This is a genomic window from Enterococcus sp. AZ119 (assembly GCF_050546175.1).
Classification (GTDB): Bacteria; Bacillota; Bacilli; order Lactobacillales; family Enterococcaceae; genus Enterococcus; species Enterococcus faecalis.
Genome location: NZ_CP172951.1, coordinates 2,325,001 through 2,382,671, shown reverse-complemented (window position 1 = coordinate 2,382,671; position 57,671 = coordinate 2,325,001). Strand labels below are relative to the sequence as shown.

Below are 57,671 nucleotides of genomic sequence, written 5' to 3'. Positions count from 1 at the left end.
AAGCTTTTTATGGCTTGTTAGCTGCAACAATTGTGAGTCTAATTCTAGCTATTTGGCGTTTTACGCAACAGAAAGCAACACTGAAACAACAAGCCTATTTACAACAAGAAAAACAGGCAGCCTTGAAAAATAGACAAGGAGCACGCTATGATGACAATGAAAAGTAAAGGGTCACTTCTGGTGACGTTGGGAATACTTTTAACCGTTGGCATTGCGAGTCTAATTGTTTCTTCTGAAAGTTTTGCAGAAGAAGTAGGGCAAACGAATATCGGTGTAACGTTCTATGGAGGGAAAGAGCCACTAAAAACGGAAGGTGTCATTAAGCCAATAGAGCAACCAGTCACTGATAAAGATAAAAAAACGTCACAACAACAAGACAAAGTGAGCAGAAAAACCACTGCTAAAACGAATCCGACTAATGCACAGACGTCATTACCAAGGACAGGTGAACGAAATAGCACGTGGCTTTACAGCCTTGGTATTGCCTGTTTACTCGTAGTACTAACAAGTTTCTATTATTTGAATAAAAAAAGGAAAAAGGAAAAATAATGTGCTGTTTTTATAAATAGAGTTAATGTAGAAGGAGGAATATAGATGGAGATTACGATGTGGATTTGGATTTGTGCTGGCTTGGCCGTCCTTTGTTTTGCTTTATTTTTACTGTTCTTAGTAAATAGCATGAATTTTGTACATCTGGCAAAGCCTAAGCAGTCTTTAGTAAAACAATCAATGTTTAGTTGGCTGCTTCTGGTGATGTGTGGTGGCTGGGTGGCGGTGGCTATTTTGCTGAATATCGCATTACAAACACAATTAACATAAAGAAAACCCGTTGTAAGTTTTTAAGAAACTTGCAACGGGTTTTTGTTAACTTTAAAATAAAGAACGGTACAATTTATCAAAAAAGTACAGTAGACATTTGTACCCAACTTAGATAGAAAATAAAGCGCTATCATTATATGATGATTACAGGAGGAGGACACAGCTGTGAATTATAAAATAAGTTATCTCCTTGACGAGTATGCAGGGCAAAAAATTGCGCTCTCTTTGGCTCAACAAATAACCGATCTTTCGCAACGAGAATTAGTGACACAACTTTCGACAATAGGCGGAGAAGTTCAACAGAATACCGTCAGCATTCCAAACCTTTCCGCAAATGAATGGGGAAAACAACTTTTTCAACAACGTCAAGTGATCTATAGCGAAACAGAAAGACAAGCACTTATTTTTTTGCTCACTTATTCAGAAATCGAAGAACTATCGGTGTATCATTATCAAAATTTTTTAGACGTTTCGAAAGGCACTATTTTAGCGGACATCAAAAAAGTACGACACCAACTAGCAACTGAAAACATTGCTTTATCCTACGAACGAAAACGAGGGTTTTACCTAGAAGGAGATGAATTTCGGATTCGTCGTTTCGGGAAAAATTGGCTTGCCCGCCTCTTACAACAAAAGTCGGGCACCTTTGCTTTATTTTGCTGGCTCAGTCAGCATCAAATGAGCCAATACGCAAAAATGCGTGACGGCATTCAATTAGCCGTCCAGGAAGCACAGCTTCAACTGGTACCCAGCAGATTAGATGAAATTAGTTACTTTCTTGCTTTTTCTCAAAAAAGATTAGGCAAATATAAAACAGTCGTCTGGCCTGAGAACCAGTTAATTCAGTCCTTACGCGCTTATCCCGTCAGTCGTCGTATTTTAAGTGATTTAGTTGGGCCAGTGGCGAATGTAGAAACTGAGAGTCTTTTTTTCACGATTTGTTTAATGACAGCCTTGCAAGGAGAATTGCGAGATACGAAGTTAGAGTTTTTATTAGATATTTCTGGTGAAATTATTCGGAAAATGGAATTATTGGCCGTCGTTCAATTTGAGCAGCCTCGTGAATTGCTCATGAATGTGTATTATCATCTGGTTCCTGCCTATTTTCGGATTAACTATGGCTTTTACTTGCCGAATGTTTTAATCAAGGATATTCGACAATCGTATCGGTCGCTTTATCATCTTTGTGAACAAGCGTTAGCTCCTTTAGAAAAATTAACGAAACGGTCAATCCCGTCAGAGGAAATCGGTTTTTTTACCATATTATTTGGTGGAGAAATTTTCGGGCAAAAAAATGAACAGCGGCAAGAAAAGCTAAAAGCGCTAATTGTTTGTCCCAGTGGCATCAGTTCTTCGTTGATTTTGCAATCGGAATTGCGTCGGCTATTTCCAATGATTGAATTTAAAGAAACGAATGCGGTGAGGGAAATAGAGAATGTATCTGAAAAAAGCTATGACATCATTTTCTCAACGGTCCCTATTGAAACAGCCAAAAAGGTTTATCTTACCAAGCCCATTATGAGCTCTTTGGAGAAAAATCAATTGATGCACCAAGTTCAATCAGATTGGCTATTGCCAGGTATTTCCATGCCAGATGTTAAAGATATTTTAGATGCCTTAAAACCTTACATTTCCTTAAAAAAAGGAGTCACAGAAGCGCAGTTATATCGTGTCTTGCATCGTAAAATGAACAAAATTTTAGAAAAAGAGGAGGATCTGCGTCCAATGTTATCGGAATTATTAACAACAGAAACAGTCCAAGTCCTGCCTGAAGTTGCAGACTGGCGAGCGGGAATTACAGAAGCTGCCAAGCCGTTATTAAAAAATGGCAGTATTACGGAAAAGTACATTGATGCAATGATTCAAAAAGTCGAATCGTTTGGGCCATTTATCCATATCTGTCCAGACGTAGCATTGCCTCATGCGCGACCAGAAGATGGCGTTAATCAGTTAGGCATGTCATTACTAAAAATCCAAAAAAGTGTCGATTTATTAGAAGATCCTAAGCATGAAATTCACCTTTTTATTTGTTTAGCTGCTTCAGATAACGAAACACATTTACGGGCCTTATCTAGTCTGACAAAAATTCTATCAAAAAAAGAATCATTACATCGCTTAGTGGCGGCTGAAACCGTCCCAGAAATACTATCAATTATCCAAGAAGGAGAGAAATAAGATGAAGATTTTTACAGTTTGTCAAAGTGGTTTAGGAACAAGTTTTATGGTGCAAATGAATATCCAACAAATTTTAGAGGAAGTCGGTGTTGATACAGATAATTTTCAAATTGATCACACAGATGTCGGGAGTGCCAGTGGCGATATGGCTGATTACTTCTTTGTCGAAAAAACATTGCAAGATGCTTTAGGGTCAATTCCTGCTGAAAAAATCATTCCTTTAAATGCGATTATTGATTACGATGAAACGAAGGAGAAAGTCTTGAAAGTTTTAGATGACAATGGCATTGCACATCAATAAGAAGGAGGAAAAACATGGAAACTTTATTGAATTTATTTGTTTCAATTGTTAGCCAGCCAGCGATTCTGGTTTCATTAATTGCTTTGTTGGGATTAGTTTTACAGAAAAAGAAATTTTCTGATGTTGTTCAAGGAACGTTGAAAACATTCGTCGGCTTTTTAGTTTTAATTGGTGGCGCAGGGCTATTAGCGAACTCGTTAACGCCCTTTGCGGAGATGTTCCAAACCGCGTTAAATACACAAGGCGTGGTTCCTAGTAATGAAGCGGTTGTAGCGATTGCCTTGCAACAATATGGGACACCAACTGCTCTGATTATGTTGGTGGGCATGGTTGTTAATATTCTGTTGGCGCGTTTTACACGTTTTAAATATATCTTTTTGACAGGTCAAGCGATGATGTACGTTTCGTGTTTGACAGCTGTTATTTTAGTGGGGGCCGGTTTTAGCGTTAGTTTGCCAATGATTCTTTTAGGTGGTTTATTTGAAGGAACTTTATTAACAGTGACACCTGCTCTTTGTCAGCCCTTTATGAAACAAATTACTGGAAATGATAAAGTAGCAATGGGGCATACAGGGAATATTGGTTATGCGGCAAGTGGCTTTATTGGAAAAGTCTTTGGGAATAAAGAAAAGTCAACGGAAGATATTAAAATTCCTAAAAGTTTTGGTTTTTTAAGAGACTCAACCATCTCAATTATGATTTTGATGTCGATTGTCTATGTGATTTTGGCTTTGCTGGCTGGGACAGGTTATGTCGAGCATGAGTTAAGCAATGGCGAAAATGCGATTATTTTTTCATTAATTCAAGCAGGAACCTTTACGGCTGGTTTCGTTGTGGTTTTACAGGGTGTGCGGATGGTTTTAGGAGAAATTGTGCCAGCTTTCCAAGGAATTGCTAAAAAATTAGTGCCTAATTCTAAACCAGCACTTGATGTTCCCATTATCTTTCCTTATGCGCCAAACGCTGTCTTGATTGGGTTCTTTGCGAGCTTTATTGTGGGAACTATTTCAATGTTAGCGATGGTTGGTCTGAATACCACCGTGATTATACCAGGCGTTGTCGGGCACTTTTTCTGTGGTGCCGCGGCAGGCGTTTTTGGAAATTCCACAGGGGGACGTCGGGGAGCGATTTTAGGTGCTGCGTTTAATGGCTTATTAATTAGTTGGTTACCGTTATTCATTTTACCAGTCTTGGGTGATCTACAGTTAGCATCCTCAACGTTTGCGGATACAGATTATTTAATCCCAGGCCTATTTTTAGGCAAATTAGGTGAGGCAGGTCCGAGTCTTTTAGTAGGAGGAATCATTGCTTTTGTAGTGGTTGTTCTTTTGGCTAGCGCTGTTTTGACTATGCGGGAGAAAAAAGTCGCCGAAGAAAACTAAGTGTTTTCTTCTACAAAAAGGCAAGTGGGACAGAAGTCGTTTTGACTTCTGTCTCATTTGCCTTTTACCATTGTTCTTGGATAAACTGTGCAATTTGTTTCCGCGCTTGTCGTCCTTCTGGCAAGTATTGTTTCATTGCGAAAACGTGTTGCATGCCAGGCACCAATCGGCAAGTATCTTGTGGTCGTGGCCCTAATTGTTTTAAAAATTGGTGATAGGAAGGGCAAAAAACTTCATGTGTGCCGCCCACGAAAAAAAGTGGCGGAAATTTTTGATAATCAAAGGACAAGCAATTTAAAGAAAGCGTGGAGTGATTGGCTGTGTCGTCAATCTCTTGGGCAATTAATTGTAAATAGTTCATGCCAATCATTTTGTCCTTTTTTTGATAACTTTTGGCAACGGGAATGTCTAAATGTCCATCTAACCAAGGAGAAATTAAAACAGCAGCTTTTGGTAAGCGTTCAGGGAAATCGATGGCTAAATTCTGCAATACGTTTAAAACCAATGTGCCACCAGCAGAATCACCTAATAAAATAACATCTTCGGGATCATAATGCTGTAAAATTTCTTGGTAAGCAGCATAGCAATGATTATAAATATCAGCAAAAGACTTATTTGGTGCTAATGGATATACAGGGATAAAATAATCTGTTGCAAAAGGGAGATCTTCAATTAGTTTATAACTAAAGTCTAATTGGCTATAGGCAAGATTCAATGTAAAGCCCCCACCGTGCAGGTATAGTACAGCTTTCTTGGTAGGCGCAATAACGGAGTTTGACATGCGATACATCGTAGGAAATTGAGTCATTTCTTGAAGAGGAAAAAGATGACGTAAATGTTTTGGCAAAGTTACTTGTTCATTTAGTGATCGTTGCCAATGATAAAAAGCCTTGGTGACTTTCGGATTTCGTTCAAGGCGAGCAATTTGGGAAAGACGTAAAGAATCTTCAAAAAGACAGGCTTTTAAGGATTTTTGACGAGAACGTGCGTGAAACAAATATGCGCTAGCTAACAACAAACCAATCGATTTCTTTTTCAATTAAGGCCCTCCATTCAGCAAAAAGTAAATCATTTTTTCTACAGTATAACATTTTAAAAGTAGAACAACGAAATTTGTTGAAGGGGTGAAAGGACGGTTTAAACGAATGTACGTATTTATTTGTGGTTGCGTAAAGTAAATGATTGTAGTAAATTAAATGAGATTAAGAGGTCCGGTGAATGGGCGCGTTCACGGCAAGGAGAGAAGTAGGATGACAAATAAAAAGGTTACAATTAAAGATGTTGCCAATGACTCAGGTGTCTCCATTACTACCGTTTCACAAATTTTAAACGGGAATGGGGCACGGTTTAGTGGGAAAACGGTCGAAAAAGTATTGGCTGCAAAAGAGCGATTAAACTATCAGCCCGACTATTTTGCGCAACGTATGGTGATGAAAAAAAGTAAGACGATTGGCGTAATCGTACCTGACATTACCAATCCATTTTTCGCGCAATTGATTCGAGGAATTGAAAGTGTTTTATACAAAGAAAATTTTATACTGATGTTATGCAATGCGGACCAAGATGTTACAAGAGAACATGAATATTTAACAGAGTTGATTCGTCGTAGTGTCGATGGCTTTGTGATTGCAAGTTCTGAAATTTCCAATCAAACGATTAATGAAACGCTACGTGCGAAAAAGATTCCGTTTATTGTACTTGACCAAAAAAAAGCAGAAGGCTTTAGCGATGCTGTTTTGACAGACGATTATAGAGGTGGGCAACTAGCAGCAAAACATTTACAAGAGCAACGACATAAACAGGTCGTCGTGGTAATGCCACCACATGCGCCAGTCAATATTCAGCAACGGTTAAAAGGTTTTTGTTCTGTTTATACGGAAAAGGTCCAGTTGATCGAAACAGAATTATCAAAAACCGGCGGCTACCAAGCTGTCCCCGAAATTTTAAAAACAGAGAGCACCGGAATTTTTGCTATCAATGATGAAATTGCTTTTGGTTTATATCGAGGATTAGCAGAAGCGGGCAAAAAAATTCCTGAGGATTATAGTATTATTGGTTATGACAATGTTGATATGTGCGAGTATGTTTCGCCGCCGCTAACAACAATTGCTCAACCTGTTTTTCAATTGGGGCAAACTACGGCGACTTTATTATTGGAAAGAATCCATCAGCCTGCAAAAGATTGGGAGGAGCAAACCTTGCCTGTCCAACTGATTGAACGATTTTCGACAGCACCCTTGAAATAGCTTTCAAGGTGTGCTATATTTTTGTTGTGGAATTAAAACGTTTTACTAAAACGTTTTAATTAGAATGAAAAAATAAATTTTATTGAGGTGGATGAAAATGAACGCGGTTACAATTATCGGAAGTATCAATTTAGACACAACATTAAGAGTCAAAGAAATGCCAAAACCAGGCGAAACAATTCACGCCATTGAACATTTTACAGCAGGTGGTGGTAAAGGAGCAAACCAAGCAGTTGCAGCGAAACGTTCAGGCGCAGAAACATATTTTATTGGTGCTGTGGGAAATGATGGCGCTGGAGCTATGATGACTGATTTAATGAGTCAAGATGAAATTAATTTAACTGGGGTCACCACTTTAGAGAAAACAGCTACTGGCCAAGCCTTTATTATGGTAGATAACGCTGGTGAAAATAGCATTATGATTTACGCAGGAGCCAATAACGCCTTTACGCCAAAACAAGTCCAGGAACATCAAGAAATTATTGAAAAAAGTGATTTTGTGATTGCCCAATTTGAAAGTGCGATTGATAGTACGATTGCAGCGTTTAAAATTGCTAAAAAAGCAGGCGTCAAAACGATTTTAAATCCCGCACCTGCGTTAGAACAAGTTCCTGAAGAATTACTAAACGTGACAGATATGATTGTACCAAATGAAACAGAAACTGAAATTTTAACAGGCATTAAAATCACAGATGAAGCGAGTATGCGTAAAGCCGCAGAAGCACTTCATCAATTAGGGATTGAAGCAGTAATTATTACAGTAGGTAGTAAAGGCGCCTTTTATGACGTCAATGGACGAAGTGGTATTGTGCCTGCTTTTAAAGTGAAAGCGGTTGATACAACGGCTGCTGGCGATACTTTTATTGGCGCATTAAGTAGTATATTAGAGAAAGATTTTAGCAATTTGGAAGAAGCTATTCGCTATGGAAACAAGGCGTCCTCGTTGACTGTTCAACGTTTTGGAGCCCAACCTTCGATTCCTTATCAACACGAATTGGCAGACAAATAAAAAGGAGCGAGCGACATGAAAAAAACAAAAGTTATTAATTCAGATATTTCCCGCGTTATCGCACAAATGGGTCATTTTGATAAATTAAGTATTGGTGATGCAGGCATGCCAGTGCCTCGGACTACAGAAAAAATTGATTTAGCAGTTACCAATGGCGTACCTAGTTTTATGGAAGTTTTAAACAATGTCCTTGAGGAATTGGCAGTTCAACGAATTTATTTAGCAGAAGAAATTAAAACAGAAAATCCTGACATGTTGACAGCAATTAAAACTCGTTTACCAGAAACTCCCATCAGTTTTATTCCTCATACAGAAATGAAACAAGAATTAAACAACTGCCATGCCTTTATTCGGACAGGGGAAATGACTCCTTACGCAAATATTTTATTAGAAAGTAACGTTGTCTTTTAAACGAGAGAGGGGAAATAAAGATGAATGCGACTGCATTATTAATCGGTTTAGGACCGCTTTTAGGTTGGGGGCTTTTCCCAACAATCGCTTCCAAAATTGGTGGTCGTCCAGTGAATCAAATTCTCGGTACCAGTTTAGGAACATTGATTTTTGCCGCTATTTTTTCAATGATTAATGGTTTGGCTTTTCCCGCGGGCATGGATTTATTCTTTTCAATTTTATCTGGTGTCGGTTGGGCCTGTGCGCAAATCATTACGTTTAAATGCTTCACGATGATTGGTTCATCACGTGCCATGCCAGTAACGACCGCGTTCCAACTTTTAGGTGCTTCTCTCTGGGGTGTCTTTTTCTTAGGAAACTGGCCAGGTGCGACAGCCAAATTGTTAGGCGCATTTGCCTTAGTGTTAATCATGATTGGTGCCAAAATGACGGTCTGGTCGGAAACGGAGTCCGCTGAGAGTGCTGGGATTATGAAAAAAGCAGTTCTTCTATTAGCCGTTGGTGAAATCGGCTATTGGGCGTACTCTGCAGCACCACAAGCGACGGCAATTGATGGCATGCATGCCTTTTTACCACAAGCAATAGGCATGGTAATTGTGGCAGTTATTTACTCAGCAGTTGTCACTATTAAGGGTGGGGAAACATCCCCATTTATAGAAGCTGTTTCTTACAAACAAATTTTTTCAGGCTTTTTCTTCGCCTTTGCAGCGTTAACTTATTTAATTTCAGCGCAGCCAGATATGAACGGCTTGGCAACTGGCTTTATTCTATCCCAAACATCAGTTGTGCTTGCAACGTTGACAGGTATTTGGTTCTTAGGTCAAAAGAAAACAGCCAAGGAAATGACCGTAACGATTATCGGCTTAGTTTTGATTTTGGCAGCAGCTACGATCACAGTGATGATTTAAAAAAGTATTCAACGACCTATTATTCAGGGCGTTGAATACTTTTTTTTATTTGTTCTAAAAATAATGCAGCAGCTGTGGAAAGAACCGTATTTTTGCGCCAAATTAAACTAATTTTGGCTGTTAAAGCAGGATATAGCGGGATAAAACGTAAATTTGTTTGCTTTGTTTCTAGAATACCATCAATGCTTAGGGCGCTACCTAGCCCAGCTTCTACCATCAGTGAAGCGTTGTAAAGTAAGTTGTAGGTCCCAACGATTCGGAACTGATCTAGACTTGCTTCGAGCCAATCAGAGAGTTGGCTCGGAACTTGTGCTTGTCGAGAAATAAATAAAGGTTCTTCTTTTAAATCGGCTGCAGTAATAACATTTTTAGTGGCTAAGGGATGGTCCTTTACAGTAATTAAGCCCCATGTATCTACAATTGGTAATGTTAAATAGCTATATTTTTGTTTAGGTGCAGGCTCAATAATTAAACCAAAATCTAATAATCCTTTGTCTAGCCGTTCTATTACATCATCTGCATTCCCACTGTATAAATGAAGGTGAATATCAGCTGAGTGCTGGCTTGTTATTTGTTGTAGTGCATTCGCTAAAAAAGACATAGCTTTTGTTTCGCCACCACCAATCGTGATTTCGCCATTAATGAATTCATTTTGCGACAAGTTGGTGACTGTTTTATTTGCTAAGCTTAAAATATCTTGCCCTTGTTTAGCTAAATATTCTCCTTCAGGTGTTAATTGTATTTGTCGATTTCCTCGTATAAATAATGTCACGCCTAATTCTTCCTCTAATTCTTTTAATTGCTTAGATAATGTTGGTTGTGATACATGCAATTGTTTGGCTGCGCCACTAATCGTTTTTTCTTGGACCACTGCTAAGAAATAGTGAATCACTCGTAATTCCATTACTTTCCCTCCTATAACTAAAACGCATACTTATCTATTTATTATAAGTATTAGACAGAGGAGTTGTCACGTATTACGATAAATTTAGCAAAAGGAGGCGATTAGGAATGCTTACAAAAAATCTCCAAGAACTAATTGCAACAGGTAGCATTGATAAAGATGAACCACTATTTCAACTTATTCATCAGATTCAAGAGGAAAATAGTCGCTATTTAATAGAATTAAATCAACAAGCCTATACACATAATGAAGTAAGGAATCTTCTTGCCACGATTATCCAAGACAAAATTGACGAAACCGTTACGATTTTATTGCCTTTTTATACAGATTTTGGACGCAATATACATTTTGGTAAAAATATTTTTATTAATCGGGCAGCTATGTTTGTTGATTTAGGGGGCATTATAATTGAAGACAATGTTTTAATTGGTCCGCGCGTTAATCTCTTAAGTGTCAATCATCCGGAACTGCCAATGAAACGGCGAGGCGTATTGCTAGCACCAATTACCATTAAAAAATTTGCGTGGTTAGGCGCGGGTGTCACTGTTTTACCAGGTATTACGATTGGTGAAAATGCTATCGTAGCAGCTAATGCGACTGTAACTAAAGATGTGCCAGCTAACGCTATTGTTGCAGGAACACCAGCTAAAATTATTCGTTGGATTCAGGAAGATAAGGAGGAAATATAATGAAATCATTATCAGAAAAAGTTATTGTTATCATGGGCGCTTCCAGTGGCATCGGTGAGGCAACAGCCCGTTTACTTGCCAGAAAAGGAGCGAAGTTAGTCATTGCAGCACGTCGACAAGAACGTTTAATTGCTATAAAAAAAGAACTTCCTGAAGCAAAGATTCTCGTGCAACAAGCAGATGTAACGAAAGAAGAGGAAGTTCAGCGTGTAATCAAGCTTACAATGGAAAAATATGGACGAATTGATGTTCTTTTTAACAATGCAGGAGTTATGCCAACGGCGCCTCTTATTGAAGCACCAAAAGGAGAATGGCGTCAAATGCTAGATATTAATATTATGGGTGTTTTAAATGGCATTGCGGCAGTTCTTCCAATTATGGTTGAACAAAAATCAGGGCAGATTATTACTACTGATTCTGTGGCAGGACATGTCGTTTATCCAGATTCGGCTGTCTACTGTGGAACAAAGTTTGCTGTTCGAGCAATTATGGAAGGATTGCGACAAGAACAAAGAGAGAATAACATTAAATCAACGATTATTTCACCAGGTGCTGTACAAACAGAACTTTATCAAACAATTTCTAATCGAGTAGTAGCTGAAACGTTACATCTAGAACAGTTAAGTTGGGGCTTAAAGGCGGAAGACATTGCGCAAGCGGTGGTCTTTGCCATAGACACGCCAGATCGTATGTCAATCAGTGAAATGGTTGTTCGCCCGACCACACAAACGATTTAATTTAAAAAGTATTCCTAGAAAGGAATACTTTTTTTGAATCGTGATTGTTCGTTTTTTACAGAATTTAGAATTTGATATTTACTTATTTGTTGGTTTATTATATGATTAAACACGTTGTTTCATTAATAAATTGAATATTTTACGAACATTGTAGGATGTTTAGATTTTAGGAGGACGGAACATGAAAGAAAAGATAAGTTCATATTTTGAACTTGAACAATTGAATACGAATATGAAACGAGAAATGTTAGCTGGTTTCACCACATTTATCTCAATGGCGTATATTTTGTTCGTTAATCCAACCGTACTTGGTGCTTCTGGCATGGACGAAGGCGCTGTTTTTACTGCCACCGCTTTAGCGAGTGCCTTAGGTTGTATTTTAATGGGTGTGTTGGCGAAATATCCGATTGCGACAGCACCAGCTTTAGGAATTAATGCATTCTTTGCTTATTCAGTCTCTGTTGGTATGGGGATTCCTTGGCAAACGACATTAGCAGGCGTTTTTGTGGCTTCATTGATATTTATTTTAATTACAATTTTTAAATTACGCGAGCTAATTATTGATGCAATTCCTGCAGACTTGAAATTTGCCATTTCAGGTGGGATCGGGTTGTTTATTGCTTTTCTTGGTTTAAGCCAAGGTGGCTTAATTGTGGCTAATGATGCGACACTTGTTGGCTTAGGACCTTTGAATGTTGGTTCAACGTGGGTTACCATTGTCGGCTTAGTCGTAACTGCAATTTTGTTAGTTCGTCGAGTACCGGGTGGTATTTTTATTGGGATGGCGATTTCAACGATTGTTGGTTTAGCGACAGGCGTTATTCCAATGCCTGATAAGATTATTTCAAGCGCGCCAAGTTTAGAACCAACATTTTTAGTGGCGTTAGGACATGTGAAAGATATCAATACGATTCAAATGTGGGTCGTGGTTTTAACGTTCCTATTAGTAACATTCTTTGATACGGCTGGTACGTTGGTGGGCTTAGCCAATCAAGCAGGTTTTATGAAGGACAATAAAATGCCGCGTGTGGGGAAAGCTTTAGCCGCTGATTCAACAGCGATGTTAGCTGGTTCTCTATTAGGGACATCGCCAGTTGGCGCATATGTCGAATCATCTGCGGGGATTGCTGTGGGTGGTCGTTCAGGAATCACAGCTATTACAACCGGGATTTTATTTATTTTCAGTTTGCTATTTTCTCCTTTGTTAGCAGTTGTCACTTCGCAAGTTACAGCACCAGCGTTGATTATTGTTGGTGTTTTGATGGCACAATCCTTAAGCAAAATTAAATGGAACGAGATGGAAATTGCGATTCCTTCCTTCTTAATCTTGTTAGGAATGCCATTGACATACAGCATTTCAGATGGGATTGCCTTAGGCTTTATCTTCTATCCAATTACAATGATTGCGGCAAAACGCGGGAAAGAAGTTTCGCCAATTATGTATGGCTTGTTCTTTGTTTTTGTCGGATTCATGTGGATCCTGAATGCGCAATAAGCAAGAGAGAAAGTTATCAAATAGTTGATTCATAAGACAATGAACTTATGAATCAACTATTTTTTTTCGACTAAGCACTAGAAAAACGCCCCTTATTTGATGTATAATTTGCAAAGACATTGACCTGTGAAGATACAGGAACAGAGAGGAATTAATTGAGTGAAGTATACAGAAATTATGGTTCGCTATGGCGAATTATCAACTAAAGGAAAAAATCGTAAAACGTTTATCATGCAGTTAGCACAAAATGTGAAACGTGCGTTAGCTGATTTTCCAGCATTGAAAATCCATGCAGATCGAGATAGAATGCATATTTTATTAAATGGGGAAGATAGTGAAGAAGTGATTCCAAAACTAAGTAAAGTGTTTGGAATTCAAAATTTTTCGCCAAGTATTCGTATTGAAAAAGAAATGCCAGCGATTCGTGCAATGGTTCAAGAGGTTGTTCGGGAAGTTTATACGCCAGGTAAGACGTTTAAAATTACTGCTAAACGCTCGGATCATTCATTTGAACTTGATTCAAATGGCTTGAATCAAGAATTAGGTGGGGCCGTTATTGAAGCCATTCCGGAAATTCAAGTACAAATGAAAAAGCCTGATATTAACTTAAGAATTGAAATTCGTAAAGATGCGGCGTATTTATCTTATGAAACGATTCGCGGTGCGGGTGGATTGCCAGTGGGCACCAGTGGTCGTGGTATGTTGATGTTGTCAGGAGGCATTGATTCACCAGTTGCTGGTTATTTAGCTATGAAACGTGGCGTGGAAGTAGAAGCTGTCCATTTTGCTAGTCCGCCTTATACAAGTGAACAAGCGTTACAAAAGGCTAAAGATTTAGCTGAAAAATTAGTCCCTTATGTAGGAACTATTCAATTTATTGAAGTGCCCTTTACAGAAATTCAAGAAGAAATAAAACGAGTTGTTCCCCAAGGCTACTTAATGACTATTACACGACGTTTAATGTTACGCTTAACAGATGCAATTCGTGAAATGCGGAAAGGTTTAGTCATTATTAACGGTGAATCGTTAGGACAAGTGGCTTCGCAAACACTTCAAAGTATGGTAGCAATTAATGAGGTTACCTCAACACCGATAATTCGACCTGTGGTTTCAATGGATAAGACAGAAATTATCGAAATTGCCGAAAAAATTGACACGTTTGAATTAGCCATCCAACCCTTCGAAGATTGTTGTACAATTTTTGCGCCACCGCAACCGAAAACACGACCTCGCTTGGATAAAGCGCAAGATTATGAAGCGCGCTTAGACTTAGAAGGTTTAATGGCTCGGGCCTTAGAAGGACTCAAAATTACAGAGATTTCAGCAGAAACAGCGAAAGATAAACAAGAAGACGAATTTGCAGATTTCCTATAAGAAATAAATACAGTGACGGTCACTTAGACGTCACTGTATTTATTTTGTACTTATTTCACAAACAAGTTGCTCGGAGAGGGGAACCGTGATAAACTGAATATGTGAAGTAGGTAACAAGGAGGACAGAGGATGGAGAAAAAAATGCCTAAAGCAACGGCAAAACGTTTGCCGGTTTATTTACGTTATTTAAAAATGTTAGGGGATTCTGGTGTTAAACGCATTAAATCACGAGAGTTTAGTGAAATGATCCAGATTCCTTCTGCAACGATTCGGCGTGATTTTTCCCACGTTGGTGAACTGGGTCGAAGCGGTTATGGTTACGATGTGCCGTATTTAATTGAGGTATTTAGTAATATTTTAAATACGCAAGAAGAAAAAAGAATTGCTCTGATTGGTTGTGGCAATTTAGGCAAGGCATTATTAAAAAATAATTTTAGACGCAACGAGAATTTGAATATTGTCTGTGCTTTTGATAATGATTCAGCTTTAGTTGGCACCACGATTAATGGATTATTAGTTCATGATATGTCTGAGTTAGAAGCATTCGTTCGACAAGAAGGGGTCACGGTAGCCATTTCTACAGTACCAAGTCACCATGCTCAAAAAGCCATCGACAAAATTGTACAAGCGGGTGTGACTGCGATTTTAAATTTTGCGCCAGACCGTGTCAGTGTGCCAGCCAACGTTAGTGTGCAGTATATTGATTTAACAACGGAACTGCAAACACTGATTTATTTTAATGAAACTTTTTCACTAGCAAATAGCCCAAAGCAATAAAATTGTCTTCATAAAAATCCTCTACTATACTTATTATTGAAAGTGGAAAAGGAGGATTTCAGAATGAATGTTACAAGAAAAGGGCACGTATTAGAATTGACAGGTGAACAGCCCGAAGTTGGCACAAAAGCCCCCGTCTTTTCTTTGAAAAATTTAAACAACCAAGAAATCAACTTGGCAGATTATAAAGGTAAAACGGTTTTAATTAGTGTGGTTCCTGATATCGACACACGTGTTTGTTCACTGCAAACGAAACGTTTCAATCAAGAAGCGGCGAAATTAGACGGTGTTCAGATTATCACGATTTCCAATAACACAGTTGAAGAACAAGCAAATTGGTGTGCCGCTGAGGGTGTCGAAATGGAAATGCTTCATGATACTGAAGACTCATTTGGTGCAGCTTATGGTTTGTATATTCCAGAAATGGGCCGTTTAGCACGTGCTATTTTTGTGATTGACCCAGAAGGAACGTTAGTTTATGAAGAAATCGTCTCAGAAGTTTCGTCGGAACCCGATTATCAACAAGCGTTAGAAGCTGCAAAAAAAGTGTAATCCCTCTAGATTACAAATTGACTTTGCTTGCGCTTCATTGTAGAATGAAGCAAAGACAGCGAACAAGAGGAGTATCATTGGCGTCGTTTTAGAGAAAAAGTCGTTCAGGTGCAAGACTTTTACACAACCAGTGAGAAGGTAGCTTGTGAGTCAATGGTTTGAACACAGTACGTTAGTAGAACGATTCGTTTCGTGAACGTTATCTCACGAATGAGTGGCATTTGAATGAATTCAATTCAAATGCAATTTAGGTGGTACCGCGTAAATAAGATGAATCTACGCCCTAAAATACGAAAGTATTTTAGGGCGTATTTTAGTGTTTAGCCAAAAAAACTCATTTGTAAAATAATTACCGCTCCAAATCGCGTATTTTAAGAAAGAAGGGGAAAAAATGTCAGAAGAAAAAAACTTACCAACGAAATATCAACCGACAGAAATCGAAGCTGGTCGTTATCAAAAATGGCTAGATCAAGATTTATTTAAACCAAGTGGCGACAAAAAAGCGAAGCCCTATTCAATTGTTATTCCACCACCCAATGTAACAGGGAAACTACACTTAGGGCATGCTTGGGATACAACATTACAAGATATGATTATCCGCCAAAAAAGAATGCAAGGCTTTGATACGTTATGGCTGCCAGGAATGGACCATGCTGGAATTGCTACGCAAGCAAAAGTAGAAGAGAAACTAGCACAACAAGGAATTTCACGTTACGACTTAGGTCGTGAAAAATTTGTTGATCAAGTGTGGGAATGGAAAGAAGAATATGCTTCTCACATTCGTGAACAGTGGGCAAAAATGGGCCTTTCTTTAGATTACAGCCGTGAACGTTTTACTTTAGATGAAGGGCTATCTGAGGCCGTTCGTAAAGTGTTTGTCTCTCTTTACGAGAAAGATTTGATTTACCGTGGTGAATATATCATTAACTGGGATCCAAAAGCGAAAACAGCATTGTCTGATATTGAAGTAATCCATAAAGATATTGAAGGAGCTTTTTACCACATGAGCTACCCATTATCAGATGGTTCTGGCGTTGTTGAAATTGCGACAACGCGTCCTGAAACAATGTTGGGAGATACGGCGATTGCGGTCCATCCAGAAGATGAACGGTATCAGGAACTTATTGGTAAGACAGTTGTCTTGCCATTAGTAGATAAAGAAATTCCAATTATTGCAGATGACTATGTAGATATGGAATTTGGAACAGGGGTTGTAAAAATCACACCTGCCCATGATCCAAATGACTTTGAAGTCGGTAATCGTCATGACTTACCTCGAGTAAATGTTATGAACGAAGACGGCACGATGAATGAACTGGCTGGAAAATACGAAGGAATGGATCGTTTTGCTGCACGTAAAGCGATTGTCTCTGACTTGAAAGAATTAGGTCGCTTAATTAAGATCGAAACAATGAATCACAGCGTGGGCCATTCAGAACGAACAGGCGTTGTCGTGGAACCACGTTTATCGACCCAATGGTTTGTAAAAATGGGACCATTAGCTGAAAAAGCAATGAAAAATCAAGAAACAGAAGACGCTGTTGAATTTTATCCACCACGCTTCAATCAAACATTTTTACGTTGGATGGAAAATGTACATGACTGGGTTATTTCGCGACAATTATGGTGGGGCCACCAAATTCCTGCTTGGTATCACAAAGAAACGGGCGAGATGTATGTTGGGATGGAAGCGCCAGCCGACAGTGAAAATTGGGTTCAAGATAGTGACGTCTTAGATACATGGTTTAGTTCTGCTTTATGGCCATTTTCAACGATGGGTTGGCCAGATGAAGCAAGCGAAGATTATCAACGTTACTTCCCAACAAGCACATTAGTTACTGGCTATGACATCATCTTCTTCTGGGTAAGTCGTATGATTTTCCAAAGCTTAGAGTTTACAGGCGAACGTCCCTTCCAAAATGTCTTAATTCACGGCTTAATTCGTGATGAGCAAGGACGCAAAATGAGTAAATCATTGGGGAATGGGATTGATCCAATGGATGTCATCGAAAAATATGGCGCAGATGCGTTACGTTGGTTCTTATCAAATGGTTCAGCACCTGGTCAAGATGTTCGTTTTAGTTATGAAAAAATGGATGCTTCTTGGAACTTTATCAATAAGATCTGGAATGCAAGTCGCTTCGTTATCATGAATGTAGAAGGTATGACTGCTGCAGATATTGACTTTAGTGGTGAAAAGACTGTCGCTGATCGTTGGATTTTAACGCGCTTAAACGAAACAGTCGCCCGTGTGACAGAATTATTTGATCGCTTTGAATTCGGTGAAGCAGGTCGCCAATTATACAACTTCATCTGGGATGATTTCTGTGATTGGTATATTGAAATGAGTAAAGAAATTCTTTACGGAGACAATGAAGCAGCTAAACAAACAACACGGAGCATCTTGGTGTACACATTGGATCAAATCTTACGCTTATTGCATCCAATTATGCCGTTTGTAACAGAAGAAATTTGGGAAAAAATTCCGCATCAAGGTGAGTCATTGGTTGTGGCAGAGTACCCAGTTGTTCATGAAGAATTTAACGATGAAGCAGCAGCTCGAGGAATGGAAGTTCTGAAAGAAGTTATTCGTTCGGTTCGGAATATTCGAGCAGAAGTGAATACACCACTTTCTAAACCAATTACTTTGTTAATTAAAACAAACGATACAGAAGTAGAAGAATTTTTAACAGCTAATACTAGCTACTTGGAACGCTTCTGTAACCCAGAGGAATTAGTCATCAGTCGTGAAATAGAAGCGCCAGAATTAGCCATGTCCGCTGTATTAACAGGCGCAGAACTATTCCTACCATTAGCTGGGTTGATTAATATCGAGGAAGAAATTGCTCGCTTAGAAAAAGAATTAGACAAATGGACAAAAGAAGTCAAACGTGTGCAAGGCAAACTTTCAAATGAACGTTTTGTGTCAAATGCACCAGATGAGGTCGTGGAAGCAGAACGTGCAAAAGAAAAAGACTACCTTGAAAAACAAGAGGCTGTCAAAGAACGGATTGCCCAATTACGTTCAATCTAAAAAAGAAAAGACAACAAAACCAACGTTCGGTTTTGTTGTCTTTTTGTTATAATTTGCCAAATAATTGAAACAAATACAACATTAAGTAGCTGTAAGTAGCCACAGACCAGAATTTCAATAAAAGAACAATTTTCATGAATTCTTTTAAAGAAATATCTGTAATTCCCGCCACTAAACAAACAATATCATCTGGAGCGAAGGGGACTAACATAGTAAAGATTAAAAGCTTTTTGACATTGTGTTCATTTTTGTCTAAAATCTCTTCAAATTTTTTGTATTTATTGGGTGAAAGGATTATTTTTACAAAGCTACGTCCATAGTAACGAACCAGTAAAAAGCCAATAAACTCACCAATAATCAATCCAAGATAGCTATACAAAAGGCCTTGCAAATTGCCAAACATCAACATTCCTGCAACAGAAGAGATTCCTCCAGGTAGAATAGGGATAATCACTTGGACGATTTGTAAAAGAATGAAACACAGAACCGCATAGTTACCAAACTGTTTAATAAAAGCTTGCAAGGAAGCAACAGAATGAAAAATTCCTCTGGAATATCCCCATAAAATTAAGCCGAAGAAAAGCACCAGTCCAACTAGGGGTAACCACCGAATGAGTCCATTTAAAAATTTTTTCTGATTAGTCATGAGTGGCCTCCTGACGTTTTCGACGGTATTTTTTAAAGCCAAGATAACCAGCCGTTCCCAGTAAAATCGTTCCGCTGACGGCAGTGCCAAGATAAATCATTCTTGGATGATAGGCAAAGGTTAACTGCTGTTTGCCAGCAGGGACTTCAACAGCTAAAAAGCCACCTAGAATGCGTTGTGTTTTTAAGGGTTCTTTTTGTAGCGACGATTTGACTTGCCAATCTTGGTCATAAGGAATGGACGTATACAGTAACTGAGTGTCATTTCCAGGTACATTCAGTGCGCCATTTAAATGGCCTTTTTTAGTTGCATTCACGTGAAGAGCTTGTTGGCGTAATTTGTCAACCGCACGATTAAAGGCTGTTTGGTCTAAAGTTTGAAGTTGCCAATTGGTTAAATCAACCACTTGTTCAGCAGTTAGTGACAGGGTCACGGTAGTTCCTTTTTCAAAATGCCCTAAATTGAACAGTTGATTGGTTGCAATATAAATCGGCGTCGAGATAACTTGTTGGTTTACCTTCAATTGTGTAACTTTTTTCCATTTTAAATTCGGAATATAAAGATGCAAGTCACCAGTGCTATTCACTTTAAAGGTTGCTTCAATTGTTTCGTTGGTATGATGAGGTTCATTTATCAACGAAGCTGTTTTAAAGTAAGGTTTATCCGTCGGCACGAGCGTTTGCAGGAGTTCTTCTTGGGCATCTAAAGGATTATTTTTTGCTAATTTTAACTTGGTTAATGCGGTTGGCGCCAAAAAGCCCATACCGATCGCTTCATCATTTTCCATGATTTTCGTGGAACCAACTGTTTTTAGCAATTTTTCACTCGTAGGTTTTTCAATTGGTAAAAAGTCATATTTCACATTTAAAAGTAAATTGGTTAGTTGTGAATTATCCACATAGGCAATCCGGCGATCATTTTTTCGATATAAACCTAGCGCACTTAATGTGTCTTGGGTAGTGGCAGTTAAAGTCGAAGTATAGCTAGAAACGCCAGCATAGCCATAAAGTAAAGGATTATTGTAGCCGTTATTGATTTCACGGAACCCTGTTTCTTTGGAAGGAATGACTTGTTTCATGCGATAAAGTTCTGGTGCTGAGGCCATTTTTTCATCGATTAATTGGCTGTGTTTTCGGTAATCTTGGGCAAATGTTGCTTGGCTACCAAAGGGCATATGTTTAAAAGAAATCCAGAAATTCGTTGTTAATTCTGTGCTGACCAGTAAGAATAAAGCCACGACTACATAGTTTCTTAAGGCCTTTTTGTGTGCTAAACGCAAGCAAAAGAAAATCAACCAAATAAAAAGTAAACTTAGCCATAAATAATTGATCGAAATTAAGAGATTCTTTTGTGGACCATAATACAAAGATCCGTAGCCAATGACTAACAGCAGACTAAAAATAATAGGTGCGGTCCAAGGAATGGTCACTTTTTTAAGCCAAACTTCATAGGCAAAGACAATCAATAAAAAGCTAAAGATAAAGACATTTCGGTAAGGGAACCCAGCTGGGCTTTGAAACATGTGCCACACAGTGTTAAAGGCTTCTAACCAAAAGCTTAAAAAGAGAATGAATAAAAGAATTGCTGAAGCTATTCTTTCTTTTAACGCAATTTGTTTCGTTTGAAAATAGGCAACACAGAGGAGTGTCACAAATAATCCAGCAAAAACGGTTGGTAAATGGTCTAAACGCAACTCATAATTAATAGAACCTAAGCCTAATTGCGAGAAGAACGAAGTGTTGAACTTAGGCGTTAAAAAGAACGTCGAGACATCAAAATCTGCTTTTTTTGTATAGAGCATCCCTTCTGCTGCAGGTAATAATAAAAAGCTAGTTGCAGTTCCTGTTAAAAAAGAAACGAGGATGAATAACGGACTTTGTTTAAAAAATTGCCGAATAGCATGAGCTTGGGTATTCTTTTTAAAGAACCAATAGATACTGTACAAAACAGCAAAGAGACAAATCATATAACCCATGTAGTAATTCGTCACAATCGCTAAAAACAGGGTTATACTGTATAAGCCCCATTTACGTTGATCCCATAAACGTTGGAGTCCCAATAAGATAAGCGGGAATAGAATTAGTGCATCCAACCACATAAAGTTTTGGCTATAGACGGTGACAAAGCCACAGAAACTATAGGACGTTGAAAAAAGTAACGTGGTGCCATCAACTTTTTGATAGGTGTATTTTAAATAGCTAAACATCGTCGTGCCCATCAAGGCAAGTTTTAAGGTAATAATCCATAAAATTGCTATAGGTAATTGTTCATAAGGAAAAAAGAAAGCCAACACATTAAAAGGGCTCAGTAAGTAATAGGCTGCCAAAGGAACAATCGACTCACCAATCTCATTGGAAAAAGAGTAGAATGTAGTTATTCCCTCGTGAAAAGAGCGTTTTAAAAAACTCAAGAAAGGCATGTATTGTGTGCCTAAATCACTAACTAATAAGTTGTTGTCACCAAAAGGCGCAAGTTGTAATGTCATCCATACAAGCAATAGAAGTAAAAACGGCAAGAAAAAACTTCCTAACCATAAAAGCTTCGATTTGTTTTTCATCAAAATAAGTCCACCTTTATAAAAAAATCATGAATAAGCGTGTTGAACGCTCTAAAAATAGTTTTTAATTGGCTGGCTGGAATGAACCATCCAGAATGTTAGTTTACCATAAGTTCATTAATGTATCCGCTAATAACGCAAAATTATGAAAAATGCAAAAAGTTTTCAAGAAAAAGTTTCAATTGGTTATTAGTGAAAAAGTCACCTAACTTAGTTATAATGTAGAAGAAGACAAGGAGTTGGACAAGATGCAATTAACAATAGAAGAAGCCATTGAATGGATTCATAGCCGGTTACCCTTTGGTTCAAGACCTGGTTTGGATCGGATTAATGCGTTATTAGAAAAAATTGATCATCCAGAAAACAAAGTGCCAACGATTCATATCGCAGGAACCAATGGTAAAGGCTCAACCGTGACATATTTACGCTGTCTATTAGAAGAAATGGGCTTGAAAGTCGGAACCTTTACCTCTCCTTATATTGAATCATTTAATGAAAGAATTGCGATAAATGGTCAACCAATTTCAGACGAACAATTGATTACCTATGTGGAAAAGTATCAACCAATCATTAAAGAATTAGACCAGATCACTGAAGTGGCTGGAATTACAGAATTCGAAACATTGACAGGAATGGCCTTGGACTATTTCGTGAATGAACAAGTGGATATCGCCGTTGTTGAAGTTGGCTTAGGTGGATTACTTGATAGCACCAATGTCGTGAAGCCATTATTGACGGGAATTACGACAATTGGGAAGGATCACACAGAAATTTTAGGTGAAACAATTGCTGAAATTGCCTATCAAAAAGCGGGTATTATTAAAGAAAAAGTCCCAGTAGTAACAGGCAACATTTGTGCTGATGCGCTAGCAGTCATTGAAAAAGTCGCACAAGAAAAACAGAGTCCAATTTTTCGTTTTGGCAAAGAGTATCAAGTGGAATATCTACATCCTGATACACAATGGGGGGAAGTATTTAATTTCTATGGAGAAATGGGCAAACTGACAAAGATTAAAGTTCCCTTGTTGGGGCGTCACCAAGTAGAAAATGCGGCGGTAGCTATTCAATTATTTGACAAGTATTGCCAACTACAACATTTGCCGTTTAAAGAACGAGACATTACTCAAGGGTTGGCTAAAGCGCAATGGCCAGCTCGAATGGAACGTCTTAGTGATGAACCGTTGATTGTTTTAGATGGTGCCCACAATGATCATGCAGTAAAACGCTTAGTTGAAAACTTGCGCAAAGAGTTTCCACAACACACGATTCATATTTTATTTTCAGCTTTAGCAACTAAAGATGTGGATGAGATGATTCAGGACTTAAAGCAAGTACCGAATGCGCATCTTTACTTAACTAGCTTTGATTACCCTAAAGCTATTGCACTTACAGAAATGGAAAAATATGAAGACGATTTAACAGAAATTGTGTCTTTATGGCAATTTGGCTTAGGCGAAATTTTAGAAAAAATGTCGACAGATGATTTATTATTAGTAACAGGTTCATTATATTTTGTTTCTCAAGTAAGAGAATTACTTTTAACTATAGGAGGAAATGATGAAGAAATTTGATGGCGTAATTTTTGATATGGATGGGTTGCTTTTTGATACGGAGTTGATTTACTATACATCTACTCAAAAAGTAGCAGATGCAATGGGGTTACCATATAGTAAAGAAGTCTATTTAGACTATGTTGGGATTTCCGATGAAGAAGTACAAGAGAATTACCGACGTATTTATGCATCCTATGGTCACGACACAGTGGAAGAATTTATCCGCCGTTCTTATGATGATACCCTGCAAGAGTTTCGATCTGGTAACGTCCCTTTAAAACCAGGGGTGGTGGAATTCCTCGACTTTTTAGATGATCAAAAAATTCCTCGATTAGTTGCCTCAAGTAACGTCCGTCCAGCAATTGAAATGTTATTAAGCCATGCTGGAATTCAGGATCGTTTTGTAGGAATTGTTTCAGCAGAGGATGTTAAACGAGCAAAACCAGACCCAGAAATTTTTCAAAAAGCTCGTCAACTTTTAGGAACAGAAGCCCCGAAAACCTTGATTTTCGAAGACTCATTTCATGGGGTAAGTGCGGCTCATAGTGCGGGCATTCCAGTGATCATGGTACCTGATTTATTGCAACCAACTGAAGTTATCCAAGAGAAAACATTACATGTCTTGGAGAGTTTACATCAAGCGCCACATTATTTAAAATAATAAAAACAACACTCCTTTGCGTAGTTTATTAATGACTAGCAAAGGAGGTTTTTTTATGCAAGTATCGGATCTGTTTATTCGTGAGATGCCGAGTGATTGTTTACCACGAGAACGGCTCTTAGCGATAGGAGAAAAAGCATTATCGAATCAAGAGTTGTTGGCGATTCTGTTACGAACTGGCTCAAAAGAAGCAGACGTGATGACTGTTGCCGCAACGCTGTTAAAACAGTTTAAGCAACTTTCTTATTTGCAGCAAGCCACGTTGAACGAGTTAATGGCTATTAAAGGCATTGGCCAAGTGAAAGCCATTGAATTACGTGCGGCCATTGAATTAGGGTGTCGAATTTATCAAAGTAGTCAAATCAAATTTGGCAAAGTTACGTCCAGTCAACAAGTCGCTCAACGATTACTCCAAGAGATGAAGGGGCTGCAACAAGAACATTTAATTTGTATTTACTTGAATACCAAGAATGACATTATCCAACAGAAAACGATTTTCAAAGGTTCACTGAATCAAAGTATTGCTCATCCACGCGAAATTTTTCGGGAAGCGGTTAAATATTCTTCTGCTCGCATACTATTAGCTCATAATCATCCATCTGGCAATCCGACACCGTCTCCACAAGATATTCAATTTACCAAACGAATGGAAGAATGTGGCGAAATGATGGGGATTCAATTGTTGGATCATATTATTGTTGGTGATAGCGGATACATTAGTTTGAGAGAAGAGAATTTTTTTGCTTCAGAATGAGGACAATTCTTGCAAAAATATTTTATCACGTGTAAAATGAAAGGGTAATCTTGTTTGGAATTATGTAGACTTTTTAAATTTTTTTAAATATTCTATTGGAAGCGAGCAAAGTTACGACTATTTATGTGCAAATGCACGAGGAGGAACAAAAGAATGGAACAAGGAACAGTAAAATGGTTTAACGCAGAAAAAGGTTTTGGGTTTATCTCACGCGAAGACGGAAGCGACGTATTCGTACACTTCTCAGCTATCCAAGGTGATGGTTTCAAAACTTTAGAAGAAGGTCAAGCAGTGACTTTTGATGTTGAAGATTCAGACCGTGGCCCTCAAGCAGTTAACGTAGAAAAAAACTAATAAAAAATAATCCAAAAACACCTAACGCATGTTAGGTGTTTTTTTGTTAGAAAAAATAGAGAAGAAAAATGGACAAGCATTTTTCTTCTCTATTAAATGAGAGCTTTATTGATCACTAACTGTGGCAGTCATAATCATTGGCAGAATCATTGGATGACGTTCTGTTTGTTCAAACAAGAAAGGCTGTAAAGCGGTCGTCATGGCTTCGCCTAATTTTGCTTCGGTACAGTTTTTATCTTTCATTGCTTCACGTAGAGCATTGAATAAAAGACGTTGGCCTTCATGAATCATATCACCAGACTCACGCATGTAGACAAAACCACGGGAAAGAATGTCTGGACCAGCCATAATTTCTTTATTTTTAATATCAACCGTTGCTACCGCTAAAACTAAACCTTCTTCAGATAAGATACGACGATCCCGTAAAACAACATTCCCGATATCACCGACACCATTTCCATCAACGTACACGTCATTAGCGTTGAAGTGACCAGCAGGACGTGCGCTATCAGCCGTTAAAGCTAAGACATCGCCGTTGCCCATGATAAAGCAATTTTCTTCAGGAACCCCTGTATCTTGAGCGAGCGAAGCATGGATTTTTAACATTCTAAATTCACCATGAACAGGCATGAAATATTTAGGCTTCATCAAACGAAGCATTAATTTTTGCTCTTCTTGTCCACCGTGACCAGAAGTATGGATATTATTGATTTTTCCGTGGATAACTTCTGCACCGGCTTCAGATAATAAGTTGATTAAACGGTTAACGCTTGTCGTATTCCCAGGAATTGGTGAACTTGAGAAAACAACCGTATCGCCTGGTTGAATACTAATTTGGCGATGTGTACCGTTAGCAATCCGACTAAGCGCGGCCATAGGTTCTCCTTGAGAGCCAGTACATAAAATCATTGTTTCATTTGCTGGTAATTGATTCAGTTCCGCCGCATCGACAAACGTTCCTTTTGGCACTTTGATGTAGCCTAAGCGTTCGCCATTGACAATGGCATTTTCCATGCTACGACCAAAAACAGCAATTTTGCGACCGGTTTTCACGGCTGCATCAGCAGCTTGTTGTAAACGGAAAATGTTTGAAGCAAAACTGGCAAAGATAATCCGACCATCAATTTTTTCAAAGATTTTTAAAATAGAGGTCCCAATTGTTTTTTCGGATTTTGTAAAGGTGGGTATTTCAGCATTGGTACTGTCTGAAAGAAGACAAAGGACGCCTTCTTCACCTAATTTCGCCATTCTGTGTAAGTTGGCTGGCTCACCAACGGGTGTAAAGTCAAACTTAAAGTCACCTGTTGCGACAATGTTACCAGAAGGCGTTTTAACCACAACGCCCAAGGCATCAGGAATACTGTGAGTCGTCCGGAAAAAGCTAATCGCTGTTTTTCTAAAACGAATCACCGTATCTTCATTAATTTCGTGTAATTCCGCTTCTCGCAATAAACCATGTTCATCTAGTTTGTTGGTAATTAAAGCCAAGGCTAGTGGTCCCGCATAGATTGGGATATTCGCTTGACGTAAAAGATAAGGAACGCCACCAATATGGTCTTCATGACCGTGGGTAATAACGAGTGCTTTGACTTTATGCAAATTTTGAACGATGTAGCTATAATCTGGAATCACGTAGTCAATCCCAAGTAAATCATCTTCTGGGAATTTGATCCCAGCATCAATAATGATAATTTCATCTTGGAATTGTACCCCATATGTGTTTTTTCCAATTTCGCCTAAACCACCGATTGCAAAAACGCCAGTTTCGTTATTTTTTATGTTTACTTTCATGTTAAAACTCCGTTAGAGTGAAGTCCGCATGTTCTTGCTCGTAAGCAAGATGTTTTTCGTCTAATAATTGAACGTATTCAATATTGTATGGGGTATTTTCTTCAACTAATTGGCGCACGATTACATCGCTATCGGCTTCCATGTAAAGAGATTTTGTGTCTTCTCTTTTTGGGTTTCTGATTTTTGTTTCTTGATAGTATACTTTGTAAATCATCGATTCATTTCTCCTTCAGCTACTAATAGTAGCAATTTATAGTTTTTTTCATTTTAAGACAGAAAATTAAACACAACAAAACGAGGTGCTGATCACCTAAAAAAGAATGCTCATCAAAAACATCTGTTAATGATGAAATGAAGCCTCGACTTTGCTTCATTCTGGGTATTTGATTTTATGTGTTCTTTTTTCAACCGTCCCGTGTGTTGTGAATAACAACAATTAAGCTTATTTTATCATAGAATGATAAGGAAGTATAGAAACACTCACTGGACTTTTAAAAAAAACAAACTTCTTGTTTCACCTTATTCTTGATCAAGTTCGAGTGCCTTTTTTTTAGGACGCCAATACCAACTTAAGCCGATCACGTGGGCTAAATAAACAATCGCTAAAGTCGTAGTCATCAACGTATTTCGGACAATTAAACACGGAATGGCAAATAAAAGAAACATGGAAATAAATAGTTTCCATTTACCTTTACGAGTAATTTTTTTCTCAAAGAAGGCTTCTTGGATATATTTTTGATAATAAGAAGAAGCTAAAAATTTGTTATAAAGTTTATCTGAACTACGCATCCAAAAAAAGGCCGTTAATAAATAAAAACCAGTGGTGGGTAAAAGCGGCAAAAAGATTCCTAACGTGCCTAAAGCAAACGTACAGGAACCGAGAAAAATGAAGAATAATTTTTTCATTCAAAGGGTCCTTTCAGTTTTTCCCAATTATGGCACAATCAAAAGGAAGTAGCAATTTTAATCGTATAAGTAAATCATTAAAATTATCTATTTTTTAGAAAATCTAAAAGAGAAAGGATAGAAAGAGAAAGGCTGTTTTTTCTAGCCAGACAGCTTGTATTACCGATTTCTTTTTGATACAGTGGGAGTACTAGAAAATTTAAAGTAAGATAAGAAGGAGATGATTAATTGAAGTTAATGTGGCGTTACACAATGCGTTATAAGAAATTACTTTTCGCTGATTTTATTTGTGTGTTTGGTTTTATTTTGATTGAATTAGGCTTGCCGACCATTTTAGCACGAATGATTGACAAAGGAATTATTCCTAGAGATATGGACTATATTTATCAGCAAGGGATTTGGATGGTTGTAATTACGATTATTGGCGTTGCAATGAATATTTTGCTAGGGTACTTTGGTGCCAGAATTACAACAAACATTGTTCGTGATATTCGTGATGATTTATTTGAAAAGATTCAAACTTTCTCACATAGTGAATATGAAAGTATTGGGGTTTCTTCCTTAATTACGCGAACTACCAATGATGCATACCAAATTATGCTCTTCATGGGAAATATTTTACGTCTTGGCTTTATGACGCCAGTGATGTTTATTGCCAGTCTTTACATGGTGATGCGAACGAGTCCGTCGTTAGGAATGTACGTTTTAGGTGCCTTGCCTTTTCTGCTGCTAGCAGTTGTCGGGATTGCTCGTTTGTCAGAACCGTTATCTAAAAAGCAACAAAAGAACTTAGATGGAATCAATGGGATTTTAAGAGAAAATCTTTCTGGATTGCGGGTAATACGCGCATTTGTTAATGAAAAATTTGAAGAATCTCGTTTTAATAAAGTCAATGAAACTTACACTAAAAGTTCAAAAAGTCTGTTTCGTTTAATGGCAGCAGCCCAACCAGGGTTCTTTTTCTTATTTAATATTGTGATGGTCTTAATCATTTGGAGCGGGACTGTTCAAATCAGCCATGGGGATTTAGAAGTTGGGAATTTAATTGCTTTTATTGAATATATTTTTCATGCGCTGTTCTCGTTTATGTTATTTGCCAGTGTCTTTATGATGTATCCGCGGGCTGCGGTTTCGGCTTCACGGATTCAAGAAGCCTTAGACATGGAACCAGCTATTCGTGAAGAAGAAGGCGTAACAGAAACAGCTACTAAAGGCTATCTAGAGTTTAAAAATGTAACCTTTGCCTATCCTGGACATGCGGAAAGCCCAGTTATTCGCAATGTAAGTTTTAAGGCGTCACCTGGTGAAACAGTGGCCTTTATTGGGAGCACAGGTAGTGGGAAATCAACATTAATTCAATTGATTCCACGGTTTTATGATGTATCAGAAGGTGAAATTTTAATCGATGGAGTGAACGTAAAAGAGTACAAACTTAGTGCATTACGCAATAAGATTGGCTATATTCCACAAAAAGCGTTACTTTTTACTGGTACAATTGCTGATAACCTTCGCTACGGTAAGGAAGATGCGACATTAGAAGAAATGGAACGAGCAATTGACATTGCTCAAGCAACAGAATTTGTTTCACAAAAACCGCAAGGCTATGATGAACCTCTTTCAGAAGGTGGCACGAACTTTTCTGGTGGTCAAAAACAACGTTTAGCTATCGCACGGGCGATTATTCGCAATCCGGAAATTTATATATTTGATGATAGTTTTTCTGCGTTAGATTATCAAACAGATGCAAATTTACGAGCGCGTCTGAAAAAAGAAACAACAGAATCTACTGTTTTAATTGTGGCACAACGTGTTGGAACAATTATGCATGCGGACCGCATTGTTGTTTTAAACGAAGGCGACGTGGTCGGAATTGGCACACATCGTGAATTACTTGAGACTTGTCCAATTTACTATGATATTGCGGCTTCTCAATTGTCAGAGGAGGAATTAGCATGAAACACGCCTTTTCTTCTATGAAACGAATCGGTCGCTATATTAAACCGTACCGAGTGACGTTTTATTTAGTTATTTTATTTACAATATTAACCGTTGCCTTTAATGCAGCGTTGCCTTATTTGACTGGATTACCAACGACAGAAATTAGCCGTAATATTGCAGCTGGCGAATCCATTAATTTTGATTATGTAATCCAATGTTTAATTTGGATTTTAGTTGTGGGAACAGGTTATTGTGTGGCACAATTTTTGTCAGGCTTTTTAATGACGAATGTCGTTCAACAATCCATGCGCGATTTACGTCGCGATATTGAAGAAAAAATCAATCGTTTGCCAGTTTCTTATTTTGATAAGAACCAACAAGGAAATATTTTGTCACGGGTGACGAACGATGTGGATGCTGTCAGCAATGCGATGCAACAAAGTTTTATCAATATTGTTTCAGCAGTCTTAGGGATTGTGATGGCGGTAGTGATGATGTTCTTAATCAATCCGCTGATGGCGATTTTTTCAGTGATTATGATTCCGTTGTCTCTGATTATTTCCAGAACAATTGTTAAAATCTCCCAGAAATATTTCCAAGGAATGCAAAATTCTTTAGGAGACTTAAATGGTTATGTCCAAGAAAATATGACTGGGTTCAGTGTTTTAAAACTATATGGTCGGGAAAAAGAAACTCTTGAAGGCTTTAAACAAGTCAATCATCGTTTAAATGGTTTTGGTTTCAAAGCATCCTTTATCTCAGGATTAATGTTGCCATTGGTTCAAATGACCGCTTATGGGACCTATATCGGGGTAGCTGTCCTTGGTAGTTACTATGTGGTTGCTGGTGTGATCGTAGTGGGGCAGTTACAAGCGTTTATTCAATATATTTGGCAAATTAGCCAACCAATGGGGAATATTACGCAGTTGTCTGCAGCTTTACAAAGCGCTTCAGCTTCGACCATGCGGATTTTTGAAATCCTAGATGAACCAGAAGAAGAACTTAACGAACAAGATGTTCCTTTACCAGAACCTATTTTAGGCTCTGTTGAATTTGAAAATGTCAGCTTTAGTTATGACCCAGAAAAACCGTTAATTCGTAATTTGAACTTTAAAGTTGATGCGGGCCAAATGGTTGCGATTGTGGGACCAACTGGCGCTGGGAAAACAACCTTAATCAATTTGCTAATGCGTTTTTATGATGTAACAGAAGGTGCCATTAAAATTGATGGCATTGACACGAAAAAAATGAACCGTAGTGATGTCCGATCTGTATTTGGAATGGTATTGCAAGATGCTTGGTTGTATAAAGGTACCATTGCAGATAACATTCGTTTTGGGAAGTTAGATGCCACGGATTATGAAGTTGTCGATGCAGCGAAAACGGCCAATGTGGATCACTTCATTCGGACAATGCCAGACGGGTATGAAATGGAAATCAATTCTGAGGGAGATAACGTTTCCCTTGGTCAAAAACAATTGTTGACCATTGCCCGAGCGGTAATTTCTGATCCGAAAATTTTGATTTTAGATGAGGCGACTAGTTCAGTCGATACACGCTTGGAAGCCTTAATTCAAAAAGCAATGGATCGTGTTATGGAAGGACGAACGAGTTTCGTTATTGCCCACCGCCTATCAACTATTCGTGAAGCTGATTTAATTCTTGTTATGAAACAAGGAGAAATCATTGAAAAAGGTACGCATCATGAGTTGCTGGAACAAGGTGGCTTCTATGAAAAACTATACAATAGTCAATTTGCTGAAGAAGGCGACTATGAGGAATAAAAAGAGGTCGGGACAGAAGCGTTTAACTCCGAGAAATAAGAAGGAATTTCCGAAAATTGTTCTGTAATTTTTGGAGAATTCCGGCTTATTTCCGAAGGAGTTGCTTTTGTTCCCGCCGTTTATCAGTTTTTGAGCGTGGAGCAAAAATCCAAAGTGATTTTTGTCCCACGCTCTTTTCTTGTCTTTTTTACTATGAAAGTGAGGAATTCTTGTCTATACTTAATGAAAAGAGGTGACAGAGTTTGAAAAAAGAATATTTTATTGCTGCTAGTGCAGATGTCTATGGAAACGTACAACTAGCGAAGGATAGTAATATTTGGTTTCAGTCGGTCTTAAGAGGTGACAGTAACACAATTACCATTGGTGAAGGTAGTAATATTCAAGATGGCACGATTATTCATGTTGATGAAGATGCCCCGACAATTGTAGGCAAGTATGTAACAGTGGGTCATCAATGCATGTTACACGGGTGTAAAATCGGTGATGGTGCTTTGATTGGCATGGGTTCAACCATTCTAAATAACGCTATTATTGGAGAAAACAGCCTGATTGGTGCGGGCTCTTTAGTGACAGAAGGCAAAATTATCCCGCCAAATGTTTTAGCATTTGGTCGACCCGCGAAGGTTATCCGTCCGTTAACGGCAGCAGAAATAGCCAGTAATCATACGAACGCCTTACATTATATTCAACGAGCAGAAGAATTTCGCCAACAAAAATACCCGAAACTAACATAGAATTAGGAGGAAAATGATGAAGAAAATTAAAGTAATGACGGTTTTTGGAACACGGCCAGAAGCGATCAAAATGGCGCCCTTAATCAAAGTTTTAGAAGAGCAAAGTCAAGGATTTGACTCTGTAGTAGTCGTAACAGCGCAACATCGCCAAATGTTGGATCAAGTGTTAGAAGATTTTCAAATTACACCGAATCATGATTTAAATATCATGAAAGATGGGCAAACCTTAACAGATATTACAAGTCGTGTTTTGAATTTATTAACTGAGGTTCTTGTGACAGAACAGCCGGATATTGTCTTGGTTCATGGCGATACAACCACGTCATTTGCGGCTGCATTGGCTGCTTTTTATCAACAGATTCCGGTGGGACATGTGGAAGCAGGATTACGGACCTGGCAAAAATATTCTCCGTTTCCGGAAGAAATGAATCGTCAACTGGTAGATGTGTTAACGGATATTTATTTTGCCCCAACCACTCAAAGTAAGGACAATTTAATCAAAGAAAATCATCCAGAAGAACATATTTATGTAACTGGCAATACAGCGATTGACGCGATGGCGTACACTGTTGATGCCCACTATCAAAATGATTTATTGGAAAAAATCCCTACAGACCAACGCATCGTGCTAATTACAATGCATCGTCGTGAAAATTTAGGCCTGCCAATGGCAAATGTGTTTAAAGCTGTTCGTCGACTTGTAATGGAACATCCAGAAATTGAAGTCATTTTCCCTATGCACAAAAATCCCAAAGTCCGTGAAATAGTAGCGGAACACTTAGGTGAATTAGCTCGTGTGCATTTAATTGAACCATTGGATGTCAAAGATTTTCAAAATTTTGCAGCGAAAAGTTCTTTAATTTTAACTGATTCTGGCGGTGTGCAAGAAGAAGCTCCTTCCTTAGGTGTGCCAGTTTTAGTTTTACGAGATACAACGGAACGTCCAGAAGGCGTAGCGGCAGGAACATTGAAATTGGTTGGTACAGACGAACAAGTAGTCTATCAAGAGGCGAAAACATTATTGACTGATTCTGATGCTTACCACGCGATGGCGCATGCACAAAATCCGTATGGGGATGGTCAAGCTAGCCGCCGAATCGTTGAAGCCATTGCCTATGAAATGCAGCAATCAGATAAAAAACCAGATTCGTTTACAGCAAAATAAATAAAAAGGCAGAGAAGCGCTGAAAAATGTGCTTCTTTTGCGTATCTTATTTTGAAGAATCAATTAGACAAAAAATGCTAGAAAGTAGTGAAGTGAAGATGTATCAAACGATTTTATTTGATTTAGATGGCACAATTACGGATTCTGGTAGCGGCATTATGCGTTCTATTTTATATGCAACAGAACAATTAGGCTGGCCAGCTCCTAGCGAGGAGACGTTACGTTCTTTCATAGGGCCGCCTTTATATGAGTCGTTTTTACACATGGCGCCTTCATCTGAAGCAGCGCAACAAGCCGTGAATCATTATCGAGCGTATTATCAGAGAAAAGGTATGTTTGAAAACCATGTGTATCCAGGGATTCCAGAAGTGTTAACAAGGTTAAAGGAAGCGGGAGCAAAGTTATACATTGCGACTTCCAAGCCAGAAGAATTTGCTAAAAAGATTATTACTCATTTTGATTTAGATCGTTATTTTACAGGCATCTATGGAGCGAGTATGGACGGTCATCGTTCTAAAAAAGCAGATGTGATTCAGTATGCATTAACGGAAGCTCAACTAGACCCAACCAAAGAAGCAATTATCATGGTTGGTGATCGTAATCATGACATTCTTGGTGCTCAACAAAATGGCTTAGATAGTATAGGTGTCTTGTATGGATTTGGTGAAGAAACAGAGTTACAAGAGGCGGGAGCGACATTCCTAGTACAATCGCCTAAAGACTTAGGTGCTATTTTGCTACGAAATTCTTAATAGAAAATGGATTTTCGATAAATTTAGGAGGATTTTAAGATTTATTATCGTTTCAATAGAAAAGCGCCATCATAGGCTTTAAACGTTGTCAATGATGAATTTTTTATCGGGGAATGACGGTCTTTTTATTAAAAACATTTAATTTTAAAGAGGTTTCATGTATAATAGTTTCAGTCATAAACGATAGAATAGTAAGGAGGGTTAGTTTTGGCTAATGATAACCAAAATAACCAAGATCCCAAATCTTCGCTTAGAGATCAAGTAACTGGGTCTTTAAAAGGTAGAAATGATGGCGATCAACCTGATTCCTCTGAAAAAAATGATAGGTCTCCCCAACCTTCATCTGATGAATCACAAGAAACAGCGAGCCGCACAACACAAACACGTGCAGGTTCTAGAGCTGCTCGAAGACGTGGGAAAGACAAGACAACACAGACAGTCGAAGAGCCAACCCCGATTGAAACAGACGAAAAGCCAACAAATACAAAAAAACAAACACGTAAAAAAGAAGATCGTTTAGTCGGTCGTATCGTGTTAATTGTAGTTTCTGTATTGGTTTTAATGATGGCAATCTTTGGGTTTACTTTTTATAAATATGTAGACGCTGGGCTACAGCCACTAGACAAGAACAATAAGAAGCTTGTTCAAGTGCATATCCCAGAAGGATCTTCTAATAAGCAAATTGCTGCGGTTTTAGAAGAAAGCAACGTCATTAAAAGCGGAATGGTTTTTAACTACTACGTAAAATTTAAAAACTTAACAGATTTTCAAGCGGGCTATTATCAAATGTCTCCAAGCATGACACTCGATGAAATTGGTGAAATGCTAAAAGAAGGAGGCACGCCAGAACCAACTAAAATTGCAGATGGCAAAGTAACGATTCCTGAAGGCTACGATATAGATAAAATTGGCGAAGCTATTGAAAAAAATACAGATTTCAAGAAAGCAGATTTCATTGCATTAATGAAAAACGAAGACTTCTTCAATCAAATGAAGGCTAAGTATCCTGATTTACTTGAAAGTGCTGCAACCGCAGAAGGGGTTCGTTATCGCTTAGAAGGCTATTTGTTCCCGGCAACTTATGATTACTACAAAAAAGCAACACTTCCTGAATTTGTCGAACAAATGATTGCTAAAATGAACACAGTAATGGAACAATATACGCCGACAATTCATGCAAAGAATTTAACCAATCAGCAAGTCTTAACGTTAGCTTCATTGGTTGAAAAAGAAGGAGTCAAAGAAGCAGACCGCAAACAAATTGCGCAAGTATTCTTTAACCGCTTGGCTGCCGATATGCCGATCCAATCAGATATTTCTATTTTGTATGCTCTAGGAGAACACAAAGAAACTGTAACGTATGCTGACTTGGAAGTGGACTCGTCTTATAACTTGTATAAAAATACTGGTTATGGACCAGGACCATTAGATAGCCCAAGTGAGGAGTCAATTAAAGCAGTCTTGAATCCGACACCAAGTGACTATTTATACTTTGTAGCAGATATTTCTACAGGAAAAGTCTACTTCTCAAAAACATATGAAGAACATCAAGTATTAGTAGATCAGTATGTCAATAATTCAAGTAGTGAATAAAATGAAAACATAAAAGAGCTTGGTGAATCAATTTTGTATGATTCACCAAGCTTTTAGATACTCAAAAAGTAATCTGTTTAACAGAGGGAAAGAGTAGCAACTAGAAATTTATATAAATAAAATTTAGCAAAATCACAAAAATTCAATAATTATATTTACAATTTAGAAAAAGCGTGGTACTCTTTTGTGGATTGAAAGCGGAATTTTTTTCAATAACCAACCAAGAACTACGTATCGTTAAGCGAAAAAGGAGAATTAACATGGTAGAAAAAGTATATCCAATGACTCTTGAAGGAAAAGAAAAATTAGAACAAGAGCTAGAAGAATTAAAAACAATTAAACGTAAAGAAATCGTAGAGCGTATTAAAATCGCTCGTAGCTTTGGGGATCTTTCAGAGAACTCAGAGTATGAATCAGCTAAAGATGAACAAGCTTTCGTTGAAGGACGTATTACAACGTTAGAAAATATGATTCGTTTTGCAGAAATCATCGATAATGATGGCGTGGACCAAGACGAAGTTTCCATCGGTAAAACAGTTACTTTCCAAGAATTGCCTGATGGAGAAGAAGAGGAATACACAATCGTAGGAAGTGCCGAAGCCGATCCATTTTCTGGTAAAATTTCTAACGATTCACCGATTGCGCAAGCCTTAATTGGTAAACAATTAGGCGACCAAGTGATTATTGCAACACCTGGTGGCGACATGACAGTTAAAATTACAAAAGTTGAAGCAAACTAAATAATTGAGTAGGGCAGGCAGCTTCCAAGGCCTGTCCTTTCGCAATCTAAGACATTTAGGGCTAAAGTCCTATGGTAACCTGAGGCGCAAACCACTATGATTAAATAAAATAAACGAGTAAAATAAATGACAGAGGGAGGAGGCAAATCTATGAATAACCCTTGGCGCTTTTTTATCGTCGCAGAAGCATTACTTTTTATTCTGGCGTTATGGCAAATTGTACATAATCCTGGATTAGCTGTTTTATTAACAATTGGCGTTTTACTTGTGGCCTACGTTTCCAGGAAAGCATCTAAAACACATTTTAACAACTTTCAATTCGTCCTCGGCGTTGTTTTTATTGTCATTGGTGCAATGAACAGCACGGCTGTTTGGTTTATGTTGATTTTTGGCGTACTCTTTATCGGCTTAAAAGGCTTTGAGATCTCAGGCGTGGATATAGCTGAGCGAGCACCTTGGCGTAAAAAACAAATGATTATGGTGGAGACGGCGGCAAAAGAACCTAAAAATGGCAAACGATTTAAACGCCGCTGGTTTGCCAACGAACGCATTGGTAACAATATCTATGAATGGGACGATATCAATATTGATTTAATCTCTGGGGACACCATTATTGATTTAGGTAATACGCTACTACCGAAAGAAGACAATATTATTATTATTCGTAAAGGTTTTGGCCGCACGCGAATTCTAGTGCCGTTAGGTGTAGCTATTTTGTTAGAACATTCAACTTTTTACGGAACGGTACGTTTTGAAGAAGAAAAATATCAATTGAAAAACGAATCATTAAAAATTTACAGCAATGATTATGATACCAATCTTCGTCGTTTGAAAATTATGACGAACACTTTAGTAGGAGATGTTGAGGTGATCCGTGTATGACCGATCGGATTTCAAGACGCATGATTTCATTATATGCGTCCCTTAGCACCTTTATTGTTATCTTAATTACATTGTTTTCATATTTTCATTCGATTAAACAAAACCGGTGGCTATTAGAGCTTCTTCAGAGAAAAGTCTTTTATCTACCACTAATTGTGCACATTGTTCTCATATCCTTACTAATAGGCTTATTGACCTTTTTACTGATTTCATTGGTTCAAAAAGGGCAATATGGACGGATTGAAGAAAAACTTCGGTTATTGGCCAACGGTAATTATGAAAGTCCAGTCTTAAACAAACCAACGACCAGTGAAAATCAAGACCATTATCTAACCGAAGTCGAACAAGATATTTGGTCGATTAAAAATAAATTATTAGAGATGTCTAAAGAATTGCAATTATTAAACAGTCGACCGCAATTAATGGATGGGCAAACAAAAGAAGAAATTTTAGAGAACGAGCGGCATCGTTTGGCGCGGGAGTTGCATGATTCAGTCAGTCAACAACTTTTTGCAGCCATGATGATGTTGTCTGCCTTAAATGAACAAGCACAACGAACAGAAACCCCGGAACCATATCGTAAACAACTAGCCATGGTGGCAGAAATCATTAATGCCTCCCAATCGGAAATGCGCGCGCTACTATTGCACTTGCGTCCTATCAGTCTAGAAGGAAAAAGTTTGCGTAAAGGTATTGAACAATTACTGAAAGAACTACAAACAAAAATTAAAATTGAATTGATTTGGGATGTTGAAGATGTTCATTTAAATAGCAGCATTGAGGATCATCTTTTCCGAATTGTGCAGGAGTTACTTTCAAATACCTTAAGACATGCCAAAGCAAAGGAATTAGAGGTATACTTACACCAAGTCGATAAAAACGTGTTATTGCGTATTGTTGATGATGGTGTCGGCTTTGATATGAAGGAACAAAGTAATAAAGCCGGTAGTTATGGCTTAAATAATATTCGAGAACGTGTTGTCGGCATGGGCGGTACAGTTAAAATTATTAGTTTTAAAGGGCAGGGAACCAGCGTTGAAATTAAAGTTCCTGTCATAAAGGAGGAAACTGCAAGTGATCAAAGTAATGTTAGTGGATGACCATGAAATGGTCCGTTTAGGCGTTTCATCATATTTATCTATTCAAGAGGATATAGAAGTCGTAGGCGAAGCAGAAAATGGTAAGATTGGCTATGAAAAAGCATTGGAACTACGTCCAGATGTTATTTTGATGGATTTGCTAATGGAAGAAATGGACGGCATTGATTCAACAAAAGCGATCTTGAAAGATTGGCCAGAAGCCAAGATTATTATTGTGACGAGTTTTATTGATGATGAAAAAGTGTATCCGGCGATTGAAGCTGGTGCAGCGGGCTACCTATTAAAAACATCAACAGCACATGAGATTGCTGATGCAATTCGGGCGACTTATCGCGGAGAGCGTGTGTTGGAACCTGAAGTGACGCATAAGATGATGGAACGGTTAACAAAAAAACAAGAGCCGGTGTTGCACGAAGATTTGACAAACCGGGAACACGAAATTTTAATGTTGATTGCACAAGGTAAAAGTAATCAGGAAATAGCTGATGAACTCTTTATCACTTTGAAAACAGTTAAAACACATGTTTCAAACATTTTAGCAAAACTAGATGTGGATGATCGGACCCAAGCGGCGATTTATGCTTTTCAACATGGTTTAGCCAAATAAATATCAGATAAATCCATAAATAAATTCTAGGAAATCCTTCTAGGAATTTATTTATGGATTTGTTATACTAATTTTAACGAACAGACAGGAGCGGTCAGAAGAAATGAAACAAAATTTTGCAATTATTGGTTTAGGACGTTTTGGCGGCAGCATATGCCAAACTTTGGTGGAAGCTGGTCAAGAAGTTTTGGCCATTGACAGCAGTGAAGACCGTGTCAATGAATATATGAATATTGCAACGCATGCAGTGGTGGCTAACGCCCAAGATGAAATGACGTTGCGTTCTTTAGGGATTCGGAATTTTGATCACGTAGTGGTGGCAATTGGTGAAGATATTCAAGCGAGTATTTTAGTAACATTAATGGTTAAAGAGATGGGGGTTCCCAATGTCTTAGCCAAAGCAGTCAATGAATATCATGCCCGTGTCTTAGATAAAATTGGGGCAGACATGGTCGTTCACCCAGAGCGGGATATGGGCATTCGAATTGCTCACAAACTTGTTTCACGCAATATTTTAGATTATATTGAATTATCTAGCGAATTTTCATTAGCTGAGGTTCGGGTCACCAATCCTAAATTTTACAATAAAACCTTAGCAGAATTAAATTTCCGTCAACGATTTGGTTTAACTGTGGTAGCGATTCGCCGCTCGAAAACAGAAGTAATTGCTTCGCCAGATGCTTCTGAAATTGTTCGAGAAAACGATAATTTATTAGTTATCGGTGATACCGCAGATGTTGATTTATTAGATGAAAAAATGAATGGCTAAGCACTTTATTCTCTAAAAGCACTACGCTGTGCTACAATAAATGGCGACAGAGATGTGAAGGAGGAACAAAGAATGAAATTAGAAGTGACACCGAAAGCCCAACAATGGTTTAAAGAAGAAACCGGGGTTCAGCCTGAGACAGGCATTCGTTTTTTCGGAAAAATTTACGGAAAAACACCTGTTCATGATGGTTTTTCCATTGCGATGTCTGTAGAAGCGCCAGATGAGCCAATGATTAAAGAGAACCTAGATGGGATTACCTATTTTATTGAAGAAACAGATGATTGGTTCTTTAAAGGGTATGATTTGATTGTTGATTATGATGAAAAGAATGATGAACCGCGTTATCAATTTGAAGCAAACCAAGAAGATTTAACAAAATAATTTTAGTGCTAAACAAAAGAGGCTGAAGTAGTGCGTAGGACTATTTCTGTTGCTTTCGTTTAACCGCTAGTCAGCCTGAGAAAAAATCGTTTTGGATTTTTTCTCAGGTTCTTTCTATTTAAGTTATTTTTAGTTGGATATCGTTATTTAATAAGGCTATTATATGGTATAATGATAATTAACTGAAGTGTGGAGGAAATAAAATGTTATCAATTGTTGTCCCTTGTTATAATGAGGAAGCAGCGATTCCGCTGTTTTTTGAAGAAGTAGAAAAAATTAGCCAGCAACTGTCTCATTCAGTAGAATATATATTTGTGAATGATGGCTCAAAAGATAATACGTTAGCTGTTTTAAGACAGCTTTATCGCGAACATCCAGAGAAGGTCCGTTATCTTTCTTTTTCACGAAATTTTGGGAAAGAAGCAGGCTTATACGCTGGTTTAAAAGAAGCAACAGGTGACTTAGTGACAGTCATGGACGTTGATTTACAAGACCCGCCTGAGTTATTACCTCAAATGATTGAGATGATTGAAACCAGTACAGATTTAGATTGTGTTGGCACACGACGCGTAACAAGAGACGGCGAACCGCCCATTCGTAGCTTTTTTGCACGGATGTTCTATAAACTCATTAATCGAATTGCTGAGACGGAAATGGTGGATGGTGCCCGTGACTTCCGTGTCATGACCCGACAAATGGTCGATGCGATTTTAGAGTTATCTGAGTATAATCGTTTTTCAAAAGGGATTTTTAGTTGGGTCGGCTTTAAAACAGAATATATTGAATTTAAAAATCGAGAACGAATTGCTGGAGAAACCTCTTGGTCTTTCTGGAGTCTATTAAGTTATTCAATTGACGGGATTGTCAATTTTTCAGAAACACCATTGAATATTGCTTCATACGTTGGCGCCTTTTCGTGTATTGGTTCTGCACTAGCAATGTTAGTGATTATCTTTCGAACATTAGTTAATGGTGATCCAACAAGCGGCTGGCCTTCAATGGTTTGTATTGTACTTTTTGTAGGTGGTTTGCAACTATTATGTTTAGGAATTATTGGCAAATATATCGGCAAAATTTTCTTAGAAACGAAAAAACGACCAATTTATATTGTAAAGGAATCAGAAAAAGATTCTAAAAAATAACCAAAAAAGCAGAGAAAAATTCTCTGTTTTTTTGTTGTGCATTAAAAAAAGTGTGAATAGACTTTTCAGAAAAACAACATTTTTTACATAAAAAATACATTAACTTTACCTATTTTTATCTTAATGAAACAGCTTTGCTCTCGCGGTTGCAAGAAATAAATGTTAAAATCAAAAGGTATGCTATTAAATGTTTTTTTGGAGGTTGGGTCATGATAGAAGTTATCGACTTGAAAAAAGTATTCGATAATGGGTTTGAAGCGTTAAAATCGGTCAATTTTACGATTGAGCAAGGGGACTTGGTTTGTTTGTTAGGACCAAGTGGGTGTGGGAAATCCACAATTTTAAACTTAATTGCAGGTTTATTGCATCCAAGTGATGGAGATATTCAGTTTCGACAGCAATCGGTTGTCAAAACAGCACCAAAAGATCGGAACATCGGGTTCGTTTTTCAAAACTATGCCTTATATCCACATATGACTGTTCTAGAAAACGTAATGTTTCCTTTGACGGTAGGAAGTAAGAAAGTTCCCAAGGCAGAGGCACAAGCTATTGCCGAAGAATATATGAAACTAACGAATATTGAAGAGTTAAGCCATAAAAAGCCAGGCACACTTTCTGGTGGTCAACAACAGCGTGTTGCGATTACCCGGGCGTTAGTTCAAAAACCAGATGTTTTATTATTAGATGAGCCTTTAAGTAACTTGGATGCACGTTTGCGTTTGAAAATTCGTGAAGAAATCCGCCGCTTGGTGAAAGAAGTAGGCATTACAACAATCTTTGTAACGCACGACCAAGAGGAAGCGCTATCAATCAGTGATAAAATTATTTTATTAAACGAAGGGGTTATTCAACAAAATGATGAACCTCAAAACCTTTACTTAGAACCAAATAACTTATTTGTTGCTCAGTTCATAGGTAACCCAATTATTAATTTATTGTCTGTTGAAGTGAAAGACGGCAAAATGTACCATGAAAGTTTTGAAATTCCGCTTGAGCGTTTTGAGCAAGCACGCTTTAAAATGCCAATGACTGACGGGAAATATACGTTTGCTTCTCGTCCAGAAGATGTGGTACCAACTGAAACAGGTCTCTTTACCACAACGACAGATTTAGTGGAATTGATTGGTCGAGAACGTATTTTACGATTTACATTAGGAAATGAACAAGTGAAATCAATTGTAAGTGTAGAAGAAGCGATTGAAGAAGGAGACACTTTATCTTTTGATTTTTCATATAAAAAAGTATTTATCTTTAACGAAGCGGGAGACCGGGTTTACTAATGAAAAAATACAATCCAGAAAATCAACCAAAAGCATGGCTCTTCCTTCTGCCATCATTAGGAATCATTTTACTGTTTAGCGTTTATCCGCTGTTTCGTTCTTTGTGGATGAGCTTCCAAAAAGGTTCCTTAATTAACCAACGCTACGCTGGTTTAGAAAATTACCAACGTGTATTGAATGATCCAATCTTCTATAAAGCGTTAAAAAATACAGCGCTCTATGCATTTGCTGTGGTACCGATTGCCTTGATAATTTCCCTAGCAATTGCTTGGATTATCTTTGAAAAAGTTAAACATAAGAGTTTCTTTGAAACGATTTTCTTTATGCCTTATGTAACGAGTACGATTGCCATTGGGATTGTCTTCCGTTACTTCTTTAATGGCGATTATGGAATTGTCAATTACGTCTTAGGCTTTTTCGGCATTCCTTCTGTCAACTGGCTAGATAATGTTCAAATGAGTATGCCGACATTGATTATTTTTGGGGTTTGGACGAGTTTAGCATTTAATATTATTATTTTGTTGGCTGGGTTGAGAAATATTGATGAAGAACATTTTAAAATTGCAAAAATGTTTGGTGCCTCAGACGGCGAAATTTTCCGACGTATTACGTTTCCGCAGCTAGTCCCGACCATTGCCTTTTTATTAACGGTCAATTTAATTGGCGCCTTTAAAGTTTATACACAAGTTTATGCTTTATTCGGTGGTCGTGCGGGGATTGCCAATAGTGCCACAACCGCAGTGTACTATATTTATGACAAATTCCACATTGCAGGACGTCCCGGAATTGCGATGGCCGCCACAGTGATTTTATTTGTGATTATTTTAGTGGTCACTTTCTTACAAAATAAACTCTTAAAGAAAGTGGGGCAATAAGCCAATGAAAAAAGTTTTAACGATTATCGCATTTGTTTTCTTAGGCATTTTAGCCGTTATTACGTTATTTCCATTTGTCTATATGATTTTAGCTGGTTTAATGAGTTACTCTGAAGCGACCAGCATGCCGCCAACCATGTTTCCGAAACAACCACAATGGCAAAACTACACAGAGGTCTTTCAAAAAGCACCCTTTCTTCGGTATTTCTTGAACACAGTCTTTGTTTCAGGCGTTACAACGATTGCTACGGTAGTCACCGCCGTGTTAGCTTCATTCGCGTTAACGAGTTTGAAGTTCCGTTTTAAAAATGTGGTCATTGCTTTGATGATTTCGTTGTTAATGGTTCCGTATGAATCTATTATTTTTACCAATTATCAAACGATTGCGCAATTAGGTTTGTTAAATACTTACAGCGCCTTAATTATTCCATTTTTAACTAGTATTTTTTATATTTACTATTTAAACGGTTATTTAAAAGGTATTCCTGATACTTTTTACAAGGCTGCCAAGATTGATGGCGCTAGTGATTTAGAATATATTTGGCGTATTTTAGTACCAATGTCAAAACCAGCGTTAGTAACAGTAGGGATTTTAACATTTATTTCTAGTTGGAATTCTTTCTTGTGGCCATTGTTGGTGACGAACGAGAAAAAATACCGTCTATTGAATAATGGACTATCGGCCTTTGCGACAGAGAGCGGTAGTGACGTACATTTACAAATGGCTGCTGCAACATTAACCGTTATTCCAATTTTAATTATTTACTTGATTTTCAGAAAAGAAATTATCAGAGGAGTTGCAAAAAATGGAATCAAAGGCTAAAACAACTGTGACTTTTCACAGTGGCATTTTAACAATTGGAGGAACCGTGATTGAAGTGGCGTATAAAGATGCCCACATCTTCTTTGATTTTGGTACAGAATTTCGACCAGAATTAGATTTGCCCGATGATCACATTGAAACCTTAATTAATAATCGTTTAGTGCCAGAATTAAAAGACTTATATGATCCACGTTTAGGTTATGAATATCATGGTGCAGAAGACAAAGAGTATCAACACACCGCTGTTTTCTTATCTCATGCCCATTTAGATCATTCACGCATGATTAATTATTTAGACCCAGCTGTTCCGTTGTACACCCTAAAAGAAACGAAAATGATTCTAAATAGTTTAAATCGCAAAGGTGATTTTTTGATTCCATCACCGTTTGAAGAAAAGAATTTTACCCGAGAAATGATTGGTCTTAATAAAAACGATGTGATTAAAGTTGGCGAAATTTCAGTGGAAATCGTACCTGTTGATCATGATGCGTACGGTGCTTCGGCATTACTGATTCGCACGCCTGACCATTTCATCACATACACAGGTGATTTGCGCTTACATGGCCATAATCGTGAAGAGACTTTAGCTTTTTGTGAAAAAGCCAAACATACTGAATTATTAATGATGGAAGGCGTAAGCATTAGCTTCCCAGAACGTGAACCAGATCCAGCCCAAATAGCGGTTGTCAGTGAAGAAGATCTTGTTCAGCACTTGGTTCGTTTAGAACTAGAAAACCCGAATCGACAAATTACCTTTAATGGTTATCCAGCAAACGTAGAACGTTTTGCTAAGATTATTGAAAAGTCACCACGTACAGTCGTTTTAGAAGCAAATATGGCTGCGTTGTTACTTGAAGTATTTGGAATAGAAGTTCGTTATTATTATGCTGAATCTGGTAAAATACCAGAATTGAATCCAGCGTTAGAAATCCCGTATGACACGTTACTAAAGGACAAAACAGACTATTTGTGGCAAGTTGTGAACCAGTTTGACAACCTCCAAGAAGGTAGTTTATACATTCACAGTGATGCGCAACCGTTAGGGGACTTTGATCCACAGTATCGCGTGTTTTTAGATTTGTTGGCTAAAAAAGACATTACTTTTGTCCGTTTAGCTTGTTCAGGACATGCAATTCCAGAAGATCTGGATAAAATTATTGCATTGATTGAACCTCAAGTATTGGTTCCAATCCATACGTTAAAACCAGAAAAACTGGAAAACCCGTATGGTGAAAGAATATTGCCAGAACGTGGCGAGCAAATTGTTTTATAAATTTTTTTAAGGGAGAGAAAAAAATGAAGTTCAAAACTCTAGCAACAACAGTGTTAGCAACCGCAGCTATTTTCGCATTGGGGGCTTGTGGTAACGGTAATGGGGCCAAAGAATCAAACGATATTGTGAAAGAAGTGAAGGAAGATACGACAATCACTTTCTGGCATGCAATGAATGGGGTTCAAGAAGAAGCGTTAACAAAATTAACGAAAGACTTCATGAAAGAAAATCCAAAAATTAAAGTGGAATTACAAAATCAATCTGCTTACCCTGATTTACAAGCCAAAATCAATTCGACTTTAACTTCACCAAAAGATTTACCAACAATTACGCAAGCGTACCCAGGCTGGTTATGGAATGCTGCACAAGATGAAATGTTAGTGGACTTAAAACCATATATGGATGATGACACAATCGGCTGGAAAGATGCAGAGCCAATTCGTGAAGTATTGTTAGACGGCGCCAAAATCGACGGCAAACAATACGGCATTCCATTTAATAAATCGACAGAAATGTTATTCTATAATGCTGATTTGTTGAAAGAATATGGTGTTGAAGTACCGAAAACATTAGAGGAATTAAAAGAAGCTTCTAAAACAATTTACGAAAAATCCAACAAAGAAGTCGTTGGTGCTGGTTTTGACTCGTTAAATAACTATTACGCAATTGGAATGAAAAACAAAGGCGTTGATTTTAATAAAGACTTAGATTTAACAAGCAAAGATTCACAAGAAGTCGTGGACTATTACCGTGATGGTATCGAAGCAGGTTACTTCCGCACAGCTGGTTCAGATAAATATTTATCTGGCCCATTTGCAAACAAAAAGGTAGCAATGTTTGTCGGTAGTATTGCTGGTGCTGGTTTTGTTCAAAAAGATGCTGAAGCTGGTGGCTATGAATACGGTGTTGCACCACGTCCTGAAAAATTCAACTTACAACAAGGAACAGATATTTATATGTTCGATAGTGCTACGCCAGAACAACGGACAGCGGCATTTGAATTCATGAAATTCTTAGCTACTCCTGATTCACAATTGTACTGGGCACAACAAACAGGTTATATGCCAATTTTAGAATCTGTTTTACACAGTGATGAGTACAAAAATTCTAAGACAACCAAAGTACCTGCACAACTTGAAAACGCAGTAAAAGATTTATTCGCTATCCCAGTAGAAGAAAATGCTGATTCAGCCTATAATGAAATGCGGACAATTATGGAAAGTATTTTTGCTTCATCAAATAAAGACACGAGAAAATTATTGAAAGATGCAACATCACAATTTGAACAAGCATGGAACCAATAATCAATAAATAAACAGACGTGGGAGGTTGGGATCTGAGTCGTTATGGCTCGTGTTCTAACCTTCCTGTTCTTTTGGGCGGAAGAAGGAGAGAAACAAAATGCAAATAAAAATTTTAGCAACAAGTGATATGCATGGGTACATTATGCCAACAAGTTATAGTGAAAAAAAGACGGATTTACCTTTTGGAACCGCAAAAGCAGCAACCATGCTGAAAAAGTTACGGGCGTCTGCCAAAGGACCAGTTTTTCAAATTGAAAATGGGGATTTTATTCAAGGTTCGCCGCTTAGTTACTACGTAAGAAAAGCAGAAACACATTCAGTGGCTGCCATCACTAAAATCATTAATCAAATGAATTATGATGTTAGCATTTTAGGTAACCATGAATTTAATTACGGTTTAGATTATTTAAAGGAAACGATTGCCAGTTATCAACAGCCAGTTTTAGCTGCCAATATTCTTGGTAAAGATGGACAACCTTATTTCGGTCAGCCGTATGTCATCATAGAAAAACAAGGGGTTAAAGTAGCCATCCTTGGCGTGACGACTCAATATATTCCTCATTGGGAACAGCCGGCAACAGTCAAAGATTTAACGTTTAAAAGTGTCGTTGAAACAGCGGCAGAATACGTGCCAAAATTACGGGAAGAAGCGGATCTAGTTGTTGTCGCTTACCATGGCGGTTTTGAAAAAGATTTAGAAACAGGGGAACCCACGGAATTACTAACAGGAGAAAATGAAGGCTACGATTTATTGGAAAAAGTTCCTGGGATTGATGCCTTAGTCACTGGTCACCAACATCGAGAAATTGCTACAAAACTGAATGGAATACCTGTGATTCAACCAGGTTTTCGAGGAGCTTTCGTTGGAGAAATTACTTTAGAAATTGAACCTATGGCTAAAGGCTATCGCGTTATTGGAAGTGACGCAGCTATTCATCCTGTTGGAAACGAACAACCAGATACAGAAGTTTTAGCTTTGACAACAGCGTTACATGACGAGGTAGAAGAGTGGCTTGACCAACCAGTGGGAAATGTGGAAGGGGATATGACGATTCAAAATCCGAATGCCGTACGCCTCAAAGAACATCCGTATATAGAATTTATTAATAACGTCCAAATGGCTTCAAGCGGAACGGATATTTCAGGGACTGCACTTTTTAACAATGAAGGCAAAGGGTTTAATAATCAAATTACGATGCGCGATATCATTACCAACTACATTTATCCAAATACCTTGGCTGTATTGCGTGTCACTGGACAAGACCTCCGTGAAGCGTTAGAACAAAGCGCTACTTATTTTGTGTTAGAAAAAGGCCAACCAATTTTCAACCCGAAATATGTCGATCCAAAACCACAATACTATAATTATGATATGTATGAAGGCATTGAGTATACGCTTGATTTAAGACAACCGTTTGGTGAAAGAGTGACGAAACTTAATTATCATGGCAAAGCAGTGCAAGCAGAAGATGTTTTGGAAATCGTGACAAATCAATACCGAGCAGTCGGTGGCGGAAACTATCAAATGTTCCAACCTGAAAAAATTATTCGAGAAATTCAAATTGATATGACGGAACTGATTGCAGAATATTTAAAAAAACATCCAATCATTCAAGCGTCGACAAATGATAACTTCAAGGTTATCTGGTAAAAAATAGCAAAAAAAGCCTTCAACCATGCAATTACTTGAAAGATGGTTGAAGGCCTTTTTTGAGTTAATAGCCTTTTTTTAAGGAAACTTGGTTTTTGACGAGGGTCTGATCCGTCACAAATTGATTTAAGTTTGGAATAAAAATCGCCAGTAATTTTGATTTGAACTTCGGTGTCATGCCAGAAATATGAGGTGTTAATAAAACATTCTGCATCTCCCATAAAGGGCTATCTTCGGGAAGAGGTTCTTCTTCAAAGACATCTAAGGCAGCAAAAGCAATGGTTTTATTGTTTAAGGCAGTTATCAAATCGTTCGTTGCTACTGAGGCGCCTCGACCAACATTTACGAAAATTGTTTCAGGAGCCATTTTTTCAAAAAGTGCCTGATTGTATAAATGTTTTGTTGTTTCAGTCAAAGGAAGAATGTTCACAACAATGGACATTTCATGAATAATTTTACTCATATTCTTCTGTGAATAGCATTCAATGAAGCCTTCCGTCACATGTCCAGAGGTATTCACGCCATAAACTTGAAGATTTAAACCTTTAGCAAATTTAGCTAATTGTTGTCCGATTTGCCCAGTGCCTACGATTAACATTTTTTGCCCAGAAAGTTGTTGATAGGAAGGGGCTGTTTGATTCCATGTGTGTTGCATTTGTTGTTGGATACTTTCTTGCAGTCCGCGGGTATGTGCTAATAAAACGCCTAAAACATGTTCTGAGATAGAAACACTATGAATTCCGCTACCATTAGACAACAGAATGCCTTTTTCTCTTAATTTATCAAAATCCATATAATCAGCACCAGCAGAAATGAGCTGAATCCATTTTAGGTGACTAGTATCAGAGGCTAATAAACGCGGACCAATTTCTTTATGCCAGCCTAACATAATTTCGATTGCCTCTTCTTCAGCAGATGATAAATGATCGGTAGATGTTTTAACTAGATAATTGGGCGCCACAGCTTTCACTTGTTCCAGTTGTTCTTCGTTGAATACTTCATTTAAATAAATAATTGGTTGGTTCATCTTTCTTCCTCCTAGCACTTTTTATTGTATCAAAAATAAATTTAAAAGAGAAAAAGAAAGGCTTTTCAGTAAAGCAGAAAGCCAAGGACAAAAATCCGATTTAGATTTTTGTCCTTGGCTTAAAAACTGCTAAAGTCCAGTGCTAACCTTATTTAGGTACGCCGTTTTCAAATAAACTTGTACTATGAACTGGTTGACGTCGAGCATCGGGCCGTAAGTAATGTAAAGCATTATTTACGGCAGTAGGTGCCTCACCAAAGCCTGTAGCGATTAATTTCACTTTTCCCTCATAGGAACAGATATCCCCTACAGCGTATACACCAGGAATGTTAGTTGACATATCGGAATGAACATTAATAGCATTTCTAGAAACGTCTAATCCCCATTCTTTGAGGTGTGTTAAAGAAGAAGTGAAGCCATAATTGATAATTAAATCATCCAGAGGGAGATCCAATGTTTGGTCACCTTTTGTCTCCGTTAATTGGATGCCTGTGAACGTTTCGTTTTCCTTTAAAATATCACTAATGATATAGGGAGTTCTGATAGAAACACTAGATTTTTCCAGTTGTTCCACGCTATGTTCATGGCCGCGAAATTGTGGGCGACGATGGATAATAGATACTTCTTCTGCAACGTTTTCTAGCATTAAAGCCCAATCAATTGCGGAATCGCCGCCACCAGCAATCGCAACTTTTTTGCCAGCGAATTTTTTCATGTCAGTCACATAATAATGGATTGACTCACCTTCAAAGGCTTCAACATTTTCGATAGCTAAACGTCGAGGTTGGAAAGCGCCGTTACCAATCGCAAAGATAACCGTTTTAGAATAATGTGTGCCTTTAGTTGTTTCTAAGCGCAAAAGTCCATCTGCTTCCTGTGCAAGGTGTGTGACCTCTTCTTCCAAGCAAACATCGTGCTGAAATGGCTGCATCTGTTTTTCCAAATTGGCAATTAACTCACCTGCTTTAATAGCAGGGAATCCAGGAATATCATAAATATATTTTTCGGGATACAGCATTGTTAGCTGACCACCTAATTGCGGCAGGCTATCAATGATTTTCGTTTTCGCTTTACGAATTCCCGCATAAAAAGCGGCAAATAATCCAACAGGACCGCCGCCGATAATTGTTAAATCATAAATATCTTTTTCATCAGACATTTGAAAATTCCTCCTAATTCATTTAGGGTTGAGACAACTATTGATTGTTTTGCGAACACTTCACAAAATAGCACGGCTTTTCGAAAAAAGCAAGTTTGGCTAACGAATCAAAGCATTCTTTAATCATTGGAAAAAGATCATAGCAATTTTCAGCATTTTTCGATATGATTGAACTATAAAATAATTATCTAGGAGGACATTCTCATGTCACAATTTCCACAATTAGATTTAGAAAATGCTAAAGGCCCAAAAGCGGTCATTAAAACAAACCGAGGCGACATCACTGTTCAATTATTCCCAGAACAAGCGCCTAAAACGGTTAAAAATTTTGTTGAATTAGCGAAAAAGGGCTACTATGATGGCGTTATTTTCCATCGTGTGATTCCTGATTTTATGATTCAAGGCGGTGACCCAACCGGAACAGGAATGGGCGGCGAAAGTATTTATGGAGAAGCATTTGAGGATGAATTTTCTCGGGATGTTTTCAATTTGCGCGGCGCATTGTCAATGGCAAATGCTGGTCCTAACACAAATGGCAGCCAATTCTTTGTTGTTACTAATCAAAATGTTCCAGCTCAAATGATGAGTCAGTTAGAAGACGCTGGTTTTCCAGAAGAAATTATTGAAGCTTACAAACAAGGCGGAACACCTTGGTTAGACTTCCGTCATACTGTTTTTGGTCATGTTGTTGATGGTATGGATGTAGTGGATGAAATTGGTGGAGTCCAACGGGATGCCCAAGACCGTCCAACATTTGACGTCGTGATGGACACAGTTGAAATCATTGGTGAATAAGTTTAACCAATTGAAAAAGAGAGTACCAACGAGGGACAAATTCGTTGGTACTCTTTATTTTTTTCTTAAAACGACTAACTTTTTTTTAAAAGCATCCAAATCGCTTCTTTTAATGAAGTCTTTATAGGATACTGAGTTAAAGAATAGAAGGAGAGGAAGCAAATTTGTTAGAAAAATACAGATATCCAATGGCCTTGGCTTTGTTTGCAGTAATACTCCCATTTATAGGAACGTTTTTTACGTATGTAGATCAGCAAGGAATCGTTCATGAACCAGGGTTTTATACAATCATAATTGGAGAAATTTTACTTCTATTTTCAGGTATCTGGTTCGTCAGAGTTTATTTAGCTAAACGCAAAAGAAAGAATTAAAAACAGCTGTCCTAAAAACTAGGACAGCTGTTTTTAATTAAAAGCTTTTTTGATACGTAAAAGGCCTTCTTCGAGAGTTTCTTTTGAACAAGCTAAGTTTAAACGCATGTGTTGAGAACCTTGGGGACCGAAACTAATTCCTGGATTTAGAACCACTTTCCCCTTATGAATTAAGGTATCGCGAAGTTCCCGATCCGTTAGCGAATAAGAACTAAAGTCTAACCATAAAAGATAGGTTCCTTCAGGCTCCATTACACGAACGCTAGGCAGCTCTTCACGGAAAAAGGAAAGGGCAAAATCAATATTTTCTTTTAAATAATCAAGTAACGCCGTTAGCCATTCTTCCCCTGTTTGATAGGCAGCTGCCGTTCCAACGTAGCCAAAAGTATTGATACCGCCTTGATGATTTTTGTCTTGTAAAGATACGAAAGATTGCCGTAGTTTTTCATTAGGAATGAACAGCATTGAATTTTTAATACCCGCTAAATTAAAGGTTTTCGTTGCCGCTGTTAAGGTAACAGTGAATTCCTTAAATGCTTCATCAGCAACAGTGAAGGAAGTGAAGGTATGCGGTTTGAAAATCAAATCCTGATGAATTTCATCGCTAACCACAGTTACTTGGTGTTTTTGGCATAAACGGCCAATTGCTAGCAATTCTTCTTTTGTCCAAACACGTCCACCAGGATTATGGGGATTACAAAAAAGTAACAGTTTCACCTTTTCTTCGATTATCTGTTGTTCCATTTTAACCAAATCAACTTCATAATGTCCGTTAACTTCTAGTAAGGAATGTCGCACGAGTCTACGCTCATTTTGTTTTACCACATCTGCAAAAGGGGGGTAGACTGGATCACAAATCATGACAGAATCAGCAGGTGCTGTATACGCTTGAACGGCTGTGGCCAAACTGGGTACCACGCCACTATTAAACAAAATTTCTTCTTTTTCAACAATCAATTGATGGTGTTGCCGTTGCCAATCTTGAATTGCTTGATACAGTTCATTAGGTGCAATCGCATATCCTAGAATGCCCTGTTCAATAACTTGTGACAAGGCATCAAGAATAGGCTGATGTACTTTGAAATCCATATCAGCAACCCATAAAGGTAGTAAATCTTTTTCGTGGTAACTCGTTTCAACGGTGTCCCATTTAACACAATTCGTGTGGCGACGATCAATGGTTTCATTAAAATTAAACATAAGATAACTCCTTTTCTTCTATATAAAGTCTTACTTCCTATAGTATAGTAGATTTTGCTTAAAAGATGAAACAATAGTTTTAACAACTAGGGAAGAAATAATGCACAAACGTTGAAAAAATGCTATTATTTTAAATGAGTAGAAACGGAAAAAGAAATTTATCGTATGAAAAGAGGAAATTTGATGAAGTACAAAATTGGTATGGTACTTTCTGGCACAATTACCGGACTTCAACCATATGGCGCATTTGTTTCTTTAGACGAAGAAACACAAGGACTGATTCATGTTTCGGAAGTACAAGCTGGCTTTACTAAAAATATCCATGGACTCTTAACTGTTGGACAAAAAGTAACCGTTCAAGTTATTGATGTTGATGAATATTCTCAAAAGATTAGCTTATCTTTACGGACCCTTGAAGACAAGGTTCATTCAGTGAACCATCGACGCAAAAAATATTTTACGGATAAGAATAAAAAAATTGGCTTTGCAACCTTAGACAAAGAACTTCCAGAATGGATTGATGAAGCAATGGATAAGTTGCTTGAAAAATAATTCTGTATTTTTTCAGAAAGTGTGTTACAATTTCTTTTGTTAGTGAATCTAAAAATTAATTGAGGTGGATGTCGTGTCTAACAAAAAAGTCGCTGGAACAATCATACTGAACTTAAACGATGGTAGTAAAAAATTTTTGATGCATCCAATAGGTGAAGCGATTGAGTTTGCGATGGCAAAAGTTTCTGATGAGATGACGGGTTTAGCTAGTATGCTACAATGGTTCAAAGAAGAGGTTCAATTGGACGTTACTTCAATTAGCTTAGTAGAATTAACTAACGCGCATATCAATAAAGAAAATGTTCCGCTGTTTGTCTTCGAGATGGATGAACAAGCACTTAAAAATGAAATGGATAAAGACTATACATGGGTAGCACCTGCAGAATTAAAAACGATTTGGTCAAAATATCATATTGAAGGTGTCCCAATGTTTTAAACAAAAAAGAAAGAATCTGTCGATAATCGAACAGATTCTTTCTTTTTTTATGTTGGACGTAAAAAAGTTAATCGAACTATTTCAAATATATGATTCAAATTGTTCGATTTTTAGTAAGGAATTAAACTGTTTTGATAGACAATTAGGATTTAAAAAGTTTAAAAACGAAATAATTGAAAAGAATGAAAACAGATTGAAAACTTCTTTTAATTTTTTTGAAAAAAAGTGTTGACCAAACATCAAAATCTTGATATATTATTACATGTCGCAAGGCGAGTCACACAGCTGAGCGATTCAGAAATCAATAATTAAATAACAATTCTTGATTTCAAATCTCTCGAAAAAAGTTTGAAAAAACAACAAAAAAGTTGTTGACAAATAACAAACGAGATGATAAGATATAGAAGTTGTCACAACAGACAACAACGACCGAGCAAAACAACTTAAAAAAACTTTTTCAAAAAAGTTCTTGACATTCAAACGAAAGCTTGTTATGATATAAAAGTTGCTGCGAGGTAACGTAGACCTTTGAAAACTGAACAAAGAATAGACGAACCAAATGTGTAGGGCGTCTTGATTCAATTCAAGACAACAAACATTTTTAACAAGCAAGCAATATGCTAGCAAACAAATTGAGCTTAACAATCGCAAGATTGTTCTAACTTTTATTATGAGAGTTTGATCCTGGCTCAGGACGAACGCTGGCGGCGTGCCTAATACATGCAAGTCGAACGCTTCTTTCCTCCCGAGTGCTTGCACTCAATTGGAAAGAGGAGTGGCGGACGGGTGAGTAACACGTGGGTAACCTACCCATCAGAGGGGGATAACACTTGGAAACAGGTGCTAATACCGCATAACAGTTTATGCCGCATGGCATAAGAGTGAAAGGCGCTTTCGGGTGTCGCTGATGGATGGACCCGCGGTGCATTAGCTAGTTGGTGAGGTAACGGCTCACCAAGGCCACGATGCATAGCCGACCTGAGAGGGTGATCGGCCACACTGGGACTGAGACACGGCCCAGACTCCTACGGGAGGCAGCAGTAGGGAATCTTCGGCAATGGACGAAAGTCTGACCGAGCAACGCCGCGTGAGTGAAGAAGGTTTTCGGATCGTAAAACTCTGTTGTTAGAGAAGAACAAGGACGTTAGTAACTGAACGTCCCCTGACGGTATCTAACCAGAAAGCCACGGCTAACTACGTGCCAGCAGCCGCGGTAATACGTAGGTGGCAAGCGTTGTCCGGATTTATTGGGCGTAAAGCGAGCGCAGGCGGTTTCTTAAGTCTGATGTGAAAGCCCCCGGCTCAACCGGGGAGGGTCATTGGAAACTGGGAGACTTGAGTGCAGAAGAGGAGAGTGGAATTCCATGTGTAGCGGTGAAATGCGTAGATATATGGAGGAACACCAGTGGCGAAGGCGGCTCTCTGGTCTGTAACTGACGCTGAGGCTCGAAAGCGTGGGGAGCAAACAGGATTAGATACCCTGGTAGTCCACGCCGTAAACGATGAGTGCTAAGTGTTGGAGGGTTTCCGCCCTTCAGTGCTGCAGCAAACGCATTAAGCACTCCGCCTGGGGAGTACGACCGCAAGGTTGAAACTCAAAGGAATTGACGGGGGCCCGCACAAGCGGTGGAGCATGTGGTTTAATTCGAAGCAACGCGAAGAACCTTACCAGGTCTTGACATCCTTTGACCACTCTAGAGATAGAGCTTTCCCTTCGGGGACAAAGTGACAGGTGGTGCATGGTTGTCGTCAGCTCGTGTCGTGAGATGTTGGGTTAAGTCCCGCAACGAGCGCAACCCTTATTGTTAGTTGCCATCATTTAGTTGGGCACTCTAGCGAGACTGCCGGTGACAAACCGGAGGAAGGTGGGGATGACGTCAAATCATCATGCCCCTTATGACCTGGGCTACACACGTGCTACAATGGGAAGTACAACGAGTCGCTAGACCGCGAGGTCATGCAAATCTCTTAAAGCTTCTCTCAGTTCGGATTGCAGGCTGCAACTCGCCTGCATGAAGCCGGAATCGCTAGTAATCGCGGATCAGCACGCCGCGGTGAATACGTTCCCGGGCCTTGTACACACCGCCCGTCACACCACGAGAGTTTGTAACACCCGAAGTCGGTGAGGTAACCTTTTTGGAGCCAGCCGCCTAAGGTGGGATAGATGATTGGGGTGAAGTCGTAACAAGGTAGCCGTATCGGAAGGTGCGGCTGGATCACCTCCTTTCTAAGGAATATTACGGAAATACACATTTCGTCTTTACTTTGTTCAGTTTTGAGAGGTCTACTCTCAATCAAATAAGTTCGGGGCCTTAGCTCAGCTGGGAGAGCGCCTGCTTTGCACGCAGGAGGTCAGCGGTTCGATCCCGCTAGGCTCCATTGATAGCTTTTGCTATCAGATTCGTTCATTGAAAACTGGATATTGAAGTAAAAAGAATCAAAACAAACCGAGAACACCGCGTTGAATGAGTTTTTTAATAAGTTCAATTGCTTATTTATTGATTAACCTTCTATCGCTAGAAGAAGTGATCAAGACCCAACCGTAAGGTTGATAAGGTTAAGTGAATAAGGGCGCACGGTGGATGCCTTGGCACTAGGAGCCGATGAAGGACGGGACTAACACCGATATGCTTTGGGGAGCTGTAAGTAAGCTATGATCCAGAGATTTCCGAATGGGGGAACCCAATATCTTTTATAGGATATTACTTTTCAGTGAATACATAGCTGATTAGAGGTAGACGCAGAGAACTGAAACATCTTAGTACCTGCAGGAAGAGAAAGAAAATTCGATTCCCTGAGTAGCGGCGAGCGAAACGGGAAGAGCCCAAACCAACAAGCTTGCTTGTTGGGGTTGTAGGACTCCGATATGGTAGTCTGTTAGTATAGTTGAAGGATTTGGAAAATTCCGCTAAAGAGGGTGAAAGCCCCGTAGACGAAATGCTAACAACACCTAGGAGGATCCTGAGTACGGCGGAACACGAGAAATTCCGTCGGAATCCGCGGGGACCATCCCGCAAGGCTAAATACTCCCTAGTGACCGATAGTGAACCAGTACCGTGAGGGAAAGGTGAAAAGCACCCCGGAAGGGGAGTGAAATAGATCCTGAAACCGTGTGCCTACAACAAGTCAAAGCTCGTTAATGAGTGATGGCGTGCCTTTTGTAGAATGAACCGGCGAGTTACGATTGCATGCGAGGTTAAGTCGAAGAGACGGAGCCGCAGCGAAAGCGAGTCTGAATAGGGCGAATGAGTATGTAGTCGTAGACCCGAAACCATGTGATCTACCCATGTCCAGGTTGAA

General features: G+C 38.4%; 55 protein-coding genes, 1 tRNA gene, 2 rRNA genes and 1 other annotated feature (2 of these 59 only partly in view). Of the genes, 48 read left to right on the top strand and 10 right to left on the bottom strand.

What is annotated here, in order from left to right; all coding sequences use genetic code 11:
- The 6 genes from IGL37_RS11610 to IGL37_RS11585 all read left to right on the top strand — a co-directional run.
- On the top strand, positions 1–167 hold the final stretch of the coding sequence (locus IGL37_RS11610) for a DUF916 and DUF3324 domain-containing protein (RefSeq protein WP_002385299.1). Its footprint begins 967 nt before the window's first position; 167 of the gene's 1,134 nt are visible here — the last part of the coding sequence; its start codon lies beyond the left edge, outside the window; it ends in the stop codon at positions 165–167.
- Complete coding sequence (locus tag IGL37_RS11605; protein WP_002355092.1) at positions 148–549, top strand: LPXTG cell wall anchor domain-containing protein; 402 nt, start codon at positions 148–150, stop codon at positions 547–549. Before IGL37_RS11610 ends, IGL37_RS11605 begins: the two co-directional genes overlap by 20 nt.
- 45 nt (positions 550–594) lie before the next feature.
- Positions 595–819, top strand: coding sequence for a hypothetical protein (locus IGL37_RS11600; RefSeq protein WP_002355093.1), 225 nt, complete (start codon positions 595–597; stop codon positions 817–819).
- 165 nt (positions 820–984) lie between these two features.
- Positions 985–2,994 (top strand): BglG family transcription antiterminator, encoded by a 2,010-nt coding sequence (locus tag IGL37_RS11595; protein ID WP_002394059.1) that lies wholly within the window; start codon positions 985–987, stop codon positions 2,992–2,994.
- 1 nt (position 2,995) lies between these two features.
- Positions 2,996–3,295: a PTS sugar transporter subunit IIB gene (locus IGL37_RS11590; protein ID WP_002367331.1), complete on the top strand. Its 300-nt coding sequence runs from the start codon at positions 2,996–2,998 to the stop codon at positions 3,293–3,295.
- Positions 3,296–3,309: 14 nt separating this feature from the next.
- Positions 3,310–4,677, top strand: a complete 1,368-nt coding sequence (locus tag IGL37_RS11585) for a PTS ascorbate transporter subunit IIC (RefSeq protein ID WP_016622105.1) — start codon at positions 3,310–3,312, stop codon at positions 4,675–4,677.
- Positions 4,678–4,741: 64 nt separating this feature from the next.
- Here IGL37_RS11585 and IGL37_RS11580 read toward each other — a convergent pair whose 3' ends face one another.
- Positions 4,742–5,716 (bottom strand): alpha/beta hydrolase, encoded by a 975-nt coding sequence (locus IGL37_RS11580; RefSeq protein WP_002414146.1) that lies wholly within the window; start codon positions 5,714–5,716, stop codon positions 4,742–4,744.
- 211 nt (positions 5,717–5,927) lie between these two features.
- Between IGL37_RS11580 and rbsR the strand changes: the two genes are divergently transcribed.
- The 4 genes from rbsR (at position 5,928) to rbsU (ending at position 9,251) form a co-directional block, all read left to right on the top strand.
- Positions 5,928–6,923, top strand: a complete 996-nt coding sequence (gene rbsR / locus IGL37_RS11575; protein ID WP_002370032.1) for a ribose utilization transcriptional repressor RbsR — start codon at positions 5,928–5,930, stop codon at positions 6,921–6,923.
- Positions 6,924–7,014: 91 nt separating this feature from the next.
- Positions 7,015–7,932: a ribokinase gene (gene rbsK, locus IGL37_RS11570; RefSeq protein WP_002381157.1), complete on the top strand. Its 918-nt coding sequence runs from the start codon at positions 7,015–7,017 to the stop codon at positions 7,930–7,932.
- A gap of 15 nt (positions 7,933–7,947) precedes the next feature.
- Complete coding sequence (gene rbsD, locus IGL37_RS11565; RefSeq protein ID WP_002355102.1) at positions 7,948–8,343, top strand: D-ribose pyranase; 396 nt, start codon at positions 7,948–7,950, stop codon at positions 8,341–8,343.
- 20 nt (positions 8,344–8,363) lie between these two features.
- Complete coding sequence (gene rbsU, locus IGL37_RS11560) at positions 8,364–9,251, top strand: ribose/proton symporter RbsU (protein ID WP_002355103.1); 888 nt, start codon at positions 8,364–8,366, stop codon at positions 9,249–9,251.
- A gap of 19 nt (positions 9,252–9,270) precedes the next feature.
- Here the strand turns inward: rbsU and IGL37_RS11555 are convergent, their stop codons facing one another.
- Complete coding sequence (locus IGL37_RS11555) at positions 9,271–10,155, bottom strand: LysR family transcriptional regulator (RefSeq protein ID WP_002365269.1); 885 nt, start codon at positions 10,153–10,155, stop codon at positions 9,271–9,273.
- Positions 10,156–10,262: 107 nt separating this feature from the next.
- Here IGL37_RS11555 and IGL37_RS11550 point away from each other — a divergent pair, with 107 nt between their 5' ends.
- The 7 genes from IGL37_RS11550 (at position 10,263) to IGL37_RS11520 (ending at position 18,813) form a co-directional block, all read left to right on the top strand.
- On the top strand, positions 10,263–10,844 hold the full coding sequence (locus tag IGL37_RS11550) for a DapH/DapD/GlmU-related protein (protein ID WP_002355105.1): 582 nt from the start codon (positions 10,263–10,265) through the stop codon (positions 10,842–10,844).
- Positions 10,844–11,581 carry an SDR family oxidoreductase gene (locus IGL37_RS11545; protein ID WP_033596716.1) on the top strand — a complete coding sequence of 246 codons (738 nt, stop codon included), beginning with the start codon at positions 10,844–10,846 and terminating at the stop codon, positions 11,579–11,581. The genes IGL37_RS11550 and IGL37_RS11545 overlap by 1 nt, the downstream gene beginning before the upstream one ends.
- A 181-nt stretch (positions 11,582–11,762) precedes the next feature.
- Complete coding sequence (locus IGL37_RS11540; RefSeq protein WP_002355107.1) at positions 11,763–13,076, top strand: NCS2 family permease; 1,314 nt, start codon at positions 11,763–11,765, stop codon at positions 13,074–13,076.
- A gap of 159 nt (positions 13,077–13,235) precedes the next feature.
- Positions 13,236–14,450, top strand: coding sequence for a tRNA uracil 4-sulfurtransferase ThiI (gene thiI / locus IGL37_RS11535; protein WP_002359156.1), 1,215 nt, complete (start codon positions 13,236–13,238; stop codon positions 14,448–14,450).
- A gap of 129 nt (positions 14,451–14,579) precedes the next feature.
- Positions 14,580–15,227 (top strand): redox-sensing transcriptional repressor Rex, encoded by a 648-nt coding sequence (locus tag IGL37_RS11530; protein ID WP_002365189.1) that lies wholly within the window; start codon positions 14,580–14,582, stop codon positions 15,225–15,227.
- A 63-nt stretch (positions 15,228–15,290) separates the two neighbouring features.
- The gene (gene tpx, locus IGL37_RS11525; RefSeq protein WP_002367321.1) at positions 15,291–15,779 is read left to right on the top strand and encodes a thiol peroxidase; all 489 of its coding nucleotides are present in this window, start codon (positions 15,291–15,293) and stop codon (positions 15,777–15,779) included.
- Between the two features lie 49 nt (positions 15,780–15,828).
- Positions 15,829–16,068, top strand: a binding site (T-box leader).
- A 102-nt stretch (positions 16,069–16,170) separates the two neighbouring features.
- On the top strand, positions 16,171–18,813 hold the full coding sequence (locus IGL37_RS11520; RefSeq protein WP_002355112.1) for a valine--tRNA ligase: 2,643 nt from the start codon (positions 16,171–16,173) through the stop codon (positions 18,811–18,813).
- Positions 18,814–18,859: 46 nt separating this feature from the next.
- Here the strand turns inward: IGL37_RS11520 and IGL37_RS11515 are convergent, their stop codons facing one another.
- Entirely contained in the window at positions 18,860–19,459 is a 600-nt protein-coding gene (locus IGL37_RS11515; RefSeq protein WP_002355114.1) for a TVP38/TMEM64 family protein, read from the bottom strand.
- Positions 19,452–22,016, bottom strand: a complete 2,565-nt coding sequence (locus IGL37_RS11510; RefSeq protein WP_002396518.1) for a YfhO family protein — start codon at positions 22,014–22,016, stop codon at positions 19,452–19,454. The genes IGL37_RS11515 and IGL37_RS11510 overlap by 8 nt, the downstream gene beginning before the upstream one ends.
- A gap of 248 nt (positions 22,017–22,264) precedes the next feature.
- Here IGL37_RS11510 and IGL37_RS11505 point away from each other — a divergent pair, with 248 nt between their 5' ends.
- The 4 genes from IGL37_RS11505 (at position 22,265) to IGL37_RS11490 (ending at position 25,338) form a co-directional block, all read left to right on the top strand.
- On the top strand, positions 22,265–23,587 hold the full coding sequence (locus tag IGL37_RS11505) for a bifunctional folylpolyglutamate synthase/dihydrofolate synthase (protein ID WP_002355117.1): 1,323 nt from the start codon (positions 22,265–22,267) through the stop codon (positions 23,585–23,587).
- Positions 23,571–24,230: an HAD family hydrolase gene (locus IGL37_RS11500; protein WP_002385286.1), complete on the top strand. Its 660-nt coding sequence runs from the start codon at positions 23,571–23,573 to the stop codon at positions 24,228–24,230. Before IGL37_RS11505 ends, IGL37_RS11500 begins: the two co-directional genes overlap by 17 nt.
- A 55-nt stretch (positions 24,231–24,285) precedes the next feature.
- A complete protein-coding gene (gene radC, locus IGL37_RS11495; RefSeq protein ID WP_002365188.1) occupies positions 24,286–24,984 on the top strand; it encodes a RadC family protein in 699 nt (232 codons plus the stop codon).
- Between the two features lie 153 nt (positions 24,985–25,137).
- Positions 25,138–25,338: a cold-shock protein gene (locus IGL37_RS11490; RefSeq protein ID WP_002355121.1), complete on the top strand. Its 201-nt coding sequence runs from the start codon at positions 25,138–25,140 to the stop codon at positions 25,336–25,338.
- A gap of 105 nt (positions 25,339–25,443) precedes the next feature.
- Here IGL37_RS11490 and rnjA read toward each other — a convergent pair whose 3' ends face one another.
- The 3 genes from rnjA to IGL37_RS11475 form a co-directional block, all read right to left on the bottom strand.
- Complete coding sequence (gene rnjA / locus IGL37_RS11485) at positions 25,444–27,129, bottom strand: ribonuclease J1 (protein ID WP_002355122.1); 1,686 nt, start codon at positions 27,127–27,129, stop codon at positions 25,444–25,446.
- A 1-nt stretch (position 27,130) separates the two neighbouring features.
- Positions 27,131–27,343 carry a DNA-directed RNA polymerase subunit epsilon gene (locus tag IGL37_RS11480; protein ID WP_002355123.1) on the bottom strand — a complete coding sequence of 71 codons (213 nt, stop codon included), beginning with the start codon at positions 27,341–27,343 and terminating at the stop codon, positions 27,131–27,133.
- A 305-nt stretch (positions 27,344–27,648) separates the two neighbouring features.
- Positions 27,649–28,035: a YbaN family protein gene (locus IGL37_RS11475; protein ID WP_002355126.1), complete on the bottom strand. Its 387-nt coding sequence runs from the start codon at positions 28,033–28,035 to the stop codon at positions 27,649–27,651.
- 228 nt (positions 28,036–28,263) lie between these two features.
- Here IGL37_RS11475 and efrA point away from each other — a divergent pair, with 228 nt between their 5' ends.
- The 19 genes from efrA to IGL37_RS11380 all read left to right on the top strand — a co-directional run bounded on the left by efrA (position 28,264) and on the right by IGL37_RS11380 (position 48,831).
- Positions 28,264–29,991 (top strand): multidrug efflux ABC transporter subunit EfrA, encoded by a 1,728-nt coding sequence (efrA, locus tag IGL37_RS11470; RefSeq protein ID WP_002414139.1) that lies wholly within the window; start codon positions 28,264–28,266, stop codon positions 29,989–29,991.
- Positions 29,988–31,757: a multidrug efflux ABC transporter subunit EfrB gene (gene efrB / locus IGL37_RS11465; protein WP_002365186.1), complete on the top strand. Its 1,770-nt coding sequence runs from the start codon at positions 29,988–29,990 to the stop codon at positions 31,755–31,757. Before efrA ends, efrB begins: the two co-directional genes overlap by 4 nt.
- 242 nt (positions 31,758–31,999) lie before the next feature.
- Positions 32,000–32,491, top strand: a complete 492-nt coding sequence (locus IGL37_RS11460; RefSeq protein ID WP_002355129.1) for a gamma carbonic anhydrase family protein — start codon at positions 32,000–32,002, stop codon at positions 32,489–32,491.
- A 13-nt stretch (positions 32,492–32,504) separates the two neighbouring features.
- Positions 32,505–33,656 carry a non-hydrolyzing UDP-N-acetylglucosamine 2-epimerase gene (wecB, locus tag IGL37_RS11455; RefSeq protein WP_033917985.1) on the top strand — a complete coding sequence of 384 codons (1,152 nt, stop codon included), beginning with the start codon at positions 32,505–32,507 and terminating at the stop codon, positions 33,654–33,656.
- A 74-nt stretch (positions 33,657–33,730) separates the two neighbouring features.
- Entirely contained in the window at positions 33,731–34,408 is a 678-nt protein-coding gene (locus IGL37_RS11450; protein WP_033918022.1) for an HAD family hydrolase, read from the top strand.
- 207 nt (positions 34,409–34,615) lie between these two features.
- Positions 34,616–36,001 carry an endolytic transglycosylase MltG gene (mltG, locus tag IGL37_RS11445; protein ID WP_002375722.1) on the top strand — a complete coding sequence of 462 codons (1,386 nt, stop codon included), beginning with the start codon at positions 34,616–34,618 and terminating at the stop codon, positions 35,999–36,001.
- A gap of 260 nt (positions 36,002–36,261) precedes the next feature.
- Positions 36,262–36,741, top strand: coding sequence for a transcription elongation factor GreA (gene greA, locus IGL37_RS11440; RefSeq protein WP_002355133.1), 480 nt, complete (start codon positions 36,262–36,264; stop codon positions 36,739–36,741).
- A 150-nt stretch (positions 36,742–36,891) separates the two neighbouring features.
- The gene (gene liaF / locus IGL37_RS11435; protein WP_002381168.1) at positions 36,892–37,623 is read left to right on the top strand and encodes a cell wall-active antibiotics response protein LiaF; all 732 of its coding nucleotides are present in this window, start codon (positions 36,892–36,894) and stop codon (positions 37,621–37,623) included.
- Positions 37,620–38,723, top strand: a complete 1,104-nt coding sequence (locus tag IGL37_RS11430; protein WP_002365182.1) for a sensor histidine kinase — start codon at positions 37,620–37,622, stop codon at positions 38,721–38,723. Before liaF ends, IGL37_RS11430 begins: the two co-directional genes overlap by 4 nt.
- Positions 38,698–39,330, top strand: a complete 633-nt coding sequence (locus IGL37_RS11425) for a response regulator (protein WP_033917986.1) — start codon at positions 38,698–38,700, stop codon at positions 39,328–39,330. Before IGL37_RS11430 ends, IGL37_RS11425 begins: the two co-directional genes overlap by 26 nt.
- Positions 39,331–39,433: 103 nt before the next feature.
- Positions 39,434–40,099, top strand: a complete 666-nt coding sequence (locus tag IGL37_RS11420) for a potassium channel family protein (RefSeq protein WP_002355139.1) — start codon at positions 39,434–39,436, stop codon at positions 40,097–40,099.
- A 54-nt stretch (positions 40,100–40,153) separates the two neighbouring features.
- On the top strand, positions 40,154–40,483 hold the full coding sequence (locus IGL37_RS11415) for a HesB/YadR/YfhF family protein (protein WP_002355140.1): 330 nt from the start codon (positions 40,154–40,156) through the stop codon (positions 40,481–40,483).
- Positions 40,484–40,686: 203 nt separating this feature from the next.
- Positions 40,687–41,625 carry a glycosyltransferase family 2 protein gene (locus IGL37_RS11410; RefSeq protein WP_033917987.1) on the top strand — a complete coding sequence of 313 codons (939 nt, stop codon included), beginning with the start codon at positions 40,687–40,689 and terminating at the stop codon, positions 41,623–41,625.
- Positions 41,626–41,771: 146 nt separating this feature from the next.
- Positions 41,772–42,905: an ABC transporter ATP-binding protein gene (locus tag IGL37_RS11405; protein ID WP_002385276.1), complete on the top strand. Its 1,134-nt coding sequence runs from the start codon at positions 41,772–41,774 to the stop codon at positions 42,903–42,905.
- Positions 42,905–43,780, top strand: coding sequence for a carbohydrate ABC transporter permease (locus IGL37_RS11400; protein ID WP_002355143.1), 876 nt, complete (start codon positions 42,905–42,907; stop codon positions 43,778–43,780). Before IGL37_RS11405 ends, IGL37_RS11400 begins: the two co-directional genes overlap by 1 nt.
- A 4-nt stretch (positions 43,781–43,784) precedes the next feature.
- On the top strand, positions 43,785–44,603 hold the full coding sequence (locus IGL37_RS11395) for a carbohydrate ABC transporter permease (RefSeq protein ID WP_002355144.1): 819 nt from the start codon (positions 43,785–43,787) through the stop codon (positions 44,601–44,603).
- Positions 44,587–45,876: an MBL fold metallo-hydrolase gene (locus IGL37_RS11390; protein ID WP_002359171.1), complete on the top strand. Its 1,290-nt coding sequence runs from the start codon at positions 44,587–44,589 to the stop codon at positions 45,874–45,876. Before IGL37_RS11395 ends, IGL37_RS11390 begins: the two co-directional genes overlap by 17 nt.
- Positions 45,877–45,899: 23 nt before the next feature.
- Entirely contained in the window at positions 45,900–47,180 is a 1,281-nt protein-coding gene (locus IGL37_RS11385; RefSeq protein ID WP_033917988.1) for an extracellular solute-binding protein, read from the top strand.
- Between the two features lie 97 nt (positions 47,181–47,277).
- The gene (locus tag IGL37_RS11380; RefSeq protein WP_033917989.1) at positions 47,278–48,831 is read left to right on the top strand and encodes a bifunctional metallophosphatase/5'-nucleotidase; all 1,554 of its coding nucleotides are present in this window, start codon (positions 47,278–47,280) and stop codon (positions 48,829–48,831) included.
- 64 nt (positions 48,832–48,895) lie between these two features.
- Here the strand turns inward: IGL37_RS11380 and IGL37_RS11375 are convergent, their stop codons facing one another.
- Entirely contained in the window at positions 48,896–49,858 is a 963-nt protein-coding gene (locus IGL37_RS11375) for a phosphoglycerate dehydrogenase (RefSeq protein WP_002355148.1), read from the bottom strand.
- 148 nt (positions 49,859–50,006) lie between these two features.
- Positions 50,007–51,017: an NAD(P)/FAD-dependent oxidoreductase gene (locus IGL37_RS11370; RefSeq protein WP_002355149.1), complete on the bottom strand. Its 1,011-nt coding sequence runs from the start codon at positions 51,015–51,017 to the stop codon at positions 50,007–50,009.
- A gap of 204 nt (positions 51,018–51,221) precedes the next feature.
- Here IGL37_RS11370 and IGL37_RS11365 point away from each other — a divergent pair, with 204 nt between their 5' ends.
- Both IGL37_RS11365 and IGL37_RS11360 read left to right on the top strand, forming a co-directional pair.
- Positions 51,222–51,812 carry a peptidylprolyl isomerase gene (locus IGL37_RS11365; RefSeq protein ID WP_002355150.1) on the top strand — a complete coding sequence of 197 codons (591 nt, stop codon included), beginning with the start codon at positions 51,222–51,224 and terminating at the stop codon, positions 51,810–51,812.
- Positions 51,813–51,976: 164 nt separating this feature from the next.
- Complete coding sequence (locus IGL37_RS11360) at positions 51,977–52,183, top strand: DUF3955 domain-containing protein (protein WP_002355151.1); 207 nt, start codon at positions 51,977–51,979, stop codon at positions 52,181–52,183.
- A gap of 33 nt (positions 52,184–52,216) precedes the next feature.
- Here the strand turns inward: IGL37_RS11360 and IGL37_RS11355 are convergent, their stop codons facing one another.
- Positions 52,217–53,383, bottom strand: coding sequence for a MalY/PatB family protein (locus tag IGL37_RS11355; RefSeq protein WP_010821090.1), 1,167 nt, complete (start codon positions 53,381–53,383; stop codon positions 52,217–52,219).
- 183 nt (positions 53,384–53,566) lie between these two features.
- Between IGL37_RS11355 and IGL37_RS11350 the strand changes: the two genes are divergently transcribed.
- The 6 genes from IGL37_RS11350 to IGL37_RS11325 all read left to right on the top strand — a co-directional run.
- Complete coding sequence (locus IGL37_RS11350; protein ID WP_002365178.1) at positions 53,567–53,935, top strand: CvfD/Ygs/GSP13 family RNA-binding post-transcriptional regulator; 369 nt, start codon at positions 53,567–53,569, stop codon at positions 53,933–53,935.
- A gap of 64 nt (positions 53,936–53,999) precedes the next feature.
- A complete protein-coding gene (locus tag IGL37_RS11345; RefSeq protein WP_002385270.1) occupies positions 54,000–54,371 on the top strand; it encodes a hypothetical protein in 372 nt (123 codons plus the stop codon).
- A complete protein-coding gene (locus IGL37_RS11340; RefSeq protein ID WP_002387756.1) occupies positions 54,355–54,603 on the top strand; it encodes a hypothetical protein in 249 nt (82 codons plus the stop codon). The genes IGL37_RS11345 and IGL37_RS11340 overlap by 17 nt, the downstream gene beginning before the upstream one ends.
- A 434-nt stretch (positions 54,604–55,037) precedes the next feature.
- Positions 55,038–56,598 (top strand): 16S ribosomal RNA (locus tag IGL37_RS11335).
- A 79-nt stretch (positions 56,599–56,677) separates the two neighbouring features.
- A tRNA-Ala gene (locus IGL37_RS11330) sits at positions 56,678–56,750 on the top strand.
- Positions 56,751–56,926: 176 nt separating this feature from the next.
- Positions 56,927–57,671, top strand: a 23S ribosomal RNA gene (locus IGL37_RS11325); it runs 2,168 nt beyond the window's last position.
- The 16S and 23S rRNA genes sit together here with 1 tRNA gene alongside, the layout of an rRNA operon.

Bases quoted from the DNA above. Each gene is read 5' to 3' on its own strand.
- IGL37_RS11605 (WP_002355092.1), top strand. From the start codon at position 148: ATGATGACAATGAAAAGTAAAGGGTCACTTCTGGTGACGTTGGGAATA.
- IGL37_RS11600 (WP_002355093.1), top strand. From the start codon at position 595: ATGGAGATTACGATGTGGATTTGGATTTGTGCTGGCTTGGCCGTCCTT.
- IGL37_RS11590 (WP_002367331.1), top strand. From the start codon at position 2,996: ATGAAGATTTTTACAGTTTGTCAAAGTGGTTTAGGAACAAGTTTTATG.
- IGL37_RS11585 (WP_016622105.1), top strand. From the start codon at position 3,310: ATGGAAACTTTATTGAATTTATTTGTTTCAATTGTTAGCCAGCCAGCG.
- rbsR (WP_002370032.1), top strand. From the start codon at position 5,928: ATGACAAATAAAAAGGTTACAATTAAAGATGTTGCCAATGACTCAGGT.
- rbsK (WP_002381157.1), top strand. From the start codon at position 7,015: ATGAAAATGAACGCGGTTACAATTATCGGAAGTATCAATTTAGACACA.
- rbsD (WP_002355102.1), top strand. From the start codon at position 7,948: ATGAAAAAAACAAAAGTTATTAATTCAGATATTTCCCGCGTTATCGCA.
- rbsU (WP_002355103.1), top strand. From the start codon at position 8,364: ATGAATGCGACTGCATTATTAATCGGTTTAGGACCGCTTTTAGGTTGG.
- IGL37_RS11555 (WP_002365269.1), bottom strand. From the start codon at position 10,155: ATGGAATTACGAGTGATTCACTATTTCTTAGCAGTGGTCCAAGAAAAA.
- IGL37_RS11550 (WP_002355105.1), top strand. From the start codon at position 10,263: ATGCTTACAAAAAATCTCCAAGAACTAATTGCAACAGGTAGCATTGAT.
- IGL37_RS11545 (WP_033596716.1), top strand. From the start codon at position 10,844: ATGAAATCATTATCAGAAAAAGTTATTGTTATCATGGGCGCTTCCAGT.
- IGL37_RS11540 (WP_002355107.1), top strand. From the start codon at position 11,763: ATGAAAGAAAAGATAAGTTCATATTTTGAACTTGAACAATTGAATACG.
- IGL37_RS11530 (WP_002365189.1), top strand. From the start codon at position 14,580: ATGGAGAAAAAAATGCCTAAAGCAACGGCAAAACGTTTGCCGGTTTAT.
- tpx (WP_002367321.1), top strand. From the start codon at position 15,291: ATGAATGTTACAAGAAAAGGGCACGTATTAGAATTGACAGGTGAACAG.
- IGL37_RS11520 (WP_002355112.1), top strand. From the start codon at position 16,171: ATGTCAGAAGAAAAAAACTTACCAACGAAATATCAACCGACAGAAATC.
- IGL37_RS11515 (WP_002355114.1), bottom strand. From the start codon at position 19,459: ATGACTAATCAGAAAAAATTTTTAAATGGACTCATTCGGTGGTTACCC.
- IGL37_RS11510 (WP_002396518.1), bottom strand. From the start codon at position 22,016: ATGAAAAACAAATCGAAGCTTTTATGGTTAGGAAGTTTTTTCTTGCCG.
- IGL37_RS11505 (WP_002355117.1), top strand. From the start codon at position 22,265: ATGCAATTAACAATAGAAGAAGCCATTGAATGGATTCATAGCCGGTTA.
- IGL37_RS11500 (WP_002385286.1), top strand. From the start codon at position 23,571: ATGATGAAGAAATTTGATGGCGTAATTTTTGATATGGATGGGTTGCTT.
- radC (WP_002365188.1), top strand. From the start codon at position 24,286: ATGCAAGTATCGGATCTGTTTATTCGTGAGATGCCGAGTGATTGTTTA.
- IGL37_RS11490 (WP_002355121.1), top strand. From the start codon at position 25,138: ATGGAACAAGGAACAGTAAAATGGTTTAACGCAGAAAAAGGTTTTGGG.
- rnjA (WP_002355122.1), bottom strand. From the start codon at position 27,129: ATGAAAGTAAACATAAAAAATAACGAAACTGGCGTTTTTGCAATCGGT.
- IGL37_RS11480 (WP_002355123.1), bottom strand. From the start codon at position 27,343: ATGATTTACAAAGTATACTATCAAGAAACAAAAATCAGAAACCCAAAA.
- IGL37_RS11475 (WP_002355126.1), bottom strand. From the start codon at position 28,035: ATGAAAAAATTATTCTTCATTTTTCTCGGTTCCTGTACGTTTGCTTTA.
- efrB (WP_002365186.1), top strand. From the start codon at position 29,988: ATGAAACACGCCTTTTCTTCTATGAAACGAATCGGTCGCTATATTAAA.
- wecB (WP_033917985.1), top strand. From the start codon at position 32,505: ATGATGAAGAAAATTAAAGTAATGACGGTTTTTGGAACACGGCCAGAA.
- IGL37_RS11450 (WP_033918022.1), top strand. From the start codon at position 33,731: ATGCTAGAAAGTAGTGAAGTGAAGATGTATCAAACGATTTTATTTGAT.
- greA (WP_002355133.1), top strand. From the start codon at position 36,262: ATGGTAGAAAAAGTATATCCAATGACTCTTGAAGGAAAAGAAAAATTA.
- liaF (WP_002381168.1), top strand. From the start codon at position 36,892: ATGAATAACCCTTGGCGCTTTTTTATCGTCGCAGAAGCATTACTTTTT.
- IGL37_RS11430 (WP_002365182.1), top strand. From the start codon at position 37,620: ATGACCGATCGGATTTCAAGACGCATGATTTCATTATATGCGTCCCTT.
- IGL37_RS11420 (WP_002355139.1), top strand. From the start codon at position 39,434: ATGAAACAAAATTTTGCAATTATTGGTTTAGGACGTTTTGGCGGCAGC.
- IGL37_RS11410 (WP_033917987.1), top strand. From the start codon at position 40,687: ATGTTATCAATTGTTGTCCCTTGTTATAATGAGGAAGCAGCGATTCCG.
- IGL37_RS11400 (WP_002355143.1), top strand. From the start codon at position 42,905: ATGAAAAAATACAATCCAGAAAATCAACCAAAAGCATGGCTCTTCCTT.
- IGL37_RS11395 (WP_002355144.1), top strand. From the start codon at position 43,785: ATGAAAAAAGTTTTAACGATTATCGCATTTGTTTTCTTAGGCATTTTA.
- IGL37_RS11390 (WP_002359171.1), top strand. From the start codon at position 44,587: ATGGAATCAAAGGCTAAAACAACTGTGACTTTTCACAGTGGCATTTTA.
- IGL37_RS11385 (WP_033917988.1), top strand. From the start codon at position 45,900: ATGAAGTTCAAAACTCTAGCAACAACAGTGTTAGCAACCGCAGCTATT.
- IGL37_RS11380 (WP_033917989.1), top strand. From the start codon at position 47,278: ATGCAAATAAAAATTTTAGCAACAAGTGATATGCATGGGTACATTATG.
- IGL37_RS11375 (WP_002355148.1), bottom strand. From the start codon at position 49,858: ATGAACCAACCAATTATTTATTTAAATGAAGTATTCAACGAAGAACAA.
- IGL37_RS11370 (WP_002355149.1), bottom strand. From the start codon at position 51,017: ATGTCTGATGAAAAAGATATTTATGATTTAACAATTATCGGCGGCGGT.
- IGL37_RS11365 (WP_002355150.1), top strand. From the start codon at position 51,222: ATGTCACAATTTCCACAATTAGATTTAGAAAATGCTAAAGGCCCAAAA.
- IGL37_RS11355 (WP_010821090.1), bottom strand. From the start codon at position 53,383: ATGTTTAATTTTAATGAAACCATTGATCGTCGCCACACGAATTGTGTT.
- IGL37_RS11350 (WP_002365178.1), top strand. From the start codon at position 53,567: ATGAAGTACAAAATTGGTATGGTACTTTCTGGCACAATTACCGGACTT.